The 49,846-nt window shown below is 68.1% G+C and carries 49 protein-coding genes, 1 tRNA gene and 1 other RNA gene; 24 read left to right on the top strand and 27 right to left on the bottom strand.

The features are described from left to right. Window positions 1–107 (top strand): hypothetical protein (locus ACYQ8K_RS17585; protein WP_459970920.1); only part of this gene is annotated, 107 nt, incomplete at its 5' end. A gap of 54 nt (window positions 108–161) precedes the next feature. Here the strand turns inward: ACYQ8K_RS17585 and ACYQ8K_RS17580 are convergent. Next, window positions 162–1,232, bottom strand: a complete 1,071-nt coding sequence (locus ACYQ8K_RS17580; RefSeq protein WP_459970899.1) for an ATP-dependent DNA ligase — start codon at window positions 1,230–1,232, stop codon at window positions 162–164. A 26-nt stretch (window positions 1,233–1,258) separates the two neighbouring features. Here ACYQ8K_RS17580 and ligD point away from each other — a divergent pair, with 26 nt between their 5' ends. After that, window positions 1,259–2,290, top strand: a complete 1,032-nt coding sequence (gene ligD, locus ACYQ8K_RS17575) for a non-homologous end-joining DNA ligase (protein WP_459970897.1) — start codon at window positions 1,259–1,261, stop codon at window positions 2,288–2,290. A 1,059-nt stretch (window positions 2,291–3,349) separates the two neighbouring features. Then, window positions 3,350–5,389, top strand: coding sequence for a glycoside hydrolase family 172 protein (locus tag ACYQ8K_RS17570; RefSeq protein WP_459970895.1), 2,040 nt, complete (start codon window positions 3,350–3,352; stop codon window positions 5,387–5,389). Here ACYQ8K_RS17570 and ACYQ8K_RS17565 read toward each other — a convergent pair. The 3 genes from ACYQ8K_RS17565 to ACYQ8K_RS17555 all read right to left on the bottom strand — a co-directional run bounded on the left by ACYQ8K_RS17565 (window position 5,330) and on the right by ACYQ8K_RS17555 (window position 7,732). After that, window positions 5,330–6,160: a rhomboid-like protein gene (locus tag ACYQ8K_RS17565; protein WP_459970893.1), complete on the bottom strand. Its 831-nt coding sequence runs from the start codon at window positions 6,158–6,160 to the stop codon at window positions 5,330–5,332. The genes ACYQ8K_RS17570 and ACYQ8K_RS17565 overlap by 60 nt on opposite strands. A 216-nt stretch (window positions 6,161–6,376) precedes the next feature. After that, entirely contained in the window at window positions 6,377–7,141 is a 765-nt protein-coding gene (locus tag ACYQ8K_RS17560) for an SDR family NAD(P)-dependent oxidoreductase (RefSeq protein ID WP_459970892.1), read from the bottom strand. A 6-nt stretch (window positions 7,142–7,147) separates the two neighbouring features. Then, window positions 7,148–7,732: a PaaI family thioesterase gene (locus ACYQ8K_RS17555; RefSeq protein WP_459970890.1), complete on the bottom strand. Its 585-nt coding sequence runs from the start codon at window positions 7,730–7,732 to the stop codon at window positions 7,148–7,150. A 96-nt stretch (window positions 7,733–7,828) separates the two neighbouring features. Between ACYQ8K_RS17555 and ACYQ8K_RS17550 the strand changes: the two genes are divergently transcribed. The 3 genes from ACYQ8K_RS17550 (at window position 7,829) to ACYQ8K_RS17540 (ending at window position 10,544) form a co-directional block, all read left to right on the top strand. Next, the gene (locus ACYQ8K_RS17550) at window positions 7,829–8,416 is read left to right on the top strand and encodes a TetR/AcrR family transcriptional regulator (protein ID WP_459970888.1); all 588 of its coding nucleotides are present in this window, start codon (window positions 7,829–7,831) and stop codon (window positions 8,414–8,416) included. A 79-nt stretch (window positions 8,417–8,495) separates the two neighbouring features. Beyond that, window positions 8,496–9,329 (top strand): mycofactocin-coupled SDR family oxidoreductase, encoded by an 834-nt coding sequence (locus tag ACYQ8K_RS17545; protein WP_459970886.1) that lies wholly within the window; start codon window positions 8,496–8,498, stop codon window positions 9,327–9,329. 12 nt (window positions 9,330–9,341) lie between these two features. Further along, a complete protein-coding gene (locus ACYQ8K_RS17540; protein WP_459970884.1) occupies window positions 9,342–10,544 on the top strand; it encodes a cytochrome P450 in 1,203 nt (400 codons plus the stop codon). Between the two features lie 9 nt (window positions 10,545–10,553). On the opposite strand, the gene ACYQ8K_RS17535 is transcribed toward ACYQ8K_RS17540, so the two are convergent. From ACYQ8K_RS17535 to ACYQ8K_RS17515, 5 genes are all read right to left on the bottom strand, one after another. Then, a complete protein-coding gene (locus tag ACYQ8K_RS17535) occupies window positions 10,554–11,111 on the bottom strand; it encodes a TetR/AcrR family transcriptional regulator (RefSeq protein WP_459970918.1) in 558 nt (185 codons plus the stop codon). Between the two features lie 72 nt (window positions 11,112–11,183). Next, a complete protein-coding gene (locus tag ACYQ8K_RS17530; RefSeq protein WP_459970882.1) occupies window positions 11,184–11,510 on the bottom strand; it encodes a hypothetical protein in 327 nt (108 codons plus the stop codon). Further along, entirely contained in the window at window positions 11,507–12,814 is a 1,308-nt protein-coding gene (locus ACYQ8K_RS17525; protein ID WP_459970880.1) for an aromatic ring-hydroxylating oxygenase subunit alpha, read from the bottom strand. Before ACYQ8K_RS17525 ends, ACYQ8K_RS17530 begins: the two co-directional genes overlap by 4 nt. Continuing rightward, the gene (locus ACYQ8K_RS17520) at window positions 12,811–13,698 is read right to left on the bottom strand and encodes an enoyl-CoA hydratase/isomerase family protein (protein WP_459970878.1); all 888 of its coding nucleotides are present in this window, start codon (window positions 13,696–13,698) and stop codon (window positions 12,811–12,813) included. The genes ACYQ8K_RS17525 and ACYQ8K_RS17520 overlap by 4 nt, the downstream gene beginning before the upstream one ends. A 102-nt stretch (window positions 13,699–13,800) precedes the next feature. Beyond that, entirely contained in the window at window positions 13,801–14,766 is a 966-nt protein-coding gene (locus tag ACYQ8K_RS17515) for a TIGR03621 family F420-dependent LLM class oxidoreductase (RefSeq protein ID WP_459970876.1), read from the bottom strand. 134 nt (window positions 14,767–14,900) lie between these two features. On the opposite strand from ACYQ8K_RS17515, the gene ACYQ8K_RS17510 reads away from it, so the two are divergent. The 3 genes from ACYQ8K_RS17510 (at window position 14,901) to ACYQ8K_RS17500 (ending at window position 17,563) form a co-directional block, all read left to right on the top strand. Next, window positions 14,901–15,605, top strand: coding sequence for an SDR family NAD(P)-dependent oxidoreductase (locus ACYQ8K_RS17510; RefSeq protein ID WP_459970874.1), 705 nt, complete (start codon window positions 14,901–14,903; stop codon window positions 15,603–15,605). 31 nt (window positions 15,606–15,636) lie between these two features. Beyond that, complete coding sequence (locus ACYQ8K_RS17505) at window positions 15,637–17,091, top strand: aldehyde dehydrogenase (RefSeq protein WP_459970872.1); 1,455 nt, start codon at window positions 15,637–15,639, stop codon at window positions 17,089–17,091. A gap of 82 nt (window positions 17,092–17,173) precedes the next feature. After that, complete coding sequence (locus tag ACYQ8K_RS17500) at window positions 17,174–17,563, top strand: PPOX class F420-dependent oxidoreductase (RefSeq protein ID WP_459970870.1); 390 nt, start codon at window positions 17,174–17,176, stop codon at window positions 17,561–17,563. A gap of 11 nt (window positions 17,564–17,574) precedes the next feature. On the opposite strand, the gene ACYQ8K_RS17495 is transcribed toward ACYQ8K_RS17500, so the two are convergent. From ACYQ8K_RS17495 to ACYQ8K_RS17485, 3 genes are read right to left on the bottom strand one after another with little or no spacing between them, the layout of a single operon-like run. Next, complete coding sequence (locus ACYQ8K_RS17495) at window positions 17,575–18,561, bottom strand: NAD-dependent epimerase/dehydratase family protein (protein ID WP_459970869.1); 987 nt, start codon at window positions 18,559–18,561, stop codon at window positions 17,575–17,577. A 27-nt stretch (window positions 18,562–18,588) separates the two neighbouring features. Beyond that, window positions 18,589–19,311, bottom strand: coding sequence for a cutinase family protein (locus ACYQ8K_RS17490; protein WP_459970867.1), 723 nt, complete (start codon window positions 19,309–19,311; stop codon window positions 18,589–18,591). Next, complete coding sequence (locus tag ACYQ8K_RS17485) at window positions 19,311–19,484, bottom strand: CsbD family protein (protein WP_459970865.1); 174 nt, start codon at window positions 19,482–19,484, stop codon at window positions 19,311–19,313. Before ACYQ8K_RS17485 ends, ACYQ8K_RS17490 begins: the two co-directional genes overlap by 1 nt. A 60-nt stretch (window positions 19,485–19,544) precedes the next feature. Here ACYQ8K_RS17485 and ACYQ8K_RS17480 point away from each other — a divergent pair, with 60 nt between their 5' ends. Together ACYQ8K_RS17480 and lipL are read left to right on the top strand one after the other, a co-directional pair. Next, window positions 19,545–19,703, top strand: coding sequence for a hypothetical protein (locus ACYQ8K_RS17480; RefSeq protein ID WP_459970922.1), 159 nt, complete (start codon window positions 19,545–19,547; stop codon window positions 19,701–19,703). Window positions 19,704–19,742: 39 nt separating this feature from the next. Beyond that, complete coding sequence (gene lipL / locus ACYQ8K_RS17475; RefSeq protein ID WP_459970864.1) at window positions 19,743–21,044, top strand: esterase/beta-lactamase LipL; 1,302 nt, start codon at window positions 19,743–19,745, stop codon at window positions 21,042–21,044. A gap of 9 nt (window positions 21,045–21,053) precedes the next feature. Here lipL and ACYQ8K_RS17470 read toward each other — a convergent pair whose 3' ends face one another. The 3 genes from ACYQ8K_RS17470 to ACYQ8K_RS17460 are packed head-to-tail and all read right to left on the bottom strand — an operon-like array spanning window position 21,054 to window position 24,615. Then, window positions 21,054–22,112 carry an NAD(P)H-dependent amine dehydrogenase family protein gene (locus ACYQ8K_RS17470; protein WP_459970862.1) on the bottom strand — a complete coding sequence of 353 codons (1,059 nt, stop codon included), beginning with the start codon at window positions 22,110–22,112 and terminating at the stop codon, window positions 21,054–21,056. Between the two features lie 38 nt (window positions 22,113–22,150). Next, on the bottom strand, window positions 22,151–23,290 hold the full coding sequence (locus ACYQ8K_RS17465) for a hypothetical protein (protein ID WP_459970861.1): 1,140 nt from the start codon (window positions 23,288–23,290) through the stop codon (window positions 22,151–22,153). Then, a complete protein-coding gene (locus ACYQ8K_RS17460; RefSeq protein WP_459970859.1) occupies window positions 23,287–24,615 on the bottom strand; it encodes a hypothetical protein in 1,329 nt (442 codons plus the stop codon). The genes ACYQ8K_RS17465 and ACYQ8K_RS17460 overlap by 4 nt, the downstream gene beginning before the upstream one ends. A 44-nt stretch (window positions 24,616–24,659) precedes the next feature. On the opposite strand from ACYQ8K_RS17460, the gene ACYQ8K_RS17455 reads away from it, so the two are divergent. Beyond that, window positions 24,660–24,998 (top strand): hypothetical protein, encoded by a 339-nt coding sequence (locus tag ACYQ8K_RS17455; protein ID WP_459970916.1) that lies wholly within the window; start codon window positions 24,660–24,662, stop codon window positions 24,996–24,998. A gap of 3 nt (window positions 24,999–25,001) precedes the next feature. On the opposite strand, the gene ACYQ8K_RS17450 is transcribed toward ACYQ8K_RS17455, so the two are convergent. The 3 genes from ACYQ8K_RS17450 to ACYQ8K_RS17440 form a co-directional block, all read right to left on the bottom strand. Then, complete coding sequence (locus ACYQ8K_RS17450; protein WP_459970914.1) at window positions 25,002–26,387, bottom strand: CHAT domain-containing protein; 1,386 nt, start codon at window positions 26,385–26,387, stop codon at window positions 25,002–25,004. After that, the gene (locus tag ACYQ8K_RS17445) at window positions 26,384–28,102 is read right to left on the bottom strand and encodes a hypothetical protein (protein ID WP_459970857.1); all 1,719 of its coding nucleotides are present in this window, start codon (window positions 28,100–28,102) and stop codon (window positions 26,384–26,386) included. Before ACYQ8K_RS17445 ends, ACYQ8K_RS17450 begins: the two co-directional genes overlap by 4 nt. A 97-nt stretch (window positions 28,103–28,199) precedes the next feature. Beyond that, on the bottom strand, window positions 28,200–28,688 hold the full coding sequence (locus tag ACYQ8K_RS17440; protein ID WP_459970855.1) for a lipoprotein LpqH: 489 nt from the start codon (window positions 28,686–28,688) through the stop codon (window positions 28,200–28,202). A gap of 143 nt (window positions 28,689–28,831) precedes the next feature. Between ACYQ8K_RS17440 and ACYQ8K_RS17435 the strand changes: the two genes are divergently transcribed. Next, window positions 28,832–29,212 carry a hypothetical protein gene (locus tag ACYQ8K_RS17435; RefSeq protein WP_459970853.1) on the top strand — a complete coding sequence of 127 codons (381 nt, stop codon included), beginning with the start codon at window positions 28,832–28,834 and terminating at the stop codon, window positions 29,210–29,212. 157 nt (window positions 29,213–29,369) lie between these two features. Here the strand turns inward: ACYQ8K_RS17435 and ACYQ8K_RS17430 are convergent, their stop codons facing one another. Together ACYQ8K_RS17430 and ACYQ8K_RS17425 are read right to left on the bottom strand one after the other, a co-directional pair. Further along, window positions 29,370–30,215 (bottom strand): hypothetical protein, encoded by an 846-nt coding sequence (locus tag ACYQ8K_RS17430; protein ID WP_459970852.1) that lies wholly within the window; start codon window positions 30,213–30,215, stop codon window positions 29,370–29,372. An 89-nt stretch (window positions 30,216–30,304) separates the two neighbouring features. Further along, window positions 30,305–30,393 (bottom strand) — tRNA-Ser (locus tag ACYQ8K_RS17425). A 76-nt stretch (window positions 30,394–30,469) separates the two neighbouring features. On the opposite strand from ACYQ8K_RS17425, the gene ffs reads away from it, so the two are divergent. From ffs to ACYQ8K_RS17410, 3 genes are all read left to right on the top strand, one after another. Further along, window positions 30,470–30,566: signal recognition particle sRNA small type (gene ffs / locus ACYQ8K_RS17420), an RNA gene on the top strand. 85 nt (window positions 30,567–30,651) lie between these two features. Further along, on the top strand, window positions 30,652–31,935 hold the full coding sequence (locus tag ACYQ8K_RS17415) for an aminotransferase class I/II-fold pyridoxal phosphate-dependent enzyme (RefSeq protein WP_459970913.1): 1,284 nt from the start codon (window positions 30,652–30,654) through the stop codon (window positions 31,933–31,935). Window positions 31,936–32,063: 128 nt separating this feature from the next. Then, complete coding sequence (locus tag ACYQ8K_RS17410; protein ID WP_459970850.1) at window positions 32,064–33,923, top strand: DNA polymerase III subunits gamma/tau; 1,860 nt, start codon at window positions 32,064–32,066, stop codon at window positions 33,921–33,923. 4 nt (window positions 33,924–33,927) lie between these two features. Here ACYQ8K_RS17410 and ACYQ8K_RS17405 read toward each other — a convergent pair whose 3' ends face one another. Next, the gene (locus ACYQ8K_RS17405; RefSeq protein WP_459970849.1) at window positions 33,928–35,238 is read right to left on the bottom strand and encodes a class I SAM-dependent methyltransferase; all 1,311 of its coding nucleotides are present in this window, start codon (window positions 35,236–35,238) and stop codon (window positions 33,928–33,930) included. Next, complete coding sequence (locus ACYQ8K_RS17400; protein ID WP_459970911.1) at window positions 35,235–36,626, bottom strand: FAD-binding oxidoreductase; 1,392 nt, start codon at window positions 36,624–36,626, stop codon at window positions 35,235–35,237. Before ACYQ8K_RS17400 ends, ACYQ8K_RS17405 begins: the two co-directional genes overlap by 4 nt. Before the next feature lie 82 nt (window positions 36,627–36,708). Here ACYQ8K_RS17400 and ACYQ8K_RS17395 point away from each other — a divergent pair, with 82 nt between their 5' ends. Continuing rightward, entirely contained in the window at window positions 36,709–37,146 is a 438-nt protein-coding gene (locus ACYQ8K_RS17395) for an SRPBCC family protein (RefSeq protein WP_459970848.1), read from the top strand. 1 nt (window position 37,147) lies between these two features. On the opposite strand, the gene ACYQ8K_RS17390 is transcribed toward ACYQ8K_RS17395, so the two are convergent. Continuing rightward, window positions 37,148–37,909, bottom strand: coding sequence for an Rv3717 family N-acetylmuramoyl-L-alanine amidase (locus tag ACYQ8K_RS17390; protein ID WP_459970846.1), 762 nt, complete (start codon window positions 37,907–37,909; stop codon window positions 37,148–37,150). 98 nt (window positions 37,910–38,007) lie between these two features. On the opposite strand from ACYQ8K_RS17390, the gene ACYQ8K_RS17385 reads away from it, so the two are divergent. Beyond that, the gene (locus ACYQ8K_RS17385) at window positions 38,008–38,352 is read left to right on the top strand and encodes a YbaB/EbfC family nucleoid-associated protein (RefSeq protein WP_007772122.1); all 345 of its coding nucleotides are present in this window, start codon (window positions 38,008–38,010) and stop codon (window positions 38,350–38,352) included. Window positions 38,353–38,366: 14 nt separating this feature from the next. Continuing rightward, entirely contained in the window at window positions 38,367–38,978 is a 612-nt protein-coding gene (recR, locus tag ACYQ8K_RS17380; RefSeq protein ID WP_459970844.1) for a recombination mediator RecR, read from the top strand. A gap of 18 nt (window positions 38,979–38,996) precedes the next feature. On the opposite strand, the gene ACYQ8K_RS17375 is transcribed toward recR, so the two are convergent. From ACYQ8K_RS17375 to ACYQ8K_RS17365, 3 genes are all read right to left on the bottom strand, one after another. Next, a complete protein-coding gene (locus tag ACYQ8K_RS17375) occupies window positions 38,997–40,316 on the bottom strand; it encodes an MFS transporter (RefSeq protein WP_459970909.1) in 1,320 nt (439 codons plus the stop codon). Between the two features lie 93 nt (window positions 40,317–40,409). Continuing rightward, a complete protein-coding gene (locus ACYQ8K_RS17370) occupies window positions 40,410–41,105 on the bottom strand; it encodes a type 1 glutamine amidotransferase (protein ID WP_459970908.1) in 696 nt (231 codons plus the stop codon). A gap of 4 nt (window positions 41,106–41,109) precedes the next feature. Beyond that, on the bottom strand, window positions 41,110–42,339 hold the full coding sequence (locus tag ACYQ8K_RS17365) for a MurT ligase domain-containing protein (RefSeq protein ID WP_459970842.1): 1,230 nt from the start codon (window positions 42,337–42,339) through the stop codon (window positions 41,110–41,112). A gap of 100 nt (window positions 42,340–42,439) precedes the next feature. Between ACYQ8K_RS17365 and ACYQ8K_RS17360 the strand changes: the two genes are divergently transcribed. Then, window positions 42,440–43,432, top strand: a complete 993-nt coding sequence (locus ACYQ8K_RS17360; protein ID WP_459970840.1) for a DEDDh family exonuclease — start codon at window positions 42,440–42,442, stop codon at window positions 43,430–43,432. On the opposite strand, the gene leuA is transcribed toward ACYQ8K_RS17360, so the two are convergent. Next, window positions 43,433–45,346, bottom strand: a complete 1,914-nt coding sequence (leuA, locus tag ACYQ8K_RS17355) for a 2-isopropylmalate synthase (protein WP_459970839.1) — start codon at window positions 45,344–45,346, stop codon at window positions 43,433–43,435. It lies immediately after the preceding gene. 293 nt (window positions 45,347–45,639) lie between these two features. Between leuA and ACYQ8K_RS17350 the strand changes: the two genes are divergently transcribed. From ACYQ8K_RS17350 to ACYQ8K_RS17335, 4 genes are all read left to right on the top strand, one after another. After that, window positions 45,640–46,905, top strand: coding sequence for an aspartate kinase (locus ACYQ8K_RS17350; RefSeq protein ID WP_459970837.1), 1,266 nt, complete (start codon window positions 45,640–45,642; stop codon window positions 46,903–46,905). Continuing rightward, window positions 46,906–47,940, top strand: a complete 1,035-nt coding sequence (locus ACYQ8K_RS17345) for an aspartate-semialdehyde dehydrogenase (protein WP_459970835.1) — start codon at window positions 46,906–46,908, stop codon at window positions 47,938–47,940. 7 nt (window positions 47,941–47,947) lie between these two features. Next, complete coding sequence (locus tag ACYQ8K_RS17340; protein ID WP_459970833.1) at window positions 47,948–49,099, top strand: DUF4185 domain-containing protein; 1,152 nt, start codon at window positions 47,948–47,950, stop codon at window positions 49,097–49,099. A gap of 174 nt (window positions 49,100–49,273) precedes the next feature. After that, the gene (locus ACYQ8K_RS17335) at window positions 49,274–49,699 is read left to right on the top strand and encodes a hypothetical protein (RefSeq protein WP_459970906.1); all 426 of its coding nucleotides are present in this window, start codon (window positions 49,274–49,276) and stop codon (window positions 49,697–49,699) included. Window positions 49,700–49,846 lie beyond the last annotated feature (147 nt).

The following is a 49,846-nucleotide window of genomic DNA, read 5'->3' as shown; positions in this document are numbered from 1 at the left end:
CCCGACCCCCGCCCGCCGTCCCGCCGTGTGCCGGGCCCCTCGGCGAGCGCGCCGACTGGTGGTGGTACGACCCCTTCCAACCCCAACCACCACCGACAACCAACTAGGTTGGCCGGCACCGGATCAAACCTGAAACATGTTGGAGGACCAAGGAATTCGTCTTAGCCCGAACCGAGTCCCGGCACGATCTCGCCGAGGCTGAACGTCACGGGCTGTTCGAGCTGTTCGTAGGTGCACGAGCGCGGTTCGCGGTCCGGACGCCACCGATTGAACTGCGCGGTATGACGAAATCGCCGGCCTTCCATGTGGTCGTAGCGCACCTCGACCACCCGCTCCGGCCGCAGCGGGACGAACGACAGATCCTTGCCGGCGTTCCAGCGCGAGAACTCGTTCTTACGCGGAGTCCGCTCGCCGGCTTCGTGCGCGGCCCAATTCCACGGGTGGTTCTCGAAATCGGTGACGAGCGGCTGTAATTCGTCGAACAGTCGCCGCCGCTCGGCCATCGGGAACGCACCGATCACGCCGACCGACGCGAGCTGGCCGTCATCCTGGTACAGACCCAACAGCAGCGAGCCGATCGCGCCGGCACCGGATTTGTGCACCCGGTAGCCGGCGACCACACAGTCGGCGGTCCGCTCGTGTTTGACCTTGAACATGATTCGCTTGTCCGGCTGGTAGGTGATGTCGAGCGGCTTGGCAATCACGCCGTCGAGGCCGGCGCCCTCGAATTCGTCGAACCAGCGCTGCGCGGTGCCCAGGTCGGTCGTCGCCGGCGTGACATGGATCGAGGGTCCCGAGCCCGCCAAGGCGTCGACCAGGGCGGCGCGCCGCTCGCTGAAGGGCCGTCGGATGTAGTCGTCGTCGCCGAGGGCGAGAAGGTCGAACGCGATGAAGGACGCCGGCGTCGTCTCGGCCAGCATCCGCACCCGCGAGTCGGCCGGGTGAATGCGTTGTTGCAGCGCCTCGAAATCCAGCCCGTTGTCGGTGGCGATGACGATCTCGCCGTCGATTACGCAGCGCTCCGGCAGCTCGGCTTTGACAGCGGCGACCAGCTCGGGGAAATAGCGCGTCATCGGGCGTTCGTTGCGGCTGCCGAGCTCGACCTCGTCGTGGTCGTGGAAACAGATCGACCTGAAGCCGTCCCACTTGGGCTCATACGACGAATCAGGGGGAATTGAGCGCACCGACTTCGCCAGCATCGGCGACACCGGCGGCATGACAGGGAGGTCCATAGCCCGATTGTGCTGGAATCAAAGGTATGGCTGCTGCAGAAGAGCTCGACGTCGACGGCATTGCGGTGCGCCTGACCAATCCGGACAAGGTGTATTTCCCCAAATTGGGGTCAAAGGGGACCAAGCGACACCTGGTGGACTACTACCGCGCCGTCGCGGGCGGTCCGATGCTCGACACGCTGCGCGACCGGCCCACCCACCTGCAGCGCTTCCCGGACGGGATCGACGGCGAGGAGATCTACCAGAAGCGGATCCCGCAGCACCATCCCGACCACCTGCACACGTGCCAGGTGACGTTCCCGTCCGGGCGGACGGCCGACGCGCTGAAGGTGACGCACCCGGCGGCGGTCGTGTGGGCGGCACAGATGGGCACCGTCACCTTGCACCCGTGGCAGGTGCGCTGTCCGGATACAAACCATCCCGACGAATTGCGCATCGATCTGGACCCGCAGCCCGGTGTCGCGTTCGAGCAGGCGCGCACCGTCGCGGTCGAGGTGTTGCGGCCGCTGCTCGACGAGCTCGGCCTGGTCGGATATCCGAAGACCTCGGGTGGGCGCGGGATCCACGTCTTTCTGCGGATCGCCGGCGACTGGGATTTCATCGAGGTGCGCCGCGCCGGCATCGCCTTGGCGCGTGAGGTCGAGCGCCGAGCGCCCGACCTCGTCACCACGTCCTGGTGGAAGGAAGAGCGCGGCGAACGCATTTTCATCGACTTCAACCAAAACGCCCGGGACCGCACCATGGCGTCGGCGTATTCGGTGCGGAGCACCCCGATCGCGACGGTCTCGATGCCACTGACGTGGGAAGAGCTGGGCGACGCCGAGCCGGACGACTACACCATGGCAACCGTGCCCAATCTGGTCCGAGACCGAGAAGACCCCTGGGCCGCAATGGATGATGCGATCCAATCGATCGGTTCCCTACTGGAAATGGCCGAGGCCGACGAGGAGCGCGGGCTGGGGGATATGCCGTATCCGCCGAACTATCCGAAAATGCCGGGCGAGCCCAAACGCGTTCAGCCCAGCCGGGATCGAGATCTCAAAAGCGGCAAGGGCTAGCCGGAATTCGTCGACCGATCGGGGATCGGACCCGCGGGGAAGTGATTCTCTTGCGCCGCAGTGGCTTAAGTCGATTTGTCACAGTGACAATCGGGGGTTATCGGGCCGGCTGCAGCGGCGGATTCACACCACGCGAATCCCCCCGCCCGAACCGCCGAGGTGTCGGGGCCAACCGCTTTTCAGCATTGCTGCGCTGAGGCGACTTAGCTTACCGCTAACCCCCTCACACGGTCAGCAAGCAATTCGCGTGAAGCGTGCGCACGGCCCGAACGTGCGCACGCCCCCGCGTGGTTCGAGTGCCGACGTTGTCCCGAGGCGACCGGGAATCCGCCGGCGGACCCGCAAAAGCCTTGAAAACCAACTGTTTTCACGGCACTGGGCGCTGGCCGATGCTCGCCGTGCGAGGACTGGCACCCAATGTCGTCAGGGGGAGCGCTCAATAAGCGCGAATAGCGCCGTACCGAGTATGGGTGCGAGTAACTGAGAACCTGCCGGTTGCCCGGCATACCTACATGGTGCAGGTCAGATTAGGTCCGCAGTCGATTGTGATCGGCGTTGTGCAGCCGGAAGCCGTGAGGGCGGTGAAGGTGAGGAGAAGACCAAGAACAACTTTGTATTTCAGACCAGACATGACCACTCCGTTCGTAGGAGAAATCTTTCGCCCGAGAGTAGGGATATTACGCGTTGAGCCCTCGGATGAGTATGGGAATGAGTAATTTCCGGCCAATTACGTCACCTGACTGAAAGCCGGCAAGTGACAATCGCCCGAATTGGAATCGTCGCGACAGTGTTGGCCCGCACAAGCACGCGAAAAGTGGGTCTTACTGCACCGCGGGACGAGTACTTTGCGGCTGCCTAACTTGCATTTGGTGAGAATGCGGACCAACTTAAACGCCTTGTCCTGAAACAGGATGCGAGCTTGTTAGATGGCATTAAAGCCAACTTCCGGTACGAAATCATGGGTTTCCTTAAACTGTCAGTACGAGATTGCCCTGTGCAAATGCAAAGCTGTGGCCGGATCACGCGTCAACGAGACCGACAAAAGTAGGCTCAGTGGCTATGGCGGTGGCGGCGCGGGTGGGTTCCGTGGTATTCGCATTGCTGCTCTTGGCAATTCCCGGCCCGCCGGCCGGCGCGGAGCCGGCCGCACCCGACGCAAACCCGTCGGGCGCACGAATGGTCGGCTGGGACACCTACCGCCGATTGGACCGATTGCCTTATTTGAATCCCGGTTCGCAGACTCTGCAGGTGTCGAGCTTTGACCGCAGTGGCGGGGATTTCGACATGTCCACCGGCAATCGCAACGGCAGTGGCGGGTGCCTGGCACCCGGGGGCGCGGGCTGTGTCATCGCGGAGGATCACGGTGCCGGAGAAATCGATTCGATCTGGCTGACCCGCGATGGCGGCAATGTCCGCGCCCTCGGAAACATCCGCATCGAGCTGGACGGGCAGGCCGTTGTCGACACACCGCTGCAATCGTTGGTCGACGGCGAATTGGGGGCCCCGTTCGCATGGCCGCTGGTGGCCAACGCCGCACAATCGCCGGGCGGCGTTTACATCAAGGTGCCGATGCCCTACCGGCGCTCGATGCGGGTCAGCGTCACATCGCATTTGGAGTACTACCACGTCGACTATCGGCAATTTCCCGATGGCGACGGGGTGAGCACGTTCTCACCATCCGACCGCGCGCTCGATGTGCTGGACACGCTCAAGTCCGCCGGTGTGGTCGACCCGAAACCGGCGGCAGCCGGTGCGGCCCACAGCACTCGGGTCAACGACCTTCCCGCCGGTGCCGCGCAAACCATCGCCGAATCGACTGGCTCAGCCAGCATCTCGGAGCTGCGGCTACAGCTGCCCGAACCGGCGGCGGGAGAACTGGGCGGACTGCGGCTGCTGATTGAGTTCGACGGCCGAACCATGGTCGACTCGCCGCTCGGGGAATTCTTCGGTGCCGGGCTCGGCGCTAACCCCGTGCGATCGTTGATGTTCGGGACCGGCGTCCAACCCGATGGATCGCTGGTGTTATGCGATTGGTGGCCAATGCCTTTCGCGCAGTCGACCCGCGTCACGCTCGTCAACACGGGGGCGGGCCCGGTGACGGGGATGGTCAGCGACGTCGTCACCGCACCCGACGCCCAATGGGCGCCCGCGCTGACCAGCGGCCGCGCCGGCTACTTCACCGCGCGCTCGCACGCCGGACCGACTGCCGCGGGCCAGGACTGGGTGTTCGCCGACGAAGCGGGACGCGGCAAATTCGTCGGCGTCAGTCACACCATCCGCGGCTATCGCACCAAGACGGCGTTCAGCGATGACGCCCCATACTTTCTCGAAGGCGCCGAGCGGGTCTACACCGACGGCGCCGCGTCCCCGCAGTGGTACGGCACCGGCACCGAGGACCTCTACGAGGGCGGCTGGTACTTCAAGAACGGCACCCACTTCAGCGACCCACTCAACGGCCAACCCGATCAGCGCACCGCCACGGGCGGCTGCGCCGACTACTGCGTCGCCGTGTACCGGATCATGCTGGCCGACGCGATCGGCTACCACTCCGGGATCCGATTCGGCATCGAGCACGGGAAAAGGAACATGGTCCAACCCGACTACAGCTCAACCGCATTCCTCTACACGCAGCCCGACGCCGGCATCACCGACGGCGACGACGTCAACCCCACCGATCCGGTCAATCGAGTCCTGCACGGCTACACCGATTCCGACGCGACCGAGCAGCTGCTGGTCAGCGAATACGAGGGCACTCAGGACACCCTGCCGGTGGCCGGCTCGGTCCGTACCACCCAGGGCGCGATCGCCTTTCACGTTCAGATCGATCCGGACAACCACGGCGTCCTGCTGCGGCGCACCTCGGATCAAGCGAGCGGATTGCAATCGGCGGACGTCGCCGTCGACGGCGTGCCGACGGGCAACTGGCTAGAGCCGCGCAGCAACACCTTTCACCGGTGGCTGGACGACACCTACCTGGTGCCGGAGTCGGCGACCGCGGGCAAGGCGCAGGTGACCGTCACCCTGACGCCCACCGCCGACTCACCGCCCTGGACCGCCAGCCGCTACCACGTCGACACACTGACGGGGCCCCCTGGCTAGGGAGCGATTGGTGGCCAGCCCGATGAGTGCGCCTGCCACACCACCGGCCGGCGCCATCAGCGAAGGCCCGGCGAGCAACAGGTAACCGAACGTGATCCCGGCCATGAGCAAAACCTGGTGCAGCGGTGTCCAGCCGGCCGCCGGCCGCATTCGAAACGACAATCCGATACCGAGCAGCAACGCCACCACGTGTCCGACGGCGGTGAAGTCGGCACTCGCGGCCGCCACCACCGCGGTACCCAGCCACCAGCCCGCCCAGACCCCGCGCCAGCGCGCCGGGATGGCCGCCGTGAACGCGCCGAGCACGCACACCGCGCCGTAACTGATCCCCACGTCGCTGGCGCGCGCGACCGAGGCCGGCAACATCCCCGTCTCGATCGCCGCGACCAGACCGACCGCGACGATCACCGTGGCGCCGATGTGGCCGACGGCGAACGTGACGAGCAGACCCCGGCCGCACCACATGAGTTCACCCAGGGCCAGCAGGCAGACCAGCCCGGGCAGCCAGAAGAACAGGTCGCCGCCGTCGTTGATGAATGCGCTCCCGATCAAGGTGCCCAAATGTCCGCGCCCAAGGTTGTGGACGTTGGTGCTCATCCGGCTTACGGCGAGCTGGCGCGCGTGCGGGCCCAGCGCCGCGAGGACGAGGTAGATAACGAGCAGGATGACCGCATAGCCGGCGGTGACTCGAACCGACGCCGCGCCGGGCACCGCGCGCAGCGGTGTCTGCGTCCAGCGCAGGGCGCCGTCGCGGGTGGCGGCGAAGGTCATGGTTCTACGATGCGGGTCCGGCGTCCTGCGTGCCTCGTTCTTAACGAAGCCTTCACACCCGTGCCGCAAATCTTCACGCATCGGACGGCCCCGTGACGTCGCTTTAGAGAGAGGTGATCGCCGCGACGGCCGCATCGGTGGTCACGATGGCCGCCGCGTAACCGGGCGTCGATCAGCAGAAGCCCGGTCGCCGCTATGCCACTCGCCATCGGACCATCATCTCTCGGTCGCCCCCATAACGAACGGGACATCGTCGGGAGCCGCGTGGCGGGCGGCCAGCAGCGTCCGAGCGGCCGCACCGATTGGAATACGCAGCGGCAGTTGGGGTTTCTCGGCCGCATCGACAACCTCGGCGGCGACCTGCTCGGGTGTGATCATGCCGTCGCGGGCGCCGCCGCCCCGCAGGATCGCGGCGTAGGGATCGTCGGGCAGCGTGTAGGTGGTCACGTCGTCCAGGGCCCCGGAGCTCACCGCGCCGGGCTGCAGCAGGGCGGCCTGAACACCATGTGGCGCAACCTCGATCGCCAGCGACTCGACCAGGGCCTCCAGCGCCCACTTCGTCGCAGCGTATGCAGCCCCGGGTGGCAATACGACGCGTCCCAGGACGCTGGACATGAACAGCAGTTTCCCGTCGCCCCGCGACCTCATCTGCGGCAGAACGGCCTGGGCCACACGGATCGCCCCGATGGTGTTGAGGTCGAGCAGCCGCCGCAGCTCGGCCAGCGGGGTGGCCTCCACGGCCGCATAGAAGATGACTCCCGCATTGGCCACGACGATGTCGATGTCGCCGGCGGCCGCAACGGCCGCGTTGACGCTGGCGTCATCGGTGACGTCGAGGACCAGCCGCTGGCTGACGTCGAGGTCCGCCAGGGTACGGGGATCACGGGCGGTGGCCACGACGCGGTGGCCGCGGCCGGTGAATTCGGTGGCGATGGCGCGCCCGATGCCGCGGTTGGCCCCGGTGATGAGAACGGAAGACATGGTGGCTCAATCCCTTCGGTGTTGTTTGCCGTAGCCGTTGTACGTCCGGCCGGGCCGTTCGAAGACCAGCAGCGTGCTGGTTGCGGTCGCAACCAGCGCTCCCGACGCGTCGGTGGCCTTGGCTTCGGTGAACCCGATCCGCGATCCCGCCTTGACGACGGTGCCCACCGCGGTCAGCGGACCGCTGGCCACGGTGATGGCCTTCAGGTAATTGACCTTGATTTCCACCGACGTGTAGCCGACGCCGTCGGCGAGCGTGGTGTGCAGCGCGCAGCCGGTGACCGTGTCCAGCAGGGTGCACACCGTGCCGCCGTGAACCGTTCCGAGCGGGTTGTACATGGACCCGTCGGGCGTGCAGGTGAAGGTGATGCGACCGTTCGCGACCTCGGTGACGCGCATCTGGATGAGCTCACCGATCGGCGGTGGCGGCAACCGGCCGTCGGCGACGGCGCGCCAGTAGGACAGGCCCGACATCGCGGCGGCGGTGGCCTGGGTGGCGATCGGGTCGTGCCAGGTGATCAGCCGCGACTGCTTGCCGCCCCAGCCCGCGATGGCGGCTCGGTCGGCGCGAGTGTCCTGCGGATCAACCATCGCGTCCCCTCCGATGAAAACTGATCGGTTTACTTTGATAGGGCCAAGCTAGCAATAAGTTCACGATTTGTAAACCGACCGGTGTACTATCGCGACATGAGTCCAGCCGCAGCGCAGCCACGTCCGGCCGCCGGCCGCGGCGCGCGCGAACGCATCGAGCGCGCGGCGGCCCGGCTCTTCTACCGCAACGGCATCCACGCGACCGGCGTCGAACTCATCGCGCACGAGGCCGGTGTCTCCAAACGAACGCTGTATCAACACTTCGCGAGCAAGAACGAGCTCGTCGACAACTACCTGCGCAACATCGAGGCCCGCGGCGGAGCGCCTACCGAGAAGCGCCTCGACGACACCGCGCTTCCCGCCCGCGAGCGCCTGTTGGCGATCTTCGATCTGCGCCAATCGGACGTCGTGCGCGGCTGCCCCTTTCACAACGCAGCCGTGGAGTCGGCCGGTTCGCTGGCCACGACCGACGAGATCGTGCGGACCCACAAGCGGGATTTCACGGGCCGCCTCATCGCCGTCGCCCGCGAGGCCGGTGCCGCCGATCCGCATCTGCTCGGCCAGCAATTGGCCGTGCTCTTCGAGGGCGCCACCGCGATGGCCACGTCGCTGAATGACACCGCGCCCGTCGTCCATGCCCGCGCCGCCGCGGCGACGCTGATCGAGGGCGCCCTGCGGTCTTGACGGACTCGTCGGGATGCTGCTAGACATGGCCTGCGCCACACTTTTGGGCGATCGCCCAAAGTCGATGGGTGGAGGATGCATGGGTCGGATGGATGACAAGGTCGCATTCGTGACCGGTGCGGCACGGGGGCAGGGCAGGAGTCACGCCGTCCGGCTCGCGCAGGAGGGTGCCGACATCATCGCGCTCGACATCTGCCGTGGATTCGACGGCTCGCCGGCCCCCGCCGCGACGCCGGAAGACCTCGACATCACCGCGGGCATGGTCAAAGACGCCGGAGCTCGCGTCGTGACCGCCGAAGTAGACGTGCGGGACTACGACGCGTTGAAGGCGGCGGTCGACGGCGGCGTCGAGCAGCTGGGGCGGCTGGACGTCATCGTCGCCAACGCGGGCATCGGCACGATGACCGGCCAGCTGCACAAGACCGACGAGGCGCTGTGGCAGGAGATGATCGACGTCAACCTCAGCGGGGTGTGGAAGACGGTCAAAGCCGGTGTCCCGCACATGCTGAGCGGTGACCGTGGCGGTTCGATCGTCTTGACCTCGTCGGTCGCGGGTAAGAAGGCCTACTTGCACACCGGCCACTACACGTCGGCCAAGCACGGTGTGATCGGGCTGATGCGCGCGTTCGCAGTTGAGTTGGGCCACAAGATGATCCGGGTCAACGCCGTGCTGCCGACCCATGTGAACACGCCGCTGCTGATCAACGAGGGCACCTTTCACGCCTTCCGCCCCGATCTGGAGAACCCGGGGCCGGACGACCTCGCGCCGATCTGCCAAACCTTCCACACGCTGCCGATCCCGTGGGTCACCGCCCAGGACATCAGCAATGCCGTGTTGTTCCTGGCCTCCGACGAAGCGCGGTACATCACCGGCGTGGCGCTGCCGGTGGATGCCGGCAGCTGTCTGAAGTAAAGGAAAGCATCGATGACCGTCACCAACGACACCGACGTCTACTACGACCCCTACGACGTCAACATCAATGCCAACCCCTACCCGATCTACGCGCGGCTGCGCGAAGAGGCGCCGATCTACTACAACGAACGTTACGACTTCTGGGCCCTGTCAAGGCATTCCGACGTCGAGCACGGACTGGCCAACTGGGAGACCTTCTCCAACCGGCGAAGCGACATCCTTGAGCTGGTCCAGTCGAAATTCGACATGCCCGGCGGTGTCATGATGTTCCAGGACCCGCCGGAGCACTCCAGGCTGCGCGGCCTGATGTCGCGGGTGTTCACCCCCCGCCGGATGGCCGCACTCGAGGACCAGATTCGGCAATACTGCATACGCTGCCTGGACCCGCTGGTCGGTTCCGGTGGATTCGACATCATCGCCGAGCTGGCATCGATGATGCCGATGCGCGTGATCGGGATGCTGTTGGGAATCCCGGAGTCCGAACAGATCTCGGTGCGTGACGCCAATGACGCCAACCTGCGCACCAAGCCGGGCGCGCCGTTGAAGGTCGCCAACGCCGACTCGATCGCCGACGGCCGGATCTATGCCGACTACGTCGAATGGCGTTCCAAGAACCCGTCCGACGACCTGATGACGACGCTGCTCAACGTCGAATTCGACGACGAGAACGGGGTGCACCGCAAGCTGACCCGCAAAGAGGTGCTGCACTACACCCAGGTGGTCGCCGGGGCGGGCAACGAGACCACCGGCCGGCTGATCGGCTGGCTGGCCAAGGTGCTCGCTGAGCACCCCGACCAGCGCCGCGAGGTTTACGAGGACCGGTCACTGTTGACCCGCACCATCGACGAGACGTTGCGATTCGAACCCACCGGTCCCCACGTCGCGCGTTGGATGGCAAAGGATTTCGATTGCTACGGCACGACGGTCCCGGCCGGCAGCGCCATGCTGCTGCTGTTCGGCGCCGCCAACCGCGATCACCGCCGCTACACCGATCCGGACACCTACAACATCCGTCGCGACAACATCTCACACATCACCTTCGGGAAGGGTGTGCACTACTGCCTGGGCGCCAACCTGGCCCGTCTCGAGGGTCGCGTCGCGCTGGACGAGATCCTCAACCGCTGGCCCGAATGGGACATCGATTACGACACCGCGCAATTGGCGTCGACGTCGACCGTGCGCGGCTGGGAGCGGCTGCGGGTCGTGTTGCCCTGAGCGGCCGCCTCAGGGGGTTTTGCGTTTCTTCGGGGTGGGCATCTCGAACCGGTCCAGGAAACGGTTGACCAGCGCGACGGCCTCGTCGTGCCCGCCGCGCGTGCCGAGCCCCTGCTCGAGGATCAGGGTGCGGCCGATGGAGGCGATCACCACCGCCAGGGCCGCCGGCGGGAATTCATCGGTATCGAGCTCGTGTTCGCGAACGATGAAGTTCAGCGCGGTGATCTGCTGTTCGCGCCAGCGTTCCGACCATGCCGAGATTTCGGCGCGAATCTCCTTGCGGTGGTTGGCAAGTCCCATGAATTCCAGCAGCAGCCGGGTGTCCTTGGGCGCGGTGAGCGTATCCCAGAAGGCGTGCAGCGGGCGGTCGGAGGCCAGCGCCTGCTGCTGACGCTCGAGGTAGACGGCGGCGCCGCTGCGGAAGACGGCCAGATACAGCTCGTCCATCGTGGGGAAGTAGTAGTGCACCAGTGCCGGTTTGACGCCGGCCTTGGCGGCCACCCGCCGCGACGTGGCGGCGGCGTAGCCCTCCTCGACCATGATCTGACTCGTCGCCGCCACCAGCATGTCGCGCGTGGTCGAGTCACGCGCCTTCGGTCGCTGGGATGCGGTCACAGTCTGGTCTTATCACAGGCCGCGTCAGGGGACCGGTTCGGCAACCATGTCGAAGAACGCGGCGCCGGAATCCGGGATGCGGTTCTGCTTGAACACGTTGACGGCGTAGGAGACCAGGATCATCGAATAGAGCAGGTGCAGCAGCCTGGTCGCATCATCCGGCAAGGTGTTGATGTCGTGCTCATTCAGGTACGCGATCGCCTCCTCGGCGCGGGGGGCGATGGCGTCGTAGAACCTGACGAGATCGTCGTACGGCTTGGTCAGCCGCGCCTCGTAGCGCTGCGCCCGGGTCGGCAAGGCCCAATCGGCGACGAACGGTTCGAGATCGGCGAACTGCTGCGGCAGTGTCATCGGCGTCGCTCCTCAGACCGGTGCGCGTCCACGGTGTCGCGAATCACGGTGTGGAACTGGCGGATCAGCAACTCCTGATCGCTGAGGTGAAAAGTGTTCTGCGCTCGGGTCTTCAGTGCCGAATGCGTGGCCTCGATCGTGTTCACGTCCTGCATCGCGAACTCGATCGTGCTGTCGACCACCAGTTCCTGCGCGAGTCGGTCGGCGGCGTTGGCCGGTGGCACGAAGTACATGTCGATCTCGTAGATGTGCGAGTCGACGGTCTCGGGCCAGTACGTGTAGGTGATGTAGTACCCGCGCGCCCAGATCTGGATCGAGATGTTCGGGAAGACCCAGAACTGGTCGTTGCCCCACGAGGCGATCTCGCCGCGGTTGAGGAAGTCCGGTTGCGATCCGTCCAAGCCCAAGTCGGGCACGTCGTCGGGCCCGAACAGCCCGGCGCGGAACAGCTTGTAGACCCAGCGCTGGTCCTGGCGGGCCGGACCCGCGGTGCCCGGTTCGCGCGGTGGCAGCGGGGGCGGGCCGGGAACCGAGGTGAGCATGTGCGGCCGGAACAGTTCGTAGTGGTAGGAGTCGACGGGCGGCACCATCTTCTCGGCCTTGGCGACATCGGGATCGATGAAGCGACCGTGCACATACGGCGGGTGGTACCACTCGCAGACCGAGTCGACGGCCAGCTTCCAGTTCCCGTTGATGCGGGTGGAAAAGCCGTAGTGCTGCGTCATCTTGTCGAAGGGATAGGCCTCGATGCCCAGCAATCCGTCGCCGAGGAAGCTGCGCAGCGGCACCGGATCGTCGGCGAGGTTGACGAAGATGAACCCCGCCCAGACCTCGCAATGCACCGGCGGCATCCGCAGCGTGCTCTTGTCGAGGTCGAAGAACTCGCCCTCGTTGGTGATGTGGTTGACCTTGCCGTCCAGGCCGTAGCGCCAGCCGTGGTATTTGCACGCGAAGGCGCGACAGGTGCCCGACGATTCCCGCGCCGGGTGCTCCTGCCAGACGACCTTGTTGCCCCGGTGCGCGCACACGTTGTGGAAGGCGTGCACGGCGTCGTCGCGGTCGCGGGCGATCACGATCGAGGCGAGCCGCCCGGGCAGATCACGGGTGAAGTACGACCCTTTGCGGGGTAGGCGCTCAATCCGCCCGACGCACAACCAGTTTCGTTCGAAGACCGCCTTGCGCTCGGCGGTGAAGAATTCCTCGGAGATCGAGTCCTCATAGCTGACGGGCGCGGTCCCCAGTTCGGGATAGTCGGTGGTGAACTTGCCCCGCCCGGTCGACAGGCGCTGCTGGATGCTGGTCACGAGGGGACTCCTTCGCTGCGTTGCCCACCGTTGGCCCAGGGCTGCTGGTCCCAGGCCCGGTCCAGCGGTGCCATCTCGCCGCCGAACGGGAAGAAGGCGCGCTGCGCGTAGGTTTCCCGGGCGAGGCCGTGGCCGAGCTCGTCGATGAAGGCCCGCTTGAGCGGGTTGGTGAACAACTGGCGCGAATAGCGCAGCGTCAGCGGTGGACGCTTGACCAGTTCGCGGGCGATTTCCCAAGCCCTGTCCAGCAATTGGTCCTTGGGCAGCACCTCGTTGACGACACCCCATTCCTTGGCCTCCTGCGCGCCGAGCTTCATGCCGGTCAACAGGAAGTAGCGGGCGCGGGTGTGGCCGGCCAGGAAGCTCCAGATGACGTGCTGGCCGTCGCCGGGCACCTGGCCGCGAGGGAAGTGGGAGGCGTCCTGGAAATAGGCGTCTTCGGACGCCAGGACGATGTCGCCCATCAGCGCCACCTCGGAGTGGATGTTGCACGGTCCGTTAACGGCGCTGATCATCGGGACGTCGACGTCGAGCACGTTGGTGATCAAGTGCCGCGCGTACCAAGCCTTTTCGTCGAGCTTGAGCAGGCCGCGGGTGCCGGGCATCAACAGGTACTCGGGTTTGTCCACCAGCTCACCGTTGGGTAACCGGCCCCAGTTGGCGTTGTAGTTCTCGCCGGTGCCGGTGTGGATCAGGACCTTGATCTCGCGGTCTCCGGCGATGTCGGCGAACGCATCCGACATGTCGTCGTGTGCGCGCCAGTCCCATACCAGGCTGCCGCCGTTGGTGTGGCACTGCATGAACAATATTCCGTCGTCGGTGAGTTCGAACCGGTAGTTCGCGTACCGATCGTGATATTCGCTGTACCTGGTTCGTTTTGCCATTGAGCAGTCTCATTCCGCGAAAAACCGTCAGCCAGCTGGTTTGAGCGATCGCCCAAACCGCGTAGCTGACATGTTTGCACCTGGGGTCGCGGCGGTCAAGGCTCACCGTCCGTGCAGGCGGGCCACCACCGGAGCGAAGGAGTCGATCTGTGCCTGCTGCACCGTGACGTAGTTGACGCCCAGGGTCTCCCGGCGTGAATGCAGCGTCTCGGCAACGTGTTCCGCCGAACCGATCAGCACATTTGGATGATCGCGCAATAGATCGGCGGCGATGCCCGTCGATGTCGCCAGCCTCGCCAGCACGGCCTCGGGGTCATCGGTGATTTCGGTGAAGTACGGCGAGCTTTCGACGTCCAGCCCGCCGAAGCGCTCGCCCGCGGCGGCTCGTACGAAGCCGATCCGGCGCTGCGCCACCGCCTGTGGGTCCAGACCGTCGGGGTCGCGCGCCACAAACGGCACGCTCGAGATGCTGACGATGTCGGCCTCGCGGCCGGCCAGCGTGAGGACGCGCTGTCCGCCCCCGCCGATCATGATCGGCGGATGGGGCTGTTGCACCGGCCGCGGCCGCCCCGCATAACCGCGCACCTCGACCAACTCGCCCGAATAGTCCAGTTCTTCGCCCTGCCAGTGGGCCTTGACGAGCGAGACCACCTCGGCCAGCTTGGCGATGCGCCGGCCCGGCCGGTCGAACGCGAGCCCCATCGCGGCGTACTCGACTCCGCTCCATCCGGCACCAATGCCGAATTCGAGACGCCCGTCGGAGAGCAGATCGAGCGTCGCCGCTTCCTTGGCCAACACCGCGGGCACGTGGTAGTCGATGCAGAAGACGCGGCAACCGATGCGCAAGGTCTCGGTCCACACGGCCGCCGCCGCCATCGCCGCGATGGGCGCCAGGTCTTGACGCGGGGTCCGCGCTTCTCGCTGCGCCGGCCCCGGACCCAGATAGTGATCCGCGAGGAAAAGCGTTGTGTATCCGAGATCTTCGACGCGACGAACGGTATCGCGCCACTCTCGTGACCCGGCGGCATTGGTGGCCTGCACTCCGAAACGAAACGGGGGTCTGTCCATCAACGGACCCTAAGTGGGCCCCTGAGCGGAATCAAGGAGAAGTCGACAACTCGCGCTTGACCGCGGGCGAGGCCGGGTGATAGGCATGTGAAGCCCATTTGGGCGGTCGCTCAGGAAGTTGAGGTGTTGCTCGCGTGAAAACGGCGGTCGTAACCGGCGGCGCTTCGGGGATCGGCCGTGCCGTCGCCGAGCGATTGCGCAGCGACGGATTCCGGGTAGCGGTCCTGGACCTGACTCCCACCGATGACGGCTTCGGCTATGGCGCCGATGTCACCGACCGCGCGCAGGTCGATTCCGCGATAGCAAAGATTCGCGCGGCGTTCGGCCCGATTCTGGTGCTGGTCAACGCCGCAGGCGTGGAGGGGTTCGGAAAGTTCTCCGACATGTCCTTCGAGGAATGGTCCAAGGTCATCGACGTGAACCTGCACGGCGTCTTCCACACCGTTCAGGCCGTGCTGCCCGACATGGTCGAGGCGGGATGGGGTCGGATCGTGAACATCTCGTCGTCCAGCACCCACTCCGGGCAGCCGTTCATGGCCCACTATGTCGCCGCGAAGTCCGCGGTGAACGGCCTGACCAAGTCGCTGGCCCTCGAGTACGGCCCGGCCGGCATCACGGTCAACGCGGTGCCGCCGGGCTTCGTCGACACCCCGATGCTGCGCAGTGCCGAGCGGCGGCACCTGCTCGGTGGCACCGTGGAGGATCACATCGCGCGCACCCCGGTACGTCGGGTCGGCAAGCCGGAGGACATCGCCGCGGCGTGCGCCTTCTTCGTCTCCGAGGAAGCCGGCTACATCACCGGCCAGATACTCGGGGTCAACGGCGGACGCAACACTTGACCGCCGAACACGCACAGCCCCAAGGAGATTGATGTACGAGAGGGACCAGCTCTTCATCGATGGGGAATGGACGGCGCCGGCCTCGGGACGCGGCAGCGTCATCTCGGTGGTCTCCCCGCACAGCGAGGCGGTGATCGGCCACGCCGTCGCCGCGGGACCCGAGGATGTGAACCGCGCCGTCGACGCGGCGCGCACGGCGCTCGACGCCGGGCCGTGGCCCCGGATGCAGCCGGCGGAACGAATCGAGGCGCTCACCCGCCTGGCCGGCATCTACAAGGACCGGCGGGCCGACATGGCCGCGCTGATCTCGGCGGAGATCGGCGCCCCCATCACCTTCGCCAAGATGGCGCAGGTTCGCCTGCCGCTGACCATGATCTCGGCGTTCTGCGGCATGGGGGCGAATTACCAGTGGCGACAGGATCGTCCGGGCCTGTACGGCAAGGACATTCGCATCGTCAAGCAACCGGTCGGCGTGGTCGCCGCGGTGGTGCCGTGGAACATGCCGCAGTTCCTCACGATGTGCAAGATCGTGCCGGCGCTGTTGGCCGGGTGCTCGGTGGTGCTCAAGCCGGCCCCCGAATCCGTGCTCGACGCCCAGCTGCTCGCCGAACTCGTTGCAGCAGCGGGCTTTCCGCCCGGCGTGCTGAACGTGGTGCCCGGCGGCCGCGACGTCGGTGAACTGTTGGTGGGCCACGCGGGCGTTGACAAGGTCTCGTTCACCGGGTCCACCGCCGCCGGGCGGCAGGTCGCGATGACGTGCGCCCAGGGGCTGACACAGGTGAGCCTGGAACTGGGCGGCAAATCGGCCGCCGTGGTGCTCGACGACGCCGACCCCGCCGCGACCGCCACCGCGATTCAGATGGCCAGCCTCGCCAACAGCGGTCAGGTATGTAATGCGCTGAGCCGGATCCTGGTGCCCGAGGGCCGTAAGAACGAGTTCGTCGACGCGCTGGCGGCGGGCATGCAGTCGATGACGGTGGGCGACCCCGCCGACCCCGACACCCAGATCGGCCCGTTGGTGGCGCGCCGCCAGCAGGAGCGGGTCCGCGGCTACATCGAGTCTGGTAAAACCGACGGCGCACGCCTGGTGACGGGCGGTAGCGAGATGCCCGACGGCCTCGAAACCGGTTGGTATGTAAGGCCGACGCTGTTCAGCGATGCCACCAATGAGATGCGGATCGCCCGCGAGGAGATCTTCGGTCCGGTGCTGACCGTCATCTCCTACCGCGACGAGGACGAGGCGGTCCGGATCGCCAACGACTCCGAGTACGGGCTGGCGGGATCGGTGTTCACCGCCGACGTCGAGCGCGGATACGGCGTGGCGGCCAGGGTGCGGTCGGGCACCTTCGGTGTCAACGAGGGTTACATCATGGATCCGGCGGCGCCGTTCGGCGGGGTCAAGAACAGCGGGTACGGCCGCGAGCTGGGCACCGAGGGGATCGACAGCTACACGGTCAGCCAATCCATTTCGACCGCGGCCTCGTGACATGCATGGGCGCCACCGCGTTTAAGTTTCTTAACTATCGGGGATAGGGGTGGGGCAACCCCTCCGGAGGTAAGGAACACGCGTGGCCCCCAGCTTCAAGGACGTTATCGAATCCAAGTACTTGCTGTTGACGACCTTCACCAAGGATGGCCGTCCGAAACCGACACCGATCTGGGGCGTGCCCGAGGGCGACGACACGCTGTTGGTGATCACCGATGACGGGTCGTGGAAAACCAAGCGCATCAACAACACTCCCCGGGTGACGATCGCCAAGAGCTCCGCGCTGGGCAAGCCGAAGAGCGAAGGGGTCGAAGCCGTCGCCCGGGTGCTACCGAAGTCCGAGACCCGCCGCGTCTACACCGCCGTCCTCAAGCGGTACTGGTACCACGCGCCGTGGTTCTATGTGCACTCGATCGTCCGCGGCGGCATCGACAAGGTGCACGTCGGGTTGGAGATCAAGCCCGCCGGCTGAGCCGCCCCCGGTCAGCCGCCCGCGGCGCGGATGGCCTCGAAGGTGTCCGCCACGGTCTCTTTGGGGTCCCGATAGGTGATGCCGAGGTCGCGTTCGCTCGGGGAATCGTCGGACGCCGGCATTTGCGTGTAGTACTGCATGCCAGCCCAGGTGAACGGCGTTTCGAAGGGCAGGAAACGGTTCGCCCGATCCAGCACCGCGCCCGCAACGCGCAGCGCGGTGTCCGGGATCGGGACGGCGACCATCGGTGTCCCGGCGACCTCGCCGAGCAGGTTGGCCAGGTCGGCCGCGGGCACCCGATGCCCGCCGGCTGTGTAGCGGCGCGGACCGCGTCCGGGCTCGAGCAGCGCCGCGTGCAGCGCGGCCAGGTCGCGGACGTCGACGATGAGCCACGCCGCGCTGCGGCCGGGGATCGCGTGCATCTGCACGGCCGCCCGCACCCCCTCGCCGGCCTCGCCGAATTGGTCGCCGACCGGCGGGCCGAGGACCATGCCCGGGTAGCTGATGTTGACCGGCGCACCCGCATCCTGCAGGCCGCGGGCATAGATCTCGACCTGCGCCTTGGACGTTCCGTATCCGTCCGCGCCGCCCACCACCGGCAGGTCCGCCGTCAGCGTCTGCAGATCCGGATGGAACAGCGCGGTGAAGCTGGACACGTGGACGATCGGGTCCAGGCCGAGCTCGACGGACTGACCCAGGACGTTCTGGGCGCCCTGCATGTTGGTGGCGAGCATCTCGGGCGTCTGGCGCGGGTCGGTGGCGACCAGCGCGGCGCTGTGCACCACCGCGTCGCAGCCCTGCAGCGCGTCGCGCACCGCGACGCGATCGACGATGTCCGCGACGGCGAAGTCCGAGACGTCGACGCCCAGCTTGGCGACGGTGGTCTGCAGCTTGTCGGGGTTGCGGACCAGGAACCTGACGGAGTGCCCGGCGTCGGAAATGGCCTTGGCGGTCCACCCGCCGACAAACCCCGTACCGCCCGTGATCAGAACCCGCATCGGCTCATTCTGCAAGACGGCAAAAACCTACAGGTGGCTGGAGGCGAAGTTGGCAGCCTGGTTTGTCATGCCGTTAACCGGATAGGACGTGTGCGCGGCGAAGTCGTTGGTGTCGGCGTTGCCGCAGACCGGGTCGCCTTGCGCGCACAGCTCGAGCGTCTTCGGCTGATACAGCGGCCCGATGGTCAGCGGGGGCGCGTTGTACTTCTGCAGGAACTGGCCCGACGGCGTGCCGAACAGCGTCACGGCTGCCACGTGCTTCGCGATGTCGGGCGGCATCGGCGGGGGCACCAGGGATGCCGGGACACCCGGGGGCACGGCGGCCGACGTGGTATAGCCCGCCACCGCGGCGCCCTGCGAGTAGCCGCCGAGCACCTCTTTGGTGTTGGGGCAGTTCGCCGCCATCGACTCGATGTGCGAACTGGCGTCGCGGATTCCGTCGATGACGGTCACGGGGAAGTCGGGACTCGAAAAGTCGGTGCTGGCAGGGTAATTGACTGGATAGACGGTCAGGGACCTGCCGCCGATCTGTGAGCGCAACGAGTCGATGAACGGCTGACCGATCCCACCGACGCCGGGCGGTTCGCCGGATCCTCGGGCGAAAACGACCTCGACGTCGGGGCACGGCTCGGCCGCCGCGGACGGAACGGGCGCGCTCGGGACGAACGAACCGAACGCCGCCGCAGCCGACAGCGCGGACACCGACAGTCCGCGCACCGACACGACGGCCAACGCCTTGCGAATGTTCATTACTTCTTGAAAGCGTCCTTCACCTTCTCGCCGGCGTCTTTCAACGCCGACTTCGCCTGATCGGCCCGGCCCTCATCCCTGGTCTCGGGGTCACCGGTGACCCTGCCGATGGCTTCTTTGGCCCGGCCCCCGACGTCCTCGATCTTGTTCTTCAGCTTGTCTTCGGCGCTCATGGCGTGCTGGCTACCCCTCAACTGGGATTAACAAAACCCCCGCCCTGTCATCATGGACCCGTGAGCACCGCAATCGTGGTGGCAGTCGTGGTGGGGTTGATGCTGCTCGGCATCGGCATCGTGGTCAATCAGCTGATGCGGCTGAGGCGCTATCTGGGCGACTCGCCCACCGAAGAACCCCCCGGTGCAAATCCGCAGCCACCCGAGCATTCCGGCTGATAGCTTCAAGCTCGTGAACGCTCGAGGCGTCGCGACGCGGTGACGCCGTCGACTTTGCTGGCCGCCGACGCTGGCTTGCCGCGCGGTGTGTCCGGTGCTGCCGACCCGCGTTTCGCGGGCGCCATCAGGGTGTTCTCACAGCTGTTTCCCGGGCGCCGGTTCGGCGGGGGAGCGCTGAGCGTCTACGTCGACGGGGTGCCCGTCGTGGACGTCTGGACCGGGTGGTCGGACCGGGCCGGCACACAGCGCTGGACCGCGGACACCGGCGCCATGGTGTTCTCGGCGACCAAGGGCGTCGCCTCGACCGTGATTCACCGGCTCGCCGACCGCGGCCTGCTGTCCTACGACGCGCCCGTCGCCGAATACTGGCCCGAGTTCGCCGCGAACGGGAAGGCCGAGATCACGGTCCGCGACGTCCTGCGGCACCGTTCCGGGTTGTCACACCTGCGCGGCGTCACCAAGGCGGACTTGATGGACCACCTGCTGATGGAGGAGCGCCTGGCGGCGGCGCGGGTCGATCACCTGCGCGGCGTGCAGGCCTACCACGCGCTCACCTACGGATGGTTGCTCTCCGGTCTGGCCAGGGCGGTGACCGGCAAAGGCATGCGCGAGCTGATCCGCCAGGAGGTGGCCCGTCCGCTCAACACCGACGGGTTGCATCTCGGCCGCCCGCCGGAAGGCTCGCCGACCACGGCGGCCCAAATCCTGATACCGCAGGGACGGCTGCGCGCACCGGTGCTCAACTTCATCGCACCGCGGGTGGCCGGTCTGCCGTTCTCCGGTGCGCTGGGCGCGATGTACTTCCCCGGCGTCATCTCCCTGATCAAGGGCGACACCCCGTTTTTGGACGGCGAGGTGCCCGCCGCCAACGGCGTGGTGACCGCGCGGGCACTGGCCAAGATGTTCGGCGCGCTGGCCAATGACGGCCGCATCGACGGAAAGAAGTTCGTGTCCGAGGATCTGGCGCACGGGCTGGCCGGGCAGGCACGCCGCAAGTGGCCCGACGCGAACATGGTGGTGCCCATGCCTTTTCACCTGGGCTATCACGAGTCGCCGGTTCCCGGTTTGCTGCGCGGTTTCGGTCACGTCGGCCTGGGCGGAACGCTCGGCTGGGCCGACCCCGAGACCGGCAGCTCCTTCGGATTCGTGCACAACCGGCTGCTGACCCCGCTGTTGTTCGACATGGGATCCTTTGCGGGCCTTGCCCGTCCGCTGCGCAATGCCATCGAGGCGGTCCGCGACCAGGGCCCGATCGCGGTGCCGGCGCTGGGTGCCCGCTACGCCAAACCCGCTCGGCGACGGGCGAATGTCCCGGACGCCGCGGCGTCGGGCGAGGGCTGAGCGTTCCGGCTACCCGACATACGCGTTGCCGCGCGGAAGTGTCAGCGGAAGATCGGCGTACGTGGCGATGCCCGGCGCCGCGGCGACGACGGCGGCGATCCCGTTGATGGCGGGTACCGCCGTCATGATGTGACCGAGGTCCATGAATTCCTCGAGCGTCGTGGCCTCGAAGTACGGCGGCGGCAGGAAGCCGACTTTGGTGGTGACCGTCGGCTGCCCGTCCACCTGGATGACCCAGCCGTCCTGCTCGATCTGCCAATCGGGTTCGAGCGTCTGCCCCTTTTTCCACCGCACGTTGAGGTCGATCAGGACCTTGCCGTTGACGATGCCCTGCCAGCTGATGTAGGTGCCCGCGACGTGCCCCGCGGGGATGGTCCACGACGCCATGACGAGATCCTCGGTGGTCTGGGCGAACTCGGCGACGCACTTCACCTCGTCGAGCTCGACCCCCAGCGCGTCGCCCACCAGGCGGACGGCCTCGCCGAAAATGGCCGTGCCCTTCGCGGCCATCGCCGGCAGGTCGGGGTGATCGATCGGCTGGCCGAAGCCGACCGGCTTCTCGGTCTCCGGGGAGTCGTAGAACGTGGTGTCGGCGGCCTCGTTGACGGAGACCTTGTCGATCCGGTTGCACACCATCGCCGACACGATGGCCAGCAGCTCCGCGAAGCCCGGGCTCACGCCGGACCCGAAGATCGTGGAGCCGCCCTTCTCGCAAGCCTCCAGGATCCGGTCGCGGCCCTCGCCCAGGTTGTGTCCGGTGATGAAGGACGCGGTGGTCACCACGTTGACGCCCGCGGACAGGATGCGGACCAGTTCGTCGACGTTGATCCACATCGGGTTGTAGACCACGCAGTCCGGCTTGAGAGCCAGCAACTCGTCGATGTCGTTGGTCGCCTTGATGCCGAGCGGCGGGAGCCCGACGAGTTCGCCGGCGTCGCGGCCCGTCTTCTCCGGTGACCAGGCGTAGCAGCCGACCAATTCCAGCGTGGGGTTGGTGACGATCGATTTCAGTGAGCTCTTGCCGACGTTTCCGGTGTTCCACTGAACGACGCGATAGGTGTTTGGCACTCGCTCAGCATAGGGAATGACCGGGGTTCTTAGTAGGCCTAATAGGCAGATTCTGACGCCAATATTTCGGCGAGGAACGCGTCCCGCGGCGGCAGGTCCAGCCGCGCGCGCGCCCACCGCCGCACGCGCTCCCGGGTCTCGGCGGATTCGGGCGTCTCGGCGCCCACGATCACCGACGTCGCCGACCAGTCGTGGCTCCACGCCGCCGACTCGGTGAGGGCGCGCCGCTGGCCGTCCTCGAGCGGAAACGTCGCGCGCCCGGCCGCGTCCAGGGTGCCGGTGCCGTCGATGTCCGCGGAACGCAGCCGCACCGCGATGCCGGTCGCCGGGTCCGGGCCGATGACGGCCGCCTGCACCACCGCGACCACCGTCGCCCCGCCGGCCTCGATGCTCCAGCCGACGGTGTTCTCGCCGGCGTCGAAGATCGCGGGTGGAACCCCGCTCCAGGCGATTGACGCGACGCCCCGGGCTATCGCGCCCGCGCCGCGCGGACCGGGGCCCGCGCCGGCAGCCAGCGCGTAGTCGTCGCGGCGATCGCTCGGCAACGTCAGGATTAGGCTCGAATCATCTATGGCCGCAATCAGTTCGGACCAGTCATCGCCGTCCGTGCCGACCTCGTCGGCGAGTTCGGCTCCCGCCCGCACCAGGTCAGCCACCCGCGAATCATCGCTGCCGACATGACTTTTCAACGCGGCTGCGTGCGGCGCAAGCAGCTGCGCCACATCGGAATCCAGCGTGTCGTCGGGGAAGAAGCTCTGCGCGCCGGCGGTCAGCAATGCGACCTCGACGTCGAGCAGCGCACGGTCCAGGCCGGCGATGCCGTCCTGCCTGCCGGCCGGCCACCACCGGCGCAACCAGTGTCCAGTGGCCAGCCTGCGCAGCGGGGCGACCGAACCGGGCACCAGATCGACCCCGGTGAGCTCGATGCTGTGCGGCCGGCCCACCGCGCCGTCCACGGCCGACACCACCGCGACATGTCCGGCCTCGCCGAGGACCCGCCACAACCAGTCCGCGCGTGAGACATCGGTGAACGTGATGTGCGGCGCCGCATCGTCGGGATCGTCCAGCGTCCAGGACAGCACCGCGCCGCTGACCTCCAGCAGCGCGGCCAGTGGCGTCGCGGCCGCGGTAACGACGGCGCCGGTGCTCCAAAGCCCGGAATCGGCAACCAGTCTCATCCGGCCACCTGCAATTCCAGCATCGCCTTGATCCGTTGCCGGTGGTCGAGGCTCACCGACCGCGCCACACCGTCGAGCAGCGCGCGCACCTCGTCGACGTCGGCACAGGGTTCCTGCCAGACATCGCGCCCGTGCAGCCGGGCCCACAGCCGGCTCAGGTAGGGCTGCGCGAAGGCGGCGAGGTCGTCGACCACCTGCCGTTGGCGCGGATGAATAGGGCCGTTCTCGGCCAGGTAGCGCCGGGCGTGCAAAACATACGCCTCCTTGCGAAGCCGCGCCTGGATCTGGGTGGCCAGGTCGTAGCGGCAGGAGGCGGCCGCATCCAGCGGCGCCAGCTGGATCGCGACCTCGATGCCGGCCACCAGCGTGGCCTGTTTGTCCTCGGCCAACAGCCCCCACGGCGCGCAGGCCCGGTCGACTTCTTCCGCACAGAGCAACGGGATTTCGGGCAACGCGTCGCGATCCAGGGCGCGCCGCAGGGTGGCCCGCACCCGGTCCACCACGCTGCGATCCAGCGGGCGATCGCCGTCCACGCTCCGGGAGATCGTTGGGGGGCGTTGCGGCGCAATCGAACTCAAACCCAACTCGACGAGCGACCATGGCAGCCGGGTGGTGTCGGTGCGGGCCAGCGCGCCCAAGTTGTACGGGGTGGGGTCGGTGATCATCGCCGACCACACCCGCTGACGTGCCGCCGCGGCGCCGTGGCTGCCGGCAGTGCCCAGGACGGTACCGAGCTCGGCCCGGAACGGATCGATGGCGGCCTCGCCGGCCCGCACGTCGCGCCAACTGCGTTCCAGCTGCTTGGCCAGCGTGGCAACGACTTTGGCGTCCGCGACATATCGATGCAGAACCTCTATCGCGGTGCGATCACGATCCCGGTGGATCTCGCCGAGCACCGCCGCCGCCGTCTGGTAATCCTGCGGCGACGGTGGGCCTTTCGTGACGGCGAGTTCGAAGCACACCGGAAAGTACAGTTCCTGTGCGTTCCCGGTGCGAATTCGCTGCCGGCGGCGCTCCAGTTTGAGAGCCTCGAACCAGGCTGCGGCCGAGCGTAATTCGGGACCGTTACCGACGATGAGGCCGTGCATCTCCGCGGCCGTCTCCGCAGCCACGACCGGGGCGGAATACGCGGGGTTGGACCGCAGACGCAGCACCAGCGGGTCGATGATGCGTTTGACGGTGCGGCTCAGCGGGCCGCCATCGTCACCGCTGAGCACCTCCACGCCCGGACCGATGGCCCGCCACGCCGCTTCGATCACCAGCCGCCGCGGATGGGCCGACGCCTCGCCTTCCACGGCGGTCGCTACCTGCGGGTCGGCGCTCATCTGCACAGAATAGGGCCATCGCAAAGCTTGTGGCAGCCATAAAGTTGGGTTCGGTAGCCGGTGTGCGGGCCGACGCTGATCGCATGAACAGGCTGTTGCTGCTGACCGAATGGCTCAGGTCCGCCCGCCGCAAGGACCCCGGGAACCGCACCGTCGGGGTCGGCACCGTGCGTAAGGTCAAGCGTCAGGTTTTCATCGAGGTGGTGGCCGTCTCGGGGGAGACGTTCATCGGCAAGCTGGCGCGTTGCGACGGCGGTCTGGACCTGTCCATGCTGCGGCCGGGCCTGGTCGTGCTGGTGGCCTTCGATCCGAGCGCCCGCGAGGAGCTTTCGCTGCCCGACGACGTGCTGGCCGTGCACGCGGCCTGGGTGGCGTCGCTGTGAAGGCTATCGTTCGCCGTCCACGGCGAACGTGGCCAGGGCGGCCCAATACAGTGGGCTGGCGTTGAGATCCCCGTCACGCCAGCGCCGCATCTGTTCGCGCTGCCAACGATTCACCGCGCATCCTGCCTCCCGCGCGGCGTCTTGCGCGCCGTCCACGGCGGCGACCAGCTCTGCCATCGGATCGGCCGGCTCCTGGTCCGGTGCGCCGGACGACGCGGCGAATTGCCGATGCGCCGCCGTCGTCGGCAGCGACCACAAGGTCGCGGTCACCAGTTGCGCGCCGTTCAGGATCATCGCCGCCACCAAGCCGGTCGCCTCGTCGAATTGATAGTCACCACCCGATCCGCATGCCAGCAGCGCCACGCGTGGCGGCATCGGCAACCGAAGGACCATCAGGTCCGAGGCGGTCAAGGGGCGGTGATCGCCGATCGCGTCGGCATCCCCGGGGATAGCCGCGGTGTCGGCCAGGTGCAGGGCCGCACGGTCCGCCCGAGTTCCCCGGTCGTGTGGGTCGTCCGCCGAACTCGCGTGGCCGACGTAGAACAACCGGCACGGGGTGTGCGCGAGCAGCTCGCCCAGCCACGCTCGGTCGGCGTCTTGGCGGCGGAACAGGTCGAGCACGGTGTCGGCGCGCGGCAGCACGGGGCGCCGTTCGATGAGCCCGGCAAAATGCCGCGCCACCGGCGTGTCCGGCGAGGGCCTGCCCAGCACCGAACCGAGCGCCGAGTCCGGTCGCTGACCCGGCACGCGAGGATCGAGAACCAGCAGCGGCGGCCCTTCTCGCCGGGCGCACCAGCCGGCGGGAGCTCGCGGCGAGTGCACGATGTTGGGCGGCACCGCCATCAGCACGTCGACCAGCTCCATCAGCCGATGACCGTCGGTGAGCGCGTCGATATTGTCCAGCTGCCAAGGGATTTGGGCCGCGGCGCGGCCGCTGGCGGTGATCGCGTCCTGGCGCGCACGCACCAATTCCTCCTTGCTGGGGCCCGACTTGGGGACCGCCAGCAGCCCCCACGGCACCCGGGCCAGCCGTGCGCTCGGCGAGACGAACAGCACCGCCCGCGGCGAGGCCACGCATTCGGCCAAGAGCTGCCACCCGGACGTGCCGATCAGCAGCACACCGAGGACGTAGGCGACGGTGAGTTCAGTGTCCGGCTTGGCGAATGGTCCGGTGGCCAGGGCACGTTCGATGGCATCACGCCGCGTTTCGGCGCCGTGCGGCTCGGGCAGGGCGGCGGTGAGCTCCTGCAGCGCGGCCAGCAGCAGCGGCTCTTCCAGTACCCAGGTGACGGTCCTCGACGGCTGTCCGACGATCCGCAGGCTGGCGTACGTCGCGATCCCGAGGTCGGCGTACCGCAACACCAGGGTCAGGCGGTCGGGCTGGTTCACGGCCACGTCGACCAGGCAGGCTCGTCCGCGGTGACATTCCGCCCGTATCGCTGCAAAGCCAGCGCACGATAGTGACTCAGGATCGGCCCCGCCTCGGGCTGCATTCGCAACGGCGGCAGCGGGCCCAGCCTGGTCAGCGACGCGCGGCCTGCGGCAGGCGGGCCGGCGGCGGCCAGCGCGGTGGGTTCCGCGTCGGCGTCGATGGGCACCGACGCAATGGCCGTCGACGCCCAGTCGCCGATCCGCGGTCGTTGCAGGCCCTCGAAAGTCCCTCGCGCGCTGTGGTATTCGACGAGCTCACTGATCAGCGCATTGTTCTCCCACTCCCAGGCGACGGCGAAGGCGCCGGCCAGGATGGGCGCCGCAATGCCGGTGGCCCAGCGGGCCCTGGCGTCTGCGTCGGCGATCGAATATCGCACCGAGTCGACCGCCAGGGCGGCCGGCACTTTGAGCTCGGCGGCCTGCTCGAGCTTGGCCATTCCGCGCCAGTACTCCGGCGTGCCGACCTCGCCGCGCAGGATGCCGAGCCCGTCGGCCTGGCGCGCCTCGGTTTCTGCCAGGGTCTCGTCGGGGTCACCCGAGCTGTCAAAACCGAGGTCCGCCAAAGCGTCCGCGCGCCAGACGGTTCCGAGGTGATTATCGAGCTGGGCGTACTGCAGCCAGCTGCTGCGCGGCGAGGAGTCCAGCAGTTCGCGGGCTTGCGCGATCAGTTCGACCGCGTCGGAGAAGTGGCTCCAGAAGATGGCGATCCAGCTGCGCTGCAGCAGGATACGGTGCAGATGCAGCGGCTTTCCCAATTCCCGCCAGTGCCGTTCGGCGTGTTCCCAGCATTCGTCGGCGGCCTCCAGGGCGCCGCTCCCCAGCCGGGTCAGTCCCATGTACAGCCAGCACCGGGCGATGTCGTGGGCCCGGTCATGACGGGCGATGACCGGATAGGCCTGCCCGATCAGCTCCTCGGTGCCGGCATGGTCGTTGGCCGCCCACCGCGCCGCGGCCCGCTCCAATTGCGCTCTGGCTGCGGCCAGTTCCCACCCGCGGGCCTGTGCCCGCGCTTCGGCGCGACGCAGCCACGGCTCGGCTTCCGCCAACCGTCCGGTCTCCACGCAGAACCTGCCGTACCCGGTCGCGGCGGTGATCCACAGGTGGTCGGCACGCTCTGCGCTGCCGCCGGCACGCTCGACGTCCTCAAGTACCTTCTCCCACAACGGGGCTGACCGGATGTGCAGGTCGTCGTCGCACAGCGCGATGGCGCACAGGACGCGCGCATGGGCGCACAGGTACCGGTGCTCGTCGGCGAGGTCACCGGGGCCGGAGTCGTTGTCGCACAACGCCTCCAGCTCCACCGCCGCGCCTTCGTGATCACCTAGCGCGGCGGCCAGACCCATCTGCAGGAACTGGGCGCGTCGCGAGTATCGGGAGATCATGTGTGCGATCTCGGTGTCGGACATCTGCACCCGCTCGGCGGTCGCGCCCGCGCCGATGCCGGCGTAGATCCCCACGCAGTCCCGAATGCGCCGGACGGATTCGCGGACGCCGTCGTGTGACCCGCGCGCGAGGTAGATGTCACCAAGCTGCGCAAGGGCTTCCAGCATCAGGTCGTCGCGGTCGTCGCGCTCGATCCGCGGCATCAACGAGAGCAGCAGGGCGCTCGCCCCGGCCTCATCGGCGGCGAACACCATCCGACGCGCCTTCTCCAATTCGTCCGGGATCGACACGGCTGCATCATAAGTCCGGGGGCGGTGTCGGGTTGGCCAAACCGCGAGCGGCGGACGCGTGAGTGAGGCACGTCCGCCGCTCGAGGGCCGCAACCGATCAGCCGCAGGACACCTTGATGGTGAAGTCCTTGGTGATCATTCCCGCCATCGGGTTCTTCATGTCGGCGCCCTGCGCCTGACCGGTGATGGTGTAGGTCGTGCCATCGACCGCGACGCTGGCCGAACCCACCTTCGCGCCCATGTTGTCGGTGACCGCCAGGGCGTTGCCGTCGACAACGAGGGCCACCGACTGGACCTTCGGGTTGGCTTCGTCGGTCATCACGACGGCCAGCGCCTGCTGGGCGCCGCCCGTGGAGCCGCTGCCGATGTCGATCTTGCCGCCGGTCCGCACACAGGTCACCGAGGCCGGGTTGACGCCGGCCAAGTCCGTACCGCCCACCTTGACCTGCGCGTTGGTGCCCGTGGAGGCGCTGGGCGCGGTGCTCGACGCCGGTGCGGCCGGGTGGCTGCCGCCCGAGCATCCCACCAGGGTCACTGAGGCCGCGGCGGCCAGGGTCCCAATCGCAGCTGCGAGAAGACGTTTCACTTGTGGTTCCTTCCGTTGTGCGCCGCCCCGATGGCGTCGTCCTGGCGCAAGTACAGGCCGCCCCGGCTGCTACCGATCCCAAATTTCGCGGGACCGAGCCGGTAGGCTGCGTCGATGTCGGAGCCGGCACAGGGAGGAACGCGATGCTCAGCGTGAAATGGCTGGAAAAGCCTGAGGCCCATGACTTTCCGGCGGCAGCGGACTATCTCGCCATGCTTGCGGACGGGCAGACCGTGAAGAAGGTGATCAAAAAGCTGAAGTCCGGCACCGTGACGCACAAAAAGGCCAAAGACATCCTGCGGGCGGCGCAGCTGGGCCTCCTGCCGGCGGACAACCCGCATGTCGCGGCGGACCTGACCAAGATCGAGAAGGGTCTGCCCCTGTCGCCCATCCTGCTGGTGCGCGGCGACTTCATCGCCGGGGTTCCGTTGCAGATCGCCGACGGCTACCACCGCGTCTGTGCGAGCTATCACACCGACGAGAACACGGACATTCCCGTGGTCCTCGCGGTGGCGCGGCGCTGATCGCAGGAATCACCATGATCGACGTCGGCACCGAGGGAACCGTGCAGGTGCTGACCCTGTCGTCGGGTGCGGTCAACGCGCAGGACGTTCGAGCTGCTCGACAAGCTGATCGAGGTGGCCGTGGCGGAGGCGTCGGACCTGGCTGCGGCGCCGCTGACTAGTCTTCGTCCGCGTTTTCGTCGACGGCCACGCCGGCCCGCGTGCGCCTGCGCCGCATGCGATGCGATCCCTTGCCGGTCGGGCGCCGGTTGCGCAACTTGGCCTTCGCCTCGTCGCCCTCGTCGCCGGCTTCCTCGGTGTCCTCGGCGGCCGCCACCTCGGTCCTCGGCTCCGGTGCCGCCTCGGTCGCTGGCTCCGGTGCCGCCTCGGCTTCGGCGGTTTCGGCGCTGACTTCACCGGCGGTCACCGCCGGCTCGGCCTGCTCGGCTTCGTCGGTGTCTTCGGCCGCTGCGGCATCAGCCGCGGCGGTCTCCGCCTCTTCGGCTTCTTCCGTTTCGTCGGCTTCGGCCGCGGCACCCTTCTTGCGCCGCACGCGACGCTCCTTGGGCTTCTTCGGCTTGATCGGTTTGGGCGGCGGCGGGGGCAGCTCGGCGACGAACGAGAGGTAGAAGGCGAAAATTCCGAGCAACGCGATCGCGGCGGCCGCGCCGTAGATGCCGAACAACCACCGTCCGGCGGCGTCCAGGCTCAACCAGATCTCGCTGATCGCCGTGCCGATGATCAGCACCCCGGCCAACACGTGGGCCACTATCGACCAGATCCTGATGGACAGGGCCAGCTGCGGCGTCCCCAACTCGGGCTTGCGGGTGCGCAGCAGGGTGAACACCACGGGCAGCGCCGCGAGCGCGACCAGCGCACCCGTCACGATGCGCATCGCCGTTCCCAACGTGTGCGCGGTGTCGCCCATCAGCTCGGGCCAGCGGGGCAGCACGAAGAAGAAGTAGAGGAAGCCGGCAGCGATCGAAAATGACGCGTGCCACGGGATGGCGACCTTGCGCCCCATACCCCTCCTCGTGCTGGTGATTTCACGCCAGCCTAAAGGCGGCCGACCCGAATCCATATCAATTCGTACGTGTCCGCTTGGCGGACGAATGGCGGAGGATGCGGGATTTGAACCCGCGAGGGCTGTTAACCCAACCCGCGTTCCAGGCGAGCGCCATAGGCCACTAGGCGAATCCTCCGTGGCCATGGTAACCGAGGCCCCGATGGCCCCCGCCAGTTGCTCGTCGTCGACTCCGGGGCAGGTATTAGACTCGTCGCTGGACCCCGCGCGGCGTCTATCCTGTGAACTCCCCCAGGGCCGGAAGGCAGCAAGGGTCAATGGGCTCTGTCGGGTGCGCGGGGTCCCCTATCTCCATGAGTGGCGACCCGCTTCGCCCGGCTCCGCCGCGCATGCGATCGCGACTGGTTTCCCGCCTTCGACAGCGAAAGGGTCCATGGTGTCGTTGGAGTCCCTCAGCCCGGACGAACTTGCCGGCGTACACGCTCGTCACCAACAGGATTACGCCGACCTGCAGGCCAAGAAGCTCGCGCTGGACCTGACCCGCGGCAAACCCGCCCCCGCCCAGCTCGACCTGTCCAACCAGCTACTGAGCCTGCCCGGCGACGACTTCCGCGACAGCGAGGGCACCGACACCCGCAACTACGGCGGCCTGCACGGCCTGCCCGAGCTGCGGGCCATCTTCGGGGAACTGCTCGGCATCCCGGTGCAGAACCTGATCGCGGGCAACAACTCCAGCCTGGAACTGATGCACGACCTGGTCGCCTTCTCGATGTTGTACGGCGGCGTGGACTCGCAACGGCCCTGGAAGGACGAACCGAGCGTCAAGTTCCTGTGCCCGGCGCCCGGCTACGACCGGCACTTCGCCATCACCGAGACGATGGGCATCGAGATGATCCCCGTCCCGATGCTGTCCGACGGGCCGGATGTCGACCTGATCGAAGAGCTCGTCGCCGCCGACCCGGCCATCAAGGGCATGTGGACGGTGCCGGTGTTCGGCAACCCCACCGGGGTCACCTACTCCTGGGACAACGTCCTGCGGCTGGTGCAGATGCGGACCGCGGCGCCCGACTTCCGGCTGTTCTGGGACAACGCGTACGCGGTGCACACCCTGACGCATGATTTCATCCGGCAGGTCGATGTGCTCGGCCTGGCCTCCGCGGCCGGCAATCCGCATCGGCCCTACGTGTTCGCGTCCACCTCGAAGATCACCTTCGCCGGCGCCGGCGTGAGCTTCCTGGGCGGATCGCTGGGCAACATCGCCTGGTACCTGCAATACGCGGGGAAGAAATCGATCGGGCCCGACAAGGTCAACCAGCTGCGGCACCTGCGCTTCTTCCGCGACGCCGACGGGGTGCGGCTGCACATGCTGAAGCACCAGCAGATCCTGGCGCCGAAGTTCGCGCTGGCCGCCGAGATCCTCGATCAGCGGCTCAGCGACTCCAAGATCGCCTCGTGGACCGACCCCAAGGGCGGCTACTTCATCAGCCTCGACGTGCTGCCCGGCACGGCGAAGCGGACCGTCGCGCTGGCCAAGGACGCCGGCATCGCGGTCACCGAGGCGGGTGCGTCGTTCCCGTACCGGAAGGATCCGCGGGACACCAACATCCGGATCGCGCCGACCTTCCCGTCGCTGCCGGACCTGCGCGACGCCGTCGACGGGCTGGCCACCTGCGCGTTGCTGGCGGCGTCGGAATCGCTGCTGGCGTCCCAACGAGTTTGAGCACGCGTCGACTGTGTACTGACGGCGGGAAATCGGCGGAATCGCGCCCTACCCGCACACTTGAAGCCGCTGACGCACACTGGATGCCAGCGCGACGGTAGTCACCGCGCGCCGGTAGCCTGCTGACCGTGGCCCTCTACCGCAAGTACCGTCCGGCAACCTTCGCCGAAGTGGTGGGGCAGGAGCACGTCACCGAACCACTGTCGATCGCCCTGGAAGCCGGACGGATCAACCACGCGTATCTGTTCTCGGGTCCGCGCGGCTGCGGGAAGACCTCCTCGGCGCGCATCCTGGCGCGCTCGCTGAACTGCGCCCAGGGCCCGACGGCCAACCCGTGCGGGGTCTGCGACTCCTGCGTGGCGCTGGCGCCCAACGCGCCGGGCAGCATCGACGTGGTCGAGCTCGACGCCGCCAGCCACGGCGGTGTGGACGACACCCGCGAACTGCGCGACCGCGCGTTCTACGCGCCGGCCCAGTCGCGCTACCGGGTGTTCATCGTCGACGAGGCGCACATGGTGACCACCGCGGGGTTCAACGCGCTGCTGAAGATCGTCGAGGAGCCCCCCGAACACCTCATCTTCATCTTCGCCACCACCGAACCGGAGAAGGTGCTGCCGACGATCCGGTCGCGCACGCATCACTATCCGTTCCGGTTGTTGCCGCCGAAGACTATGCGCTCGCTGATCGGGCGGATCTGCGAGCAGGAGGGCGTCGTCGTCGACGACGCCGTCTACCCGCTCGTGATCCGCGCCGGCGGCGGTTCGCCCCGCGACACCCTGTCGGTGCTGGATCAGCTGGTTGCCGGCGCCGAGGGCGGGCACGTGACCTATCAGCGGGCGCTCGGCCTGCTCGGGGCCACCGACATGGCGCTGATCGACGACGCCGTGGACGCCCTCGCCGCCGCCGACGCCGCGGCGCTGTTCGGTGCGGTGGAGTCGGTGATCGATGCCGGGCATGACCCACGGCGGTTCGCCACCGATCTGCTCGAGCGGTTCCGCGACCTGATCCTGCTGCAGGCCGTGCCGGACGCGGCCAGCCGCGGCGTGGTGGACGCGCCGGAGGACGTGCTGGAGCGGATGCGGGAGCAGGCGACCCGGATCGGCCCGGCGACCCTGACCCGCTACGCCGAGGTGGTACAGGCGGGGCTGGGCGAGATGCGCGGTGCGACGGCGCCGCGTCTGCTGCTCGAGGTCGTGTGTGCGCGACTGCTGCTGCCCTCGGCCAGCGACACCGAATCGGCGCTGCTGCAGCGCGTCGAGCGGATCGAGACCCGGCTGGACATGTCCATCCCCGGCTCCGTAGCCCCCGCCGGGGCGCCGCGCAGCGCGCCCGCACCGGCCGAACCCGAGCCGCCCGTCCGGTTCACCCGGCCTTCCGCGGCCGCCGCCGCCAAGGCCGAACCGAAACCCGACCCCAAACCCGAGCCCAAGCCAGAACCCGAGCCGCCCACACCCGTCGCCGCGCCCACACCCGTCGCCGCGCCGGCGGCCGAAACAGCCTCTGCCCCAGGCGAACTTAACACCGCCGCGGTGCGCAGCATGTGGCCCACGGTGCGTGAAAAGGTGCGTCAGCGCAGCCGCACCACGGAGGTGATGCTGGCCGGGGCGACCGTGCGGGCCATCGAGGGCAACACGTTGGTGCTGAGCCATGAATCGGCGCCGCTGGCCAAGCGGCTCTGCGAACAGCGCAACACCGACGTCATCGCCGAAGCGCTCAAAGACGCGCTGGGCGTCAATTGGCGGGTGCGCTGTGAGGCCGGTGCACCGACGGCCGCCGCGCCACCCCCGCCCGTCGCCGCGGGAGCGGGCCCGGCGTCGAACGTGGCCGAACCCGCGCCCGACGTGGACTCCGTGCGCCGCGACGAAGAGGAACACATGCTCGCCGAGGCCGTCCGCGACGAGCCCTCGGCGCCGCGCCGCGACCCCGAAGAGGTCGCGCTCGAATTGCTGCAGAGCGAGCTGGGCGCCCGCCGCATCGACAACGGCTAGCGGGTCAGGCCGTCCACCACGGCCGCAGCGGCAGGTCGTCGTCGCCCCGCGCGTCGGGGTTGGCCGCCAGCACGTGGTGGAGCTGAAGGTTGTTCTGCTCGAACGCAACCCGCGATGCCGCCATGTACAGGCCCCACACCTTGGCGGTCGGCAGGCCTACCTCGGCGACCGCCACGTCCCAGTGCTCGACCAGGTTGTGGCACCAATCGCGCAGCGTCATCGCGTAGTGATGGCGGAAGTTCTCCGCGTGCAGCACCTCGAAGCCCGCATCCTGGATCGCGCAGGTGATGCGGCCCGAGCCGGTCAGCTCCCCGTCCGGGAAGACGTAGCGATCGGTGAACCCGCCGGCGAACGAGGTCGAGGTGTTGTCGTGACGGGTGATGCAGTGGTTGAGCAGCAGACCGCCGGTGCGCAGCTTCGACTTCAAGAAGCCGAAGTAGGCCGGGTAATTCTTGACGCCGATGTGCTCGGTCAGCCCGATCGAGGAGACGGCGTCGAACTGCACCTCGCCCACGTCGCGGTAGTCGGAGTGCCGCACCTCGGCCAGCTCCGCCAGTCCCTCGTCGGCGATCGCGCGCTGCGCCCACTTCGCCTGCTCGGCCGACAGGGTGGCGCCGATCGCCCGGACACCGCGGCGCGCGGCGTAGCGCACCATGCCACCCCAGCCGCAGCCGACGTCGAGCAGCCGGTCGCCCGGCCGTAGCCGCAACTTCTCGAAGATCAGCCGGTACTTGTTCTGCTGCGCATCCTCCAGCGTCGCTTCGGGGTCGGGATACACCGCGCAGGTATAGGTCATCGACGGGCCCAACACCAGCTCGTAGAAGGTGTTGGAGACGTCGTAGTGGTGATGGATGGCCTCCGCGTCGCGGGTCTTGGTGTGCATCATCCCGTCGGCGACCCGGCGCCACCGGGGCCGGGTTTCCTGCGGTGGTGGCGGCACCGGCACCAGCCGCTCCAGGCCCATCGAACGGACGACGTTGGCCAGCACCCGGGCCGGTGGCCGCTTGAACTGCACCCGGTCGGTCAGCGTCTTGAGCAGTCGGTACGGGTCGCCCGGATGCACGCCGTAGGCCTGCAGGTCGCCCGCCACGTAGGCGCGGGCCAGGCCGAGTTCGCCGGGCGCGGTGGCCAGGTAGGTGGCTCCGCGAGGCGTCCGGAGGTCCAGGCCCAGTTCGGCGTCTTCGCTTCCGGCCGTGCTGCCGTCGTAGGCGGTGAACTTCAGCGGATGTCGCCCGGTCGCGGCGAAGACCTCCAGGATCTCCGCCATGCTCAGTTTGCCGGTCGGTGAGCGGTGGGGTTCTTTGGTCGTCGTCATCGCCGTTGCACCGCCTTCGCGTAGAGGTCGAGTAATCGAGAGTCGGGGTCGTAGGTCTTCTTGACCGTGTTGTAGGCCTCGCCGCCGTACAACTCGTCGAAGTCCTCGCGGGAGTAGAAGGAGTCCGAATACAGCGACTTGTGGCCGTCGAGCTCGCCCACCTTTGCCTCGATCATCCGGTTGGTGGCGCCCTCGCTGGCGCCGGCCGGCACCGACGACCAGAATCCGACGTTGACGTAGGTGTGATCCGGCCGCATCGGGTACAGCGGCCAGCCCTGGCGGTCGCGTAAACGTAACGGGCACAACCAGATTGGCGTGATGGGCACGTTATCCAGGAACCATTCCAGGAAGTCGCAGGTGCGTTCGACCGGCACCTCGACGTCTTGCACCACCCGCTCGCGCGGCGGCCGGCCGTTTCGGGCCTCGATGCGGTCGGACAGCCCGAAGCGGCGGTCCATGGCGATCAGCTTCGAGTAGACGCTGCTGCGGCGGTAGCGTCGCGGCCACCAGCGCCGCAGCCGTGGGTTCTGCACGCCGAATGCGCGTGAGCACCAGAACCAGTCGGTGTCCCACCGCCAGAAGTAGTCGTTCATGGTCAGCCGGTCATCCTTGATGGCTTCGGCGCCCGGGCCGTCATGCCGGATGGACTGGTAGTAGATGTCGCGGCCGGTGTAATCGCTCACCGGGCCGGGCGTGGTGGTTCGCCGGCCCACGCACAGGTAGCTTTCGTCGGCGCTGAAGACCACGCCGTCGAGATAGTCGACCGGCGTCCCGCCCTGCCCGCCGGTGTCGACGATGCGTTCCATCGCCGCGACCAGATCCGGCAACGCGTGGAATCGGATGTGCCGCAGCGCCACGAACGGCGCGACGGATTCCAGCTCGATCCGCAGCCGGGTCGAATACCCAAGCGTGCCATAGGAATTCGGAAAGGCGCGGAACAGGTCGGAATGCTGGGTGTGCGAGGCGGTGAGCAAATCGCCAGCGCCGGTGAGGATGTCCATCTCCAGCACCGATTCATGCGGCAGGCCGTTGCGGAACGACGCCGACTCGATGCCCAGTCCGCTGACCGCGCCGCCCAGGGTGATGGTCTTCAGCTGCGGGACGACCAGCGGCGAAAGACCGTACGGCAGTGTCGCGGCGACCAGGTCCGCATACGTGCACATACCCGCGACGTCGGCGGTGCGGGTTTCGGGATCCACGCTCAGGACACCGGTCAGCCCGGACGTGTCCAGACCGGGTGCATCGCGTTTGGCGCGGGCGCGGAACAGATTTGACGTCGGCTTGGCCAGCCGGACGGCGGACGTGGCGGGAATGGATCGATAACTTGCCAGCATCCGGTCGACGGCGGACTTGTGGGCCGAGAGTGCAGATCCAAGGACAGGCACCAGATATACCCTAGTCTTCGACAACAGCCCGTGCACCCGTCGAAAGGGCCGGCACCGGGGAAAATCTTCATGAGGAGGGGTCGCCTTGGGACAGGTGAGCGCAGAGAGCACCATCTTGATCAACGCGGAGCCCGCGGCAACCCTTGCCGCCGTCGCGGACTATCAGAGCGTCCGTCCGAAAATTCTGTCCCCGCAGTACAGCGAATACCAGGTACTGCAGGGCGGGCAGGGGGCGGGCACGGTGGCCAAGTGGAAGCTGCAGGCCACCAAATCACGCGTGCGCGACGTGCAGGTCAACGTCGACGTCGCCGGGCACACCGTCATCGAGAAGGACGCGAACTCGACCATGGTTATCAACTGGACGGTCGCTCCCGCCGGGCCCGGCTCCAGCGTCACCGTGAAGACCACCTGGACCGGCGCCGGCGGCGTGAAGGGCTTCTTCGAGAAGACCTTTGCGCCCTTGGGGCTCAAGAGGATTCAGGGCGAGGTGCTGGCCAACCTGAAGAAGGAACTGGAGAGCTGAACTAGCGCGCCTGGCCCTGCGAGGCGAGGAAGCCCGCGACCCCGCGGACCAGCGCGTCGGCGTACTTCTGCCGGCCCTCGGCCGACTCCATCAGCGCCGAATCGGCGGGGTTTTTCATGTTGCCGCATTCGACCAGGATCGACGGGTACTGCGCCAGGTTCAGGCCGGTCAGGTCCGAGCGGCCGTAAAGGCCGTTCTGACCGATGTAGTTGGCCGGCGGGATCCCCGAGCCCTGCATCTGGTCGCGCATGATCCGCGCGTACTGCACTGACGGGCCCGCCTGCACCTGGTTGAGCGGCGGGGCCGAGTAGTTGACGTGGAATCCCCGGCCGGACGGCGGGCCGCCGTCGGCGTGGATGGACAGGATCGCGTTGGGGCGCAGCGCGTTGGCTGCGTTCGCGCGTTCGTCGACACAGGGCCCCAGGCCGTTGTCGTTGGCCCGGGACAGCGCTGTGCGCACCCCCAGGGCGCTCAACTCGGCGCGCACCCGCAGTGCGGTGTCCCAGGTGAAGGTGTGTTCCTGGTAACCGGTGTTGGTCGCCGTTCCGCTGGTCTGGCAGTCCTTGGTGCCGCCGCGACCCGTGGGCACCTGACGGTTGATCGAGCCGTCGTTGGAGCCGTTGTGGCCCGGATCGATGAAAACCACCATGCCGGCGATGTTGGATGGGACCGCCGTCGCGGTCGGCATGATCGCCGTCGAAGCGGCGACGAGCGCGCCGACCGCCAATTTGATCCCGACACGTCTGCTCAGTCGTAGGTCCACGGCGCAAAGCTAACGCCGCGCGGTCTACGCTGGGGGTTTCGAATCGCCGGAGACTCACGAGCGAAACCAACTCGAGACCAAGATGCGAGGGGATTGTCATGCAACCCGGAGGCGATATGTCGGCGCTGCTGGCCCAGGCGCAGCAGATGCAGCAGAAGCTCATGGAGGCCCAGCAGCAACTGGCGAACGCTGAGGTGCATGGTCAGGCCGGTGGAGGCTTGGTCAGCGTCGTCGTGAAGGGCAGCGGCGAGGTGGTCGCGGTGAAGATCGATCCCTCCGTCGTCGACCCGTCGGACGTCGAGACCCTGCAGGACCTGATCGTCGGCGCCATGGGCGACGCGTCCAAGCAGGTCACCCGGATGGCCCAGGAACGGCTGGGGTCGCTGGCCGGCGGCTTCGGCCCGCCGCCGGGGCAACCGCCCGCGCCGGCGCAGGGGCTTTAGGCTCCGCGACCGACATGTTCGAAGGACCCGTCCAGGATCTGATCGACGAGCTCGGCAAGCTGCCGGGCATCGGGCCCAAAAGCGCGCAGCGGATTGCCTTCCACCTGTTGTCGGTGGAACCGGCCGACATCGACCGGCTGACCGCGGTGCTGGCGAAGGTCCGCGACGGCGTGCGGTTCTGTGCGGTGTGCGGCAACGTCTCCGACAACGAGCGGTGCCGGATCTGCGCGGATTCCCGCCGGGACGGCTCGCAGGTGTGCGTCGTCGAGGAACCCAAGGACGTCCAGGCCGTCGAGCGCACCCGCGAATTCCGCGGCCGCTATCACGTGCTGGGCGGTGCGCTCGATCCGTTGTCCGGGGTGGGGCCCGACCAGCTGCGGATCCGCGAGCTGCTGAGCCGGATCGGGGAGCGGGTCGACGACGTCGACATCACCGAGGTGATCATCGCCACCGACCCGAACACCGAGGGCGAGGCCACGGCCACCTACCTGGTGCGGATGCTGCGCGACATCCCCGGCCTGACCGTAACGCGGATCGCGTCGGGGCTGCCGATGGGCGGTGACCTGGAGTTCGCCGATGAACTGACGCTTGGTCGCGCGCTCGCCGGCCGCCGGGCCATGGTCTGAGGCGCCGGTCCCGAACTTTCACGCGCCGGCCAGCTCGCCGGCCTCGCTTTCGACGGCGGGTGCAGATCCCGGCAGGGGCTTGCCGGCGACTTCCGGCATGAATCGAAGGGTGACCGTCCCCACCAAGCCCGCGAAGATCAGCATGTAGGCCGGCACCATGGCGCTGCCGGTGCCGGATATCAGCGCCTGCGCGATCACCGGGGTGGTTCCGCCGACGGTCGACAGCGCGATGTTGTACGAGATGGCCAGCGCCCCGTTGCGCACCCGGGTCGGGAACAGCGCCGGCAGGGCTTGGGGGGTGGTCCCGTCGAAACACAGTTCCATCAGCCCGACCAGCAGCACGCCGAGGAAGATCAACGGGAGGACGCCACCGAAGCGCATCAGCAAGAAGGCAGGGACCGACGCCAGAACGAGCAATCCGCAGCCCGTCCACATGATCGGTTTGACGCCGATCCGGTCGGACAACATGGCGACGAACACCACCGCGGCCATCAGGATCGCCAACGTCGCCACGATAATGATCAGGCTGGCCGTGTTACCCACGTGCACAACCACTTTGAGGTATGTCGGCAAGTAGCCGGTGAGCATGAAGTCGGGGACCTGTGAGGTCACCACGATGGCCGCGCAGACCAGCATCGGCCGCCACTGCTCGAGCACCGTGCGCCGAAATTGCTGCCGGCCGCGGCCGGCCGGCGCATCCGGGTCGCTGCTCACCTGTTTGTAGGCGGGTGACTCCTCGATCCGCAGCCGCAGATAGAGTGCGACGACGCCGAAGGGCGCTCCCAGCAACAGCGGAACCCGCCAGCCCCACGCCAGCATGTCGTGGCTCGGCAGCCAGGCCTGTAAACCGGTCACCAGCAACCCGGCGAGCACGAATCCGACCAGGTTGCCCAGCGGCAGGAACCCGACCATCCTGCCGCGCTTGCGGTCCGGGGCCCGCTCGACGAGATAGGTCATCGCGCCGACGAACTCGCCGCCGGTGGACAACCCCTGAAACACGCGGGCGACCAGCAGCAGGATCGGCGCCCAGAGGCCGATGGTGGCGTAGCCGGGCAGTAGGCCGGTCATGGTGGTCCCCACCGCCATCAGCAGGATCGTGATCACCAGGACCCGCTTGCGCCCGACGCGGTCACCGAGGGGGCCGAGGACGAACCCGCCGAGCGGGCGCACCACGTAGGCCGCCGCGAGCGTGCTGAAGGTGGCGATGAGATGGACCGCGCTGACGCTATTGCCCGGATAGAAGACCTGCGCGATGGTGGTCGCGATGTAGCCGTAGACGCCGAAGTCGTACCACTCCATGAAGTTGCCGATGGCAGTCGCCAGGGTGTCCCGGCGCATCGACGAATCGGTGTCCCCCAAATCAGTGCCTGCGCCGCCGCGTCGGATGCTCATTGTGACGTCGCGTACCCATAACTTTGCTGCGTGGAACTCCTAGCGAGCTGCCAGCCGTTCGCGGCGCAGCAGTTCCACCTCCGGCATGGGCAGCGGCGGCAGCTCACCGACCACCGTACTGAGCAGCAGGTCGGCCAGTTGCGGGTTGCGGGCCAGGCACGGCCCGTGCATGTAGGTCGCGATCACGCTGCCCTGCACCACCCCGTCGAAGCCGTCGCCGGACCGGTTGCCAGCGCCCTTGACCACCGTGCCCAGCGGCGACGCCGCCGGCCCCAGCACGGTGCCGCCGCGGTGATTCTCGAAACCGGTGAGACGCTCGGTCAGGCCCGCCAGCAGCGGCTTGGTCGCCAGCTCGCCGATGGTGCGCGCCGCCTGCGGCGACGTCGTCGCGTCCAGCATGCCCACGCCGTCGACGCGTTCCCCGGCCGACGTCTCATACCAGTGCCCGAGCACCTGCACGGCCGCGCAGATCGCCAGCACCGGGGCACCCCGCTCGGCGGCGCGCTGCAGGCCCGGGTGTTTGATCAGGTGCCGGGTGGCCAGCCGCTGCGCGTAGTCCTCGGCCCCGCCCAGCGTGTACAGGTCCAACGACTCGGGCACCGGGTCGGCCAACGTGATCTCGACGATCTCGGCGGCGATGCCGCGCTGCCGGAGTCGCTGCCGCAGCACCAGGGCGTTGCCGCCGTCGCCGTAGGTCCCCATCACGTCGGGCAGCACCAGCCCGATCCGCACCACCGAGTCAGCCATGGCGCGTCAACGCTCGTTGCAGTTGCAGGAACGCGGTGTAGTTGGCGACGACCTCCACCCGCCCGGGCGGGCACGACGCGATCGCGGTGACGGTGTCGTGCACCAGGGTGTGCTCGACGCCCGCGTAGCCCAGCCGCACCGCGAGGTCGGTGCCGCGCTCCCCGGCGGCCACCACTTCGGTCTCCTCGAAGTGCTCGAACCGCACATCCCACAGCCACGACAGGTCCTCGCCGTCGGGCACCTGGCCGTTGACCGAGATGACCACCCCGGCCGCATGCTTGTCCACCATCGACAGCGCCTCCTGCCAGCCGGCCGGGTTCTTCGCCAGCAGGATGCGCACCTCGTGCGCACCGACGCGGACGGTCCGATAACGTCCCGCGACCTCGTCGACCGTCGACACGGCCGCGACCGCCTTAGCAGGATCGGCGCCCAGCGCGACCGCGGCCGCGACGGCCTGGGCGGCGTTGCCCCGGTTGACGGCGCCGGGCAGGGCCAGCCGCATCGGCAGTACCAGGCCGTCGGGCCCGTAGAGGGCGTCGTCGTCGAACCACCATTGCGGGCTGGGCCGTTTGAAATCCGCGCCCGTGGAATACCAGTGGCCCCGGTCGCGGACGATGATCTCGCCGCTGCGCGGGCAGCTGACCGAGTCGTTGGACCACGAACCGCCCGCGGCCACCCACACCACGTGCGGGCTGTCGTAGGCCGCCGACGTCATCAGCACGTCGTCGCAGTTGGCCACGACGACCGCCTTCGGGTGGCGGGCCAGGCCGGCGCGCAGGGTCCGTTCGATGACGTTGATCTCGCCGACCCGGTCCAACTGGTCGCGCGACAGGTTGAGCAGCACGACGACGCTGGGTTCGACGGCGTCGGAAACGTGCGGGACGTGCATTTCGTCGACTTCCAGGGCCGCCAGTGGTGCGTCGCGGTTGCCGGCCAGCGCGGCGACCAGGCCGGCGTCCATGTTGGCGCCCTCGGCGTTGGTGGCCACCCCGCCCAGCGTGGCCAGCGCCGCCGACGTCATCCGGGTGGTGGTGGACTTGCCGTTGGTGCCGGTGACGATGACGGTGCGCCGGCCGGCGGCGAGTTGCCGCAGGACCGAGCGGTCCAGCGTCATTGCGATCAGGCCGCCGATCATCGCCCCGGCCCCGCGTCCGGTCACCCGCGAGGCCCAGCGGGCGCTCGCTCCTGCGGCGAGCGCCAGACGGGCGCGGGTGGTAACCACCCGGGAAGTTTAAAGGTGCGCCGCCGAAGCCATCCAATTCGCGAGCCGACACGGCGCGCAGCGGCCGGATGATGTCGGTCGGCCGTGCCATCCTCAGTGCATGAGCGGGGTGTCCTGGGGTCGGCCGGCCAGCGAGCCGGACGCCGGGTGGGCCGTCGTCGATGTCGAGACCTCGGGCTTTCGGCCGGGGCAGGCGCGGATCATCAGCGTTGCGGCGCTCGGCCTGGACGCCGACGGCAACGTCGAGCACTCGGTGGTGAGCCTGCTCAACCCCGGCGTGGACCCCGGTCCCACCCACGTGCACGGCCTGACCGCCGCCATGCTGGAAGACCAGCCCCAGTTCGCCGACATCGTCGGCGACGTGGCCGAGGTGCTGCGCGGCCGCACCTTGGTGGCCCACAACGTGGCGTTCGACTACGCGTTTCTGGCCGCCGAGGCAGAACTGGCCGAGACCGAACTGCCCGTCGACAGCGTCATGTGCACCGTCGAGCTGGCCCGGCGGCTGGACCTCGGCGTCGAGAACCTGCGGTTGGAGACGCTCGCCGCGCACTGGGGCGTCACCCAGGAGCGGCCGCACGACGCCTTCGACGACGCGATGGTGCTGACCGGGGTGCTGGCGTCGGCGCTCAAGCTGGCCCGCGCGGGCGACATCTGGCTGCCGATCCACCCGGTGACCCGCCGCCGCTGGCCGAACGGCCGCGTCACCCACGACGAGCTGCGGCCGCTGAAGGTGCTGGCGTCGCGGATGCCCTGCCCGTATCTCAACCCGGGCCCCTACGTCGGCGGCCGGCCGCTGGTGCAGGGCATGCGGGTGGCCCTGGCCGCCGAGGTAGGCCGCACCCACGAGGAACTCGTGGAGCGCATCCTGCACGCCGGGCTGGCCTACACCGACGTCGTCGACCGGGAGACCTCGCTGGTGGTCTGCAACGACCCGGCCCCCGAGCACGGCAAGGGCTATTTGGCCCGGCAGCTGGGGGTGCCGGTGATCTCCGACGCGCAGTTCATGGACTGCGTCCGCGCCGTCATCGGCGGCACCAGCATGGACGAATTCACCGACGCCAGCACGCTGGACCAGCAGCTGGCGCTGTTCTGATCAGCCGCGGGCGGCGCGGTTGACCGCCGACACGACCGCGCGCAGCGACGCGGAGGTGATCGACGGCGCGATGCCGACGCCCCATACCGTGCGGGCACCCACCGGGCCTGATGGGTGCCGACCCGCTTCGCCCGGCTGCGCCGCGCTCGCGATCGACACCGGGCCTGACGGGTGCCGACCCGCTTCGCCCGGCTGCGCCGCGCTCGCGATCGACACCGAGGCCTCCACGTAGGCGGCGGCCTGCGCGTCGTCGCCGGCGCTCATGGCGTGCTCGGAGTAGTCCAGGACGGCCACGTCGAAACCGACGCTGCCCAGCGCGTGAACGAACGCGGCCAGGGGGCCGTTGCCCTGCCCGCTGATCTCGGTCTCCGCCCCGTTGACCTTGACGGTCGCCGTGATGCGGGTGACGCCGGTGTCTTCCTCTGAGGCGTCGACGCGCTGCTTGATCCGCTCCAGCGGAGACGCGGGGGCCAGGTACTCCTCGGAGAAGGCGTCCCACATCTCCTTGGGACTGACCTCGCCGCCTTCCCCTTCGCTGATCTTCTGCACCACCTGGGAGAACTCGATCTGCAGCCGTCGCGGCAAGGCCAGGCCATGATCGGCCTTCATGATGTAGGCGACCCCGCCCTTGCCGGACTGCGAGTTGACCCGGATCACCGCCTCGTAAGTGCGCCCGACGTCCTTGGGGTCGATCGGCAGATACGGCACCTGCCAGAGCATGTCCTCGACGTCGGTGTCGGCGGCATCCGCGTCGACCTTCATCTGGTCCAGGCCCTTGTTGATGGCGTCCTGGTGGCTGCCGGAGAACGCGGTGTAGACCAGATCACCGCCGTAGGGGTGACGCTCGTGCACCGGCAGCTGGTTGCAGTACTCCACCGTGCGGCGGATCTCGTCGATATTGGAGAAGTCGATCTGCGGGTCCACGCCCCGGGAGAACAGGTTCAGCCCCAGCGTCACCAGGCAGACGTTGCCGGTCCGTTCGCCGTTGCCGAACAGGCAGCCCTCGATGCGGTCGGCGCCGGCCTGGTAGCCCAATTCCGCTGCGGCGACGGCGGTTCCGCGGTCGTTGTGTGGATGCAGGCTCAGGATCACCGACTCCCGGTTGGCCAGGTTGCGGCTCATCCACTCGATAGAGTCGGCGTAGACGTTGGGGGTGGCCATCTCCACGGTGGCGGGCAGGTTGAAGATGATCGGGTTGTCCGGCGTCGGCGCGATGATCTCGCCGACGGCGTCGCACACCTGCTTGGCGTATCCGAGCTCGGTGCCGGTGTAGGACTCCGGCGAATACTCGAACCGCCACCGGGTGCCCGGGTGCTTGGCCGCCTCCTCCACGCACTTACGCGCGCCGTCGGTCGCGATAGCTTGCACCGCGGCCCGGTCCGCGCGAAAAACGACGCGGCGCTGCAGGATTGACGTCGAGTTGTAGAAGTGCACGATGGCCTGCGGCGCGCCGTCGCACGCCTCGAAGGTGCGCTCGATCAGCTCGGGCCGGCACTGGGTCAGCACCTGGATGGTGACGTCGTCGGGGATGGCGCCGTCGGTGATGATCTCGCGGACGAAGTCGTAGTCGGTCTGGCTGGCCGACGGGAATCCGACCTCGATCTCCTTGTAGCCCATGCGGACCAGCAGATCGAACATGCGGCGCTTGCGTGCCGGGCTCATGGGGTCGATCAGCGCCTGGTTGCCGTCGCGCAGATCGACCGCACACCACAGCGGCGCGTGAGAGATGACGCGGTCGGGCCAGGTGCGGTCGGTCAGCCGGATGGGCTCGACCTCTTCGGCGAAGGGCCGGTACCGGTTGACCGGCATCGACGAGCCCCGCTGCGGGTTCCACGCGGGCTGTCCGGGGCCCGGCGGGCCCGCCGGCTGGATGATGGTTCGTGTCGAGCTGAATGCGTCGGGATTGGAAGTCACGGTGATTGCTCCGGGGGTTTCAGAAGGGAACTTCAGACCGGCGCATCGCGAACACCCGCGACGGGAAGCCGGTCTGGATCAGACCCCGTCGCGGCGTCCGAGGAGGAGCACCCGCTGCACGTCTCGCACTTTACCGCTTTTGGCGTCCCGGTAAAAATGCCGCTGGGACCGGAGCGAATGCGCAGGCCGGGGATCCAGGTATCGCGACGTAAATCACCATGCGGTGGCACGTATTCTGTTGTGGACTTATTCCCGAAATTGAAGTGCGCTGGGCCGGAGAGGCAGGAAAAATCGTGGCGCTCGTCGTGCAGAAGTACGGCGGATCCTCAGTGGCGAACGCCGACCGGATCCGGCGGGTGGCCGAGCGCATCGTCGCTACCAAGAAGCAGGGCAACGACGTGGTCGTCGTCGTCTCCGCGATGGGCGACACCACCGATGACCTGATGGATCTGGCCCAGCAGGTGTGCCCGGCCCCGCCGCCGCGGGAACTCGACATGCTGCTGACCGCCGGTGAGCGCATCTCCAACGCGCTGGTCGCCATGGCCATCGAATCGCTGGGTGCGCAGGCGCGCTCGTTCACCGGGTCCCAGGCCGGGGTGATCACCACCGGCACGCACGGCAACGCCAAGATCATCGACGTCACGCCGGGGCGGCTGCAGACCGCGCTCGACGAGGGACGCATCGTGCTGGTGGCCGGATTCCAGGGCGTCAGCCAGGACACCCGGGACGTGACCACGCTGGGCCGCGGCGGTTCCGACACCACGGCGGTGGCCCTGGCCGCGGCGCTGCGTGCGGACGTCTGCGAGATCTACACCGACGTCGACGGCATCTTCAGCGCCGACCCGAGGATCGTGCACAACGCCCGCAAGCTGGACACGGTCACCTTCGAAGAGATGCTCGAGATGGCGGCTTGCGGCGCCAAGGTTTTGATGCTGCGCTGCGTGGAATATGCACGCCGCTATGGCATTCCGGTGCACGTCCGATCCTCGTATTCGGAGAACCCGGGCACCGTCGTCGTCGGATCGATCAAGGACATAGCCATGGAAGACCCCATCCTGACCGGAGTCGCGCACGACCGCAGCGAGGCCAAGGTGACCGTCGTCGCCATTCCCGACATCCCCGGGTACGCCGCCCGCGTCTTCCGCGCGCTCGCCGACGCCGATGTGAACATCGACATGGTGCTGCAGAACGTGTCCAAGGTCGAGGACGGCAAGACCGACATCACGTTCACCTGCTCGCGCGACAGCGGGCCCACCGCGGTGGCCAAGCTGGACGCGCTCAAGGAAGAGATCGGGTTCAGCCAGCTGCTCTACGACGACCACATCGGCAAGGTGTCGCTGATCGGGGCGGGCATGCGCAGCCACCCCGGGGTCACCGCCACCTTCTGTGAGGCCCTGGCCGAGGTCGGCGTCAACATCGAGCTGATCTCCACCTCAGAGATCCGCATCTCGGTGCTGTGCCGCGATACCGAACTAGACAAGGCCGTCGTGGCGTTGCACGAGGCGTTCGGGCTTGGCGGTGCGGAGTCGGCCACGGTGTATGCGGGGACGGGTAGGTAGATGGTTGCCATCGGAGTTGTGGGCGCCACCGGCCAGGTTGGCCAGGTGATGCGCAGGTTGCTCGACGAGCGGGACTTCCCCGCGACCTCGGTGCGGTTCTTCGCATCGTCGCGCTCGCAGGGCCGCAAGCTGGAATTCCGCGGCCAGGAGATCGAGGTCGAAGACGCCGCGACGGCCGACCCGAGCGGCCTGGACATCGCGTTGTTCTCCGCCGGCAAGACGATGTCGCTGGTGCAGGCCCCGCGGTTCGCCGCGGCCGGGGTGACGGTGATCGACAACTCGTCGGCCTGGCGCAAGGACCCCGAAGTGCCGCTGGTGGTGTCCGAGGTCAATTTCGACAGGGATGCCGCCAACCGGCCGAAGGGCATCATCGCCAACCCGAACTGCACCACCATGGCCGCGATGCCGGTGCTCAAGGTGCTGCACGAGGAAGCCGGGCTGCAACGCCTGGTGGTGTCCAGCTATCAGGCGGTGTCCGGCAGCGGGATCGCCGGGGTCGAGGAGCTGGCCACCCAGGCGCGCGCGGTCATCGACGGCGCCGAACAGCTGGTGCAGGACGGCCGGGCGCTGCCGTTCCCGGCGCCCAAGACCTACGTGGCGCCGATCGCGTTCAATGTGGTGCCGCTGGCCGGCTCCCTGGTGGACGACGACTCGGGTGAGACCGACGAGGACCAGAAGCTGCGCCACGAGAGCCGCAAGATCCTGGGCATACCCGACCTGGCCGTCAGCGGCACCTGCGTGCGGGTGCCGGTGTTCACCGGGCACTCGCTGTCGATCAACGCCGAATTCGCCCGGCCGCTGTCACCCGAGCGGGCCCGCGAACTGCTCGACAGGGCGCCCGGCGTCAAGGTGGTCGACGTGCCCACCCCGTTGGCGGCCGCCGGCGTCGACGAATCCCTGGTCGGCCGGATCCGGCACGACCCCGGGGTGCCCGACGGCCGCGGGCTGGCCCTGTTCGTCTCCGGTGACAACCTGCGCAAGGGGGCTGCGCTCAACACCATCCAGATCGCCGAGCTGCTGGCCGCCCAGCTGTGACAAGCGGGTGAGCACCACCCACACCCGCCTGATCGCGCGGTGCTCACTGTTCGCCGCGGTGTGTTTGGTTGTGCCGCAATGGTTTCCCAGCGTCGCGCACGCCGATCCGGCGGCGCCGGCCCCCGAGCCGGTGCTGCAGCCGCTGGCGCCCGGTCAGGTGTTGCGGATCGGTCCTACCGCCGGAACCGGCACGCCGACCGGGGACTACGGCATCGGCGCGACCGACCTGTGTGAGTTCGTCGAGTTCCCCGCCGAGTTGCTCCAGGTGTGCGGCGACAGCTTCGCCGGTCAGGGCGTCGGGTTCGGCGGTTGGTACGCACCGGTCGCGTTGCGCGTCGACACCTCGTCCGTCGACGACCCGGGCGGGGTGCGCTACATCGGGGTCACCGGCATCAGCAATCCGCTGCTGGCCGACCCCGCCCCGCCGGGGGCCTCGCAGCTGCCGGCCGGGGTGGTGCAGATCAACCGGCGCAACTACCTGATGGTGACGACGACCAAGAACCTCGAGCCGCAGACCTCGCGCCTGGTCAGCGCCGAGCCGGCGCGCGCGGGCTGGCAGACGATCCCGGGATCCAAGCGGCCCGCGTCGTATCAGGGCGGCTCGCAGACGCAGATCAGCGGCTATTACGACCCGATCCCCACCCCGGACTCGCCCAGCGGGTGGGTGTACATCGTCGCCGACAGTTTCACGCGCAGGGACCCGGTGCTGCTGTACCGGGCCACGCCGCAGACGTTCACCGACCGGTCGCGCTGGCAGGGCTGGGCCGCCGGCCCGGGCGGGGGCTGGGGCAAGCCGCCGACGCCGCTGTGGCCGGACGCGGTGGGCGAGATGTGCATTCGGCAGATCGACGGCAAGGCGGTGCTGTCCTATTTCAACGCCGTCACCGGCAACATGGAGGTCCGGGTGGCGAACGACCCGACCGGCCTGGGCGACGCGCCGGTCACCACGGTGGTGCAACACGACGAGTGGCCGGATCCGGCGGAGAGCCTGCCGCCGCCCTACGACAACCGCCTCGCGCAACCGTACGGCGGCTACATCTCGCCCGGGTCCACGCTCGACGAGCTGCGGATCTTCGTGAGCCAGTGGGACACCCGCGCGCGGGTGGCCGCGCCGTACCGCGTCATCCAGTTCGCGGTCAACCCGTTCCGGCCCGAGTAGGGCCCGCCGCTTCGAGGCGTGCTCATGGGCCGCTGATCACTGGACTTTTGCGGGGCGATATACCCGCTGAGCGGGGACTTTAGTTCACAGCTGCTACATAAGTAGCGCATAGCCGCCACTACTGTTAACGGCTTCATCATTTGTCTCATGAGTGAAACATCTGAAACCCCCACTGTGCGGCACTCCACCGCCACTGCACCGGTCGCCGCCGAAGCGGCGGCGGCCTACCGGGCCCCGCGGGTCTTCCAACTCGCCGCGTGGGTCGCCATCGTCGCCGGGATCGTGTTCATCGTCGCGGTCATCTTCTTCACCGGCTTCATCCTCGGCCACCGCGGCGGCCATCACGGCCACCACCACAAGCACCACCACGCGATGGTTCACCACCGCGGTCCTGGCGGCCCCGGCAACTTCGGCGGCCCGGGCGCACCCGGCGGTCAGGGTGGTCAGGGCGGACAGACCGGTCCGGGAGCCAGCACCACTCCTCCGGCTCCGTCGGGCGTGCGTCCCAGCGGCATGGCCCCGGGCCAACTCCCGCCGTCGGTCTTCCACTCCGCGGCCACGACGGGTCAGGTCCCGAGCATCATCGTGCTGACCAACTGAAAAACCGTTGTCAACCAGTGGCGCGGGGGGGAGCCCGCGCGCCGGGGGCCCCCGGATTTTGGGGGGCCCCCGGCGATACCCCCCCGGGGGAGTAAAAAAAAATTTTTAGTTGAGGGCGGGGTTTGCGAGGGAGCGCGGGGGGAGATT

It is taken from the genome of Mycobacterium sp. MUNTM1 (genome assembly GCF_054660795.1).
The sequence above is the reverse complement of the archived record's forward strand: the minus strand, read 5'-3'. Positions and strand labels throughout refer to the sequence as shown.

Excerpts from the sequence above, each read along its gene's own strand:
- ACYQ8K_RS17495 (WP_459970869.1), bottom strand. The coding sequence starts at position 18,561 with ATGCGGGTTCTGATCACGGGCGGTACGGGGTTTGTCGGCGGGTGGACC.
- ACYQ8K_RS17515 (WP_459970876.1), bottom strand. The coding sequence starts at position 14,766 with ATGGACAGACCCCCGTTTCGTTTCGGAGTGCAGGCCACCAATGCCGCC.
- ACYQ8K_RS17430 (WP_459970852.1), bottom strand. The coding sequence starts at position 30,215 with ATGGGGCGCAAGGTCGCCATCCCGTGGCACGCGTCATTTTCGATCGCT.
- ACYQ8K_RS17550 (WP_459970888.1), top strand. The coding sequence starts at position 7,829 with ATGAGTCCAGCCGCAGCGCAGCCACGTCCGGCCGCCGGCCGCGGCGCG.
- ACYQ8K_RS17385 (WP_007772122.1), top strand. The coding sequence starts at position 38,008 with ATGCAACCCGGAGGCGATATGTCGGCGCTGCTGGCCCAGGCGCAGCAG.
- ACYQ8K_RS17460 (WP_459970859.1), bottom strand. The coding sequence starts at position 24,615 with ATGAGCGCCGACCCGCAGGTAGCGACCGCCGTGGAAGGCGAGGCGTCG.
- ligD (WP_459970897.1), top strand. The coding sequence starts at position 1,259 with ATGGCTGCTGCAGAAGAGCTCGACGTCGACGGCATTGCGGTGCGCCTG.
- ACYQ8K_RS17580 (WP_459970899.1), bottom strand. The coding sequence starts at position 1,232 with ATGGACCTCCCTGTCATGCCGCCGGTGTCGCCGATGCTGGCGAAGTCG.
- ACYQ8K_RS17565 (WP_459970893.1), bottom strand. The coding sequence starts at position 6,160 with ATGACCTTCGCCGCCACCCGCGACGGCGCCCTGCGCTGGACGCAGACA.
- ACYQ8K_RS17530 (WP_459970882.1), bottom strand. The coding sequence starts at position 11,510 with ATGACACTGCCGCAGCAGTTCGCCGATCTCGAACCGTTCGTCGCCGAT.
- ACYQ8K_RS17520 (WP_459970878.1), bottom strand. The coding sequence starts at position 13,698 with ATGGCAAAACGAACCAGGTACAGCGAATATCACGATCGGTACGCGAAC.
- ACYQ8K_RS17490 (WP_459970867.1), bottom strand. The coding sequence starts at position 19,311 with ATGAACATTCGCAAGGCGTTGGCCGTCGTGTCGGTGCGCGGACTGTCG.
- ACYQ8K_RS17505 (WP_459970872.1), top strand. The coding sequence starts at position 15,637 with ATGTACGAGAGGGACCAGCTCTTCATCGATGGGGAATGGACGGCGCCG.
- recR (WP_459970844.1), top strand. The coding sequence starts at position 38,367 with ATGTTCGAAGGACCCGTCCAGGATCTGATCGACGAGCTCGGCAAGCTG.
- ACYQ8K_RS17535 (WP_459970918.1), bottom strand. The coding sequence starts at position 11,111 with ATGCTGGTGGCGGCGACGAGTCAGATCATGGTCGAGGAGGGCTACGCC.
- ACYQ8K_RS17405 (WP_459970849.1), bottom strand. The coding sequence starts at position 35,238 with ATGACGACGACCAAAGAACCCCACCGCTCACCGACCGGCAAACTGAGC.
- ACYQ8K_RS17540 (WP_459970884.1), top strand. The coding sequence starts at position 9,342 with ATGACCGTCACCAACGACACCGACGTCTACTACGACCCCTACGACGTC.
- ACYQ8K_RS17485 (WP_459970865.1), bottom strand. The coding sequence starts at position 19,484 with ATGAGCGCCGAAGACAAGCTGAAGAACAAGATCGAGGACGTCGGGGGC.
- ACYQ8K_RS17555 (WP_459970890.1), bottom strand. The coding sequence starts at position 7,732 with ATGGTTGATCCGCAGGACACTCGCGCCGACCGAGCCGCCATCGCGGGC.
- ACYQ8K_RS17560 (WP_459970892.1), bottom strand. The coding sequence starts at position 7,141 with ATGTCTTCCGTTCTCATCACCGGGGCCAACCGCGGCATCGGGCGCGCC.
- ACYQ8K_RS17375 (WP_459970909.1), bottom strand. The coding sequence starts at position 40,316 with ATGCGCCGGGACACCCTGGCGACTGCCATCGGCAACTTCATGGAGTGG.
- ACYQ8K_RS17465 (WP_459970861.1), bottom strand. The coding sequence starts at position 23,290 with ATGAGACTGGTTGCCGATTCCGGGCTTTGGAGCACCGGCGCCGTCGTT.
- ACYQ8K_RS17435 (WP_459970853.1), top strand. The coding sequence starts at position 28,832 with ATGCTCAGCGTGAAATGGCTGGAAAAGCCTGAGGCCCATGACTTTCCG.
- ACYQ8K_RS17545 (WP_459970886.1), top strand. The coding sequence starts at position 8,496 with ATGGGTCGGATGGATGACAAGGTCGCATTCGTGACCGGTGCGGCACGG.
- ACYQ8K_RS17360 (WP_459970840.1), top strand. The coding sequence starts at position 42,440 with ATGAGCGGGGTGTCCTGGGGTCGGCCGGCCAGCGAGCCGGACGCCGGG.
- ACYQ8K_RS17570 (WP_459970895.1), top strand. The coding sequence starts at position 3,350 with ATGGCGGTGGCGGCGCGGGTGGGTTCCGTGGTATTCGCATTGCTGCTC.
- ACYQ8K_RS17345 (WP_459970835.1), top strand. The coding sequence starts at position 46,906 with ATGGTTGCCATCGGAGTTGTGGGCGCCACCGGCCAGGTTGGCCAGGTG.